A 57,671-nucleotide genomic window follows, 5' to 3' on the forward strand; every position below is an offset into this window, starting at 1 on the left:
CACTAAATTGAAATCAAATCAAATAGAAAAGGAGTTTCATTATGGATAAAGTAACTACTACTATAGACCATGCTGTTTTAGTGAATGCACGTAAAGCTTCTAGAAAAAAGAATCTTGTCTCGTTCCTAAACAAAATCAAAAAAAATAAGGCCGCTGTCGCAGGGGGTATCATCATTCTTCTCTATATATTGATGTTTCTTATCGGGCCAATTATAGCTCCTTATGATCCATTCGATGTTCAGTTAGATCAAAAATTACAAGGACCCAGTTTAGATCATTTAATGGGGACAGATGACAAAGGACGAGATATTTTAAGTCGAATATTATATGGCTCCCGTTTATCTCTTGGTGTTGGTATTTCAGCCGTGTTATTTGGTGGAACAATTGGGACAATCCTCGGCCTTATCTCTGGCTACTATGGAAGATGGATTGATTCGATTATTAGTCGTATTTTAGATATCATGCTTGCCTTTCCAGGTATATTACTAGCTTTAGCGATTGTCAGCGCATTAGGACCAAGTCTTATTAATGTAACTATTGCTGTTGGATTCTTTTCCATCCCTATGTTTGCCCGTATTGTACGTGGATCGACAATGGAAGTAAAAAAATTAGAATATATCGATGCTGTTAAAACACTCGGTGCGAATGATATGACCATATTAATCAAGCATATCTTCCCGAATATTTTATCACCTATTATTGTCCAAGCATCTATGCGTTTAGCAACAGCCATTTTATCTGCTGCAGGTCTGTCATTCTTAGGATTAGGTGCACAACCGCCATCTCCTGAATGGGGTGCCATGCTATCCAATGGGAGGGATTTTCTTTTTACGGCCCCATATATGGCCCTTTTCCCAGGTATTATGATTTCCATCCTTGTTCTAGGATTTAACCTATTCGGAGATGGTTTACGAGATGCTTTAGATCCAAGAATGAAAAATTAAAGGAGAGAAGTTATATGACATTATTTATCCTAAAACGACTTGCTCAAATTATCCCCGTGACGCTCGGTGTAACGCTTGTTGTTTTTCTAATTATGCAAATGATTCCAGGCGATCCGGCCATCATTTTAGCTGGTGAAGGAGCTTCACAAGAAACCGTTAATGAATTGCGTGAAAATTTAGGACTGAATAAGCCTTTAGCTATTCAATATACAGATTACATTAAAAATCTTTTACAAGGTGACATGGGTCATTCTTTAAAAAATAATCAACCTGTATTTGAAGAAATTACGGCTCGTTTACCAATTACAATTGAGCTGGCCTTTTATAGTATTTTAATTACTATTGTTCTCGGGCTGATTGCCGGCATCATCTCAGCAATCCGCCCTTATTCCTTCATGGATGTTGGTTTAATGATTGTGGCATTATTAGGAATCTCGCTCCCTAGTTTCTGGTTAGGTATTTTATTAATGTACGTTTTCTCCGTTCAGTTACATTGGCTACCTGTTGCAGGCTGGGACAGTGCTAAACATATTATTCTACCTGCGGTTACACTCGGCGCAGGTGGTGCTGCCATCGTTGCACGTATGACACGTTCAAGTATGTTAGAAGTCGTCAATCAAGATTATATTCGAACGGCTAAAGCTAAAGGCTTAAAAGGTTATATTATCATTTTAAAGCATGCATTAAGGAATGCTTTAATTCCAGTTATTACAGTAGTAGGCTTACAGTTTGGTAGTTTACTTGGCGGCACAGTATTAGTAGAATCTGTTTTCGCCGTGAACGGATTAGGTCGAATGATTGTCGATGCAATTCGTACACGAGATATACCAATCGTTCAAGGAGGCGTGCTAGTCGCTTCATTAATATTCGTATTCATTAATCTTTTCGTCGATATTTTGTATCGAATCTTTAATAAACGGATGGATTTAAACTAGGGAGGGAAAAAACAGATGAAACAAGATACAGTGTTAGAAGTTAAGAATTTACAAACTTTTTTTTATTCGAGTGAGGGAGTCGCTAAAGCTGTGGACGGTGTTTCCTTTACACTTCAAAAAGGAGAAACACTGGGCATTGTCGGAGAATCTGGTTGTGGGAAATCCATGACTTCCCTATCACTACTTCGATTAGTCCCTTCACCCCCTGGCAAAATTGTTAATGGTGAAATTCTTTTAAACAATACAGACATCTTGAAATTATCAGATGAAGAATTACGTAAAATTCGAGGCAATAAAATATCAATGATTTTCCAAGAGCCTATGACAAGCTTAAATCCTGTGCTATCCGTTGGTGAACAAATCGCTGAATCCATTCGTTTACACCAAGGTTTATCACGTAAAGAAGCATGGCAAAAAGCGGTGGATATGATTCGCCTAGTTGGCATTCCAGCCCCTGAAAAAAGAGCGAAACAAGAGCCGTATCAGCTAAGTGGCGGGATGCGTCAACGTATTATGATAGCGATGGCACTTGCTTGTACGCCAGATGTTTTAATTGCTGACGAACCGACGACTGCCTTAGATGTAACCATTCAAGCTCAAATTATTGATATTATTCAAAATTTGCAAAAGCAGTTAGGAATGAGCATTATCTTCATTACCCATGATCTTGGTGTTGTAGCTGAGATTTGCGATAAAATCGCCGTTATGTATGCAGGGCAGGTTGTAGAGGAAGGCACAACTGATAGCCTTTTTGAAAAACCATTACATCCTTATACTAATGGTTTAATTCAATCCTTGCCAAAACTATATGAGGATCAAGAGGAATTATCTACTATTCATGGAACCGTTCCAAGTCCATATCATTATCCAATTGGCTGCCGCTATGCAGAACGCTGTCCATTTGCTACAGACTTATGCCTTGAAAAACAGCCTGAACTTCTTACGATTGAGCCAGGGAAAAAGGTAAGATGCTGGATGTACAGTAAGGAATGGCAGGGAGCAACACTTATGGAGGAGATGACCTTATGATAAAAGAGCAGCAAGCACAGCCACTATTACAAGTAAATAATTTAAAACAACATTTTTCCTTAAAAAAAGAAAAACTCTTCGGTCCACAGCAGGTGGTTAAAGCGGTGGACGGTGTTTCCTTTGAGATTATGCCTGGTGAAACACTTAGTATTGTTGGAGAATCTGGCTGCGGTAAATCAACGACAGGTCGCTCTATTTTAAGATTAGATGAGCCTACATCTGGAGAAGTGTTATTATTCGGCAAAAATTTAGTAACGATGAATAAAAAAGAGCTGCGAGTAGCACGCAAGGACATTCAAATAATTTTCCAAGATCCTTATGCATCTCTGAACCCAAGACGCACCATTCGCAAAATGTTAACAGAGGCCATGTCTATTCAAAAAATAGTTCCTCCAGAGCAGCAAGAGGCACGCATGATTGAATTAATGTCACTTGTTGGACTGCGACCAGAATATTTAGAGCGTTATCCACATGAATTTTCTGGTGGGCAACGTCAACGTATTGGGATCGCAAGAGCACTTGCGGTCAATCCCAAAATTATTATTTGTGATGAATCAGTTTCTGCCCTGGACGTATCTATCCAAGCACAAATTTTAAATTTACTGAAACAGCTACAAAAAGATTTAGATTTAACCTTTTTATTTATCTCACATGATTTAAGTGTGGTGCGCCATATATCAGACCGGATAATGGTTATGTATCTTGGAAAAGTCGTAGAAATTGCTGATAAGCAATCCCTTTTCACCCAGCCGCATCACCCTTATACAAAAGCACTGTTTTCGTCGATTCCAGTCATTGATAAGGAGCATCGTAAGGAGCGTATTATTTTAAAGGGAGATCTACCATCACCGTTAAATCCCCCCACAGGCTGTAGCTTCCATACACGTTGTCCGTTCGCTACAGATAAATGTAAAGCAGAGGTGCCCGCTTTACGGGAAATTACGGCAACCCATAAGGTAGCTTGCCATTTTGCAGAAAATTTAGTTTAATGTAACTTACACTTATAAATTCAATGGAGAGGTCATTATGTTACAACTAGAAACCTTCAACATATATATTCTCCTATGTGTAATCGCTCCAATTATTGGAGCTTTTCTGCTTACTTTTATATTTATTTTCGAAAAACAAATTGATAGCCTAGAGGAAGAAAAAAGAAATTTAGAGCTAAAGCAAGATTTACAAAGAGCCAATATTCTTCAGCTAAATCAGCAAATACAGCCCCATTTCTTTTTTAACGCATTAAATTCATTACTGAGCCTAGCCCGTATCAATCGAAAGGAAGATTTGGTAGCGGGCATTGAGGCCTTAGCAACGTTTTTTAAATTTAAATATAATAATCATGAGGTGTTAATTGCTTTAAAAAACGAGGTGCTATTTGTCGATAGCTATTTAAATATTCAACAGCTACGCTTTGGACATCGTTTGACGGTCCATAAGTATGTTGATGATGCAGCATTATCTGTACAAATACCACCATTTATTCTCCAGACCATTATTGAAAATGCATATAAACATGGCTTTGAAAAGCATATAGGACCTGCTGAACTTTTCATTTATATAAAGAAAATGGACAAGTTTTTATTAATAGAAATAAAAAATACACAACCATCAGAAAAGATAGAATCGGCTATTGAGCAAGTAGAAGATGAATTGCAGCAAGGTTATGGTCTTGAAAATATTAAAAAACGTCTCGAGCTTATTTATGGACTCGAAAGTATTTTATTTTCAATTCAAAACGATCAACATTTTTACACTGTAACGATCCATGTTCCCGCTTAGGCTTTCTACTAATTTGAATATGAAAGGAGAACCTCAACATGAATATATTAATCGCAGATGATGAGCCTTTAGAGCTTGAGCAAATGATTTATTTATTAAAGCCACATTTCCCTAATTGGACATTCCATACTGCTCAGGACGCTTCACAAGCTCTGCAATTAGCTAAAAAGCACCGTATGACTATCGCCTTTTTGGATATTCAAATGCCTGGGAAAGATGGAATCACTTTAAGTAAAGAGTTAAAAGAACTTTATGATGTAGACATTATAATGGTAACAGCCTATCAAACCTTTGAATATGCGCAGCAAGCGTTACGTATTGGAGTAAAGGACTATCTAACAAAGCCTGTTATTGCTAGTGAATTAAATGCTATTGTGGAGAAATATAAAGTATGGAGCTCTAACCATGATGCGATCCAAAGCGCCCTTTCCTATATTCATGAAAACTATCATGAAAAACTGAGTTTAAATATTATTGCTGAAAAAATCCATTTAAACCCTAGTTATTTAAGTCGTAAGTTTTTGGAGGAGCAATCCATCGGCATTAATGAATATATTAATAATTATCGCCTAGAGATGGCCGTGAAGAAAATAAGTGAAAATCTAGATGCTAGTATGTCAGCAATTGCGGAGAGCTGTGGTTTTAATAGCCAACACTATTTTAGTGTAGCTTTTAAGAAAAAATATAATCAATCACCTCGTCAATATAAATCGTCTAAAACGAGTAAAGGTAATTGAAGATATGCTAAAGAAATTTTCATTGCTCGTACCATTTGCAAGTTTAAGCACAGCAGCAGGTGTCATCATACTTTTAGCGAGATGGATTAATGGTAATTTACTATTGTCCTCTCCTTCTGCCCTTATTTCGTATGGCTTTATGGCGGGCATTTGTTATACATTAGCGACAGCCATTTCATTTGTCATACTGGGCTCATTATTAAAAAAGAGTGATTACACACAAAACCAGCATACACAAAGCTTTTTACTCTTTACGATACAGAAAAAATTGAGTGGTATGAATTTAAAAGTCATACGATTTTTTTACCTTTTAACAGGCATTGAACTTTGGTTAATACAATTAATAAGCATTAGTGTGTTATCTGAAATTATGTTAACCATACCAGTCCCCGTCACAATTTTGTTATTTTTGGTGGGCATGCTCCTCCTGGATCGCATGATGTCTGTGAAAAGTATATTGTGGCTAGAAATATTATTTATCATCGCTTTATTTTCTTTACTTATTTTTATCCCTATTTATTATTTTGTACAAAATGGTGCTAGCACCGTTTATGAAGGTATTCGCTTGTATCACCCTTATTTATTTTATTTTAAAAATAGTGAAATCCTGCTGTTCTATGTCATTATTCAACTAGCCGTTTTAGGACAAGTTCTCTTTGATAAATCAACATGGTATTTAATCGCCTTTATTAAGCCAAAAAAAGTAGGTCGCAGCCTGTTTTCTTCAGGTGTGATTTTAGCTTTATTAACGCTATCCTTTACAGCTATTTTAATGATTGCTTTATATAGTGGCTCATTTGGTCAGTTTCAAATTCTAATTTTTACGTTTTTATATGAAGTACAGCCTGGGTTTCTGACATTTGCTTTCCTTGTCATTGTACTGTTGGCCATTATCACAACCTTACTTGTGGATTTGCGGGCAACCAAACGATTTTTTGTGAAGAAAAGGCCCTATTACTTTTATCTAATTGGTCTACTCATCCTTTTATTTACCTTTTTCTTATCTATCGATTTAACGATTTTAGGAGTTATTTATTCTTTCGCATTTCTTCACATTACCATGCTACCGTTTATGTTTATTCTTTTATTTACGAATCGTCATATTCATAAACATAACTGGCTTGTCATACTGTTTTCCATCATCATAGGGATCGGTGTTGGTTTAAGCTTCAATGCTCTTTACGGATTAGCAGCTAGCTTTATGATATCTAGTATTTATCAATTAATGCTACAGACTGAAACGGAAGATAAAAACGCCTGAATTCGCAAAATAGCGGGTTCAGGCGTTTGTCTTCTGTAAAAAACGTTTTTTAAAGAATATCTTTGTTCGAAGCGATCCGGTTGACGATAATAGGCAAAAAATACATCTTGAACAATTTCCTCAGCTATCGTCCAGTCCTTTACATATAAATACGCCACTCGCACTCGTAAACAATATTCTCCATGCTCCTCCATGACCGCCTCTAAATGCTCACTCACCGTAACACCTCCAATGTATATTCACTTTATAGTCGTAATGATGGGTCATTTGGTTTCCAAAAAAAGAAATAATCTTTTCAAAAACTATGTTTCATTTAAACGATGGACATAATATTTCAAAAACATCACACAATAAAATATGTTTCCACATTTGAAGGTGATGTTATTTTGAATGGATGTGAACAACTTTATGCAAGAAGTAGTTTTGAGTTCCCCCATTCAGGGAAATCATCCTGTAAGTATGTCATATAAAGAAATGATTTAGTTGTTTTGATACTGGATTCGTCCTTTTCGTATGCCAAGTCGCATACTTTTTTTCTTTTAACTCTTGAATAGCTAGTTAAAAAACTGTTATAGTGAGATTGTTTGTCTGACGTCTGACAAATTAAGTTCTTTGGTTGTTCTGCAAATTTTTAGATGGAACATTTTGAGCAAAAGAATATTTGTTGTCTTGGATTCAAACGCCCTAAATTATACTTATGGAGGAATTTATGAAATACTTAATATCCCTTTGTGGATTGCTACTTGTTTTTGGTTTAGCTCTGTTAATGAGTAAAAACAAAAAAGAAATAAAATATAAATATATATTGATTATGTTAATCATTCAATTTATATTAGCGGCTTTACTTCTAAATACAACGATTGGTTATGTTCTAATCAAAGGAATAACAAATGTATTTGATCATTTATTATCCTACGCAAATACAGGTATATCATTTGTTTTTGGTGGTATAGCGAATGAAGGAGAATCTCCATTCTTCTTAGGTGTCTTATTACCAATTGTCTTTATATCTGTGTTAATCGGGATTTTACAGCATTTCAAAATCCTTCCTTTCCTCATGAGATGGATCGGTTATTTTTTAAGTAAAGTAAGTGGCATGGGAAAATTGGAGTCCTATAATGCTGTTGCTTCAGCAATGGTAGGTCAATCTGAGGTATTCATTACAGTCAAAAAACAATTAGACAAGGTCACTCCTCAGCGTATGTATACATTATGTGCATCCGCGATGTCGACCGTCTCTATGTCAGTTGTTGGCGCGTACATGACGATGATTGAACCAAAATATGTCGTAACGGCGATTGTTTTAAACTTATTTGGTGGTTTTATAATTGTTTCCATCATTAATCCGTATACCGTAAAAGAAGAGGAAGATATCTTAACCATTGAAGATGAGCAGAAGCAAGCTTTCTTCCAAATGCTTGGTGAATATATTATGGATGGCTTTAAGGTAGCCATCATTGTTGGAGCCATGCTGATTGGCTTCGTAGCATTAATGGATTTAATCAATTCATTGTTTGATATGATTATCGGTGTTTCTTTCCAAGAAATATTAGGCTATATCTTTGCACCAATTGCTTTCCTAATGGGTATCCCATGGGCAGATGCTGTTTCAGCTGGAGGAATAATGGCCACTAAATTAGTAACGAATGAATTTGTTGCTATGATCAACCTTGGAGAAATTGAGAACACAATGAGCGAACGTACGCTAGGTATTATTTCTGTATTCCTAGTATCCTTTGCTAACTTTTCATCCATTGGTATTATTTCTGGGGCAGTCAAAGGGTTAAATGAAAGACAAGGAAATGTTGTTGCACGTTTCGGCTTAAAGTTGCTTTATGGAGCGACACTTGTAAGTATTTTAACGGCAATAATTGTTGGCTTGATTATTTAAATTGAATATGGGACTATTTTTTAAACTGCACTCGATGGTTGGGTGCAGTTTTTCTGTATTGTAACTTCCTATCATCTCACTTTGGCAAGACAAAATAGATATGTGGACACGAGTATGCATTTCATTGTAATTTTATGACAAAGGAAATTTACTTGTAGTATAAGTAAAGGTGTGGGCACACGTGAACTGGAATAGCATAAAAAAGAACACTCATTTGTTTTAACTCTTAAACAAATGAGTGTTCTTTCAGCTTTTCAACGTTCTGAATAATAGTTTAAAGAGGTTCTGCTCTTGAATGGGATCTATCCATTCCTTCACTTCAAATACTAATTTAAAAAGGACAAAACATATTAGTGATATAAAATATGTTTTGTCCTTTGATTTATTTATCTTTTTTTAATTTAGGTTTTGATAACTAAGTTTTAGTAATGCACATTTGAAATTATGTCTCTTTATTTAACGACAATATTTACAAGTTTGCCTGGAATAACGATAACTTTTACTAAGCTCTTTCCTGCCATATATTCTTGTACTTTTTCATCTGCAAGCGCTATTTTTTCAATGTCTTCTTTTGAAGCATCTTTAGCTACGACAATTTTGGCACGAACTTTACCAGCAACTTGCACCGCTACTTCCACTTCATCATCTACAAGTTTTAACTCATCGTATGTTGGCCATTGCTCATAAGAAAGTGTTCCTTCATGACCTAATAGCTTCCAAAGCTCTTCTGCGATATGAGGAGCCATTGGTGCCAACATTTTAACAAAGCCTTCCGCATAAGCTGTTGGGATTACTTCAGCTTTATAGCAATCGTTGATAAATACCATCATTTGTGAAATAGCAGTATTAAAGCGGATACCTTCATAATCCTCTGTCACTTTTTTCACTGTTTGGTGGTATGATTTTTCTAATGTTGCATCATTAGACACTTGAATTTTCGCTGAAATCGTTCCATCCTCTTCATTGACAAGTAGACGCCAAATACGATCTAAGAAGCGACGTGCCCCATCTAAACCATTTGTAGACCAAGCTACAGAAGCCTCAAGTGGCCCCATGAACATTTCATAAAGACGCAATGTATCTGCACCATGTGACTCAATGATTTCGTCTGGGTTCACAACATTCCCTTTAGATTTAGACATTTTTTCATTACCTTCACCAAGAATCATACCTTGGTTAAATAATTTCTGGAATGGCTCTTTCGTATGAACAACGCCTAAATCATATAACACTTTATGCCAGAAGCGTGCGTATAGTAAATGCAATACAGCATGCTCTGCTCCACCAATATAAATATCAACTGGTAACCAGCGTTTTAGTAATTCTGGGTCTGCAATTGCTTCTGTATTGGTAGGATCGATATAGCGTAAGAAGTACCAGCTAGATCCTGCCCATTGCGGCATTGTATTTGTTTCACGGCGTCCCTTTTTACCTGTCTCTGGATCTACAACATTGACCCATTCTGCAATGTTAGCTAATGGTGATTCACCAGTTCCTGAAGGACGGATATTATCTGTTTTCGGTAGCATTAACGGTAATTCCGATTCTGGAACTGCTGTTATCGTACCATCTTCCCAATGGATCATTGGAATAGGCTCTCCCCAGTAACGCTGACGAGAGAATAGCCAGTCGCGCAGACGATAAGATATCTTCTTCTCTCCAACGCCTTTTTGCTCTAACCATTCAATTGCTTTAGCAATACCCTCTACTTTATTTAAGCCATTTAGGAAATCAGAGTTAATATGTTGCCCATCACCTGTAAATGCTTCTTTACTAATGTCCCCACCTTCAAGAACAGGAACAATGTCTAAATTGAATGCTGATGCAAATTCATAGTCACGCTCATCATGTGCAGGAACCGCCATAATAGCACCTGTTCCATAAGACACTAATACATAGTCTGCAATCCAAATTGGCACTTTTTTACCGTTAATCGGATTTACTGCATAGGCACCTGTAAATACGCCAGTTTTTTCTTTTGCTAAATCTGTACGCTCTAAATCAGACTTCATTTTAACTTTTTCTAAATAAGTTTCAACCGCTTGACGTTGATCAGCTGTCGTTATTTGTTCCACTAATTTATGCTCAGGTGCAAGCACACAATATGTAGCGCCAAATAGTGTATCAGGGCGAGTTGTGAACACGGTAAAGTTCTCATCAGTCCCATCGATACCAAATGTTACCTCTGCTCCTTCTGAACGTCCAATCCAGTTACGCTGCATATCTTTAATAGACTCTGGCCAATCAACTTCCTCTAAGTCATCAATTAAACGATCTGCATAGGCAGTAATTTTAAGCATCCATTGCTTCATTGGTCGACGTTCTACTGGATGTCCACCACGCTCTGATTTGCCATCAATTACTTCTTCATTCGCCAATACCGTACCAAGTGCTGGACACCAGTTAACAGCTACTTCATCCACATAAGCTAAACCTTTGTTATAAAGCTGGATAAAAATCCATTGTGTCCATTTATAATACTCTGGATCAGTCGTGTTAATTTCACGATCCCAATCATAGCTGAAACCTAGCTCTTGAATTTGACGTTTGAATGTCGCAATATTTTTCGCTGTAAATTCTGCCGGATCATTCCCCGTATCAAGTGCATATTGCTCCGCTGGTAAACCAAACGCATCCCAGCCCATTGGATGTAATACATTATAGCCTTGCATACGTTTAAAGCGTGATAGAATATCTGTCGCCGTATATCCTTCTGGATGTCCTACGTGTAGTCCAGCGCCAGATGGATATGGGAACATATCTAATGCAAAGAATTTAGGCTTTTCTGTTTCATTTTCAGTTTTGAATGTTTTGTTATCAGCCCAATATTGCTGCCACTTTTTTTCAATTTGTTGATGATTAAAACTCATTTTTTTTCCTCCTTCAATGAATCTTGCTGCTCTTCATTAGAATTGACAAAATATTTAAAAAATAAAAAAACTCGCCCCTTCCTTATAGAAGGGACGAGAGAATTTGCACTCCCGCGGTACCACCCAAATTAGTGATTACACTCGGCTCAAGCTTCCTTAACGCGGAAGAAACGACACACGCTATTTCACGCGGGCAGACTCAGTAGGCGAGTTCGATTTGCTTTCCTACTAGCTTTCACCAGCCGCTAGCTCTCTAAAAAGAACCACAAATCTACTATTCCTCATCACAGTCTTTACATGATATTGCATTTATTCTAATGGAAAGTATTGAAAAGCACAAGCCTTTGTTTACAGCTTACCCATTACTGAACAATTAATTCCTTTTTTTCCTCAGATTTAGAGAATTCTTTGCATTCATGAAAAGCAAAATGCTGACATCCAATACATCGATTTCTGTCCAAATAGCTGAAGGCTCTTGTAATCGCTTCTCCTGTATGCTGATAAAAATGATGGGCTCCAATTTTATCGTAAAGTCCATTTTGCTGAAGGGCTATCTTTAAGTCATCCTGTACCCCTGTTACCAAAATGTTGCCACCCTGTGCTGTAAAATTGTCAATGATATTGCTAAAATATGCTTCACCCGTAGAGTCCATAAAGGGCACTTTCCCCATGCGTAATATCAAAACTCTAGATTGCTGTTGTAAAGTGCTTGCTATCGTTTGTTCAAATCTTTGTGCTGCACCAAAGAACAGTGGACCTTCGATGGTATACAAGCTTATTTGTGGACAATCATGCTGTTGGTGAACGACATGATGCTGCACCTTCTCGCTTTTATTCGAATGGTCTGGTAGTACCTTTGTCACAACAAGCTTTTCACTCATGCGTTTTGCAAACAATAGCACGGCTAACACAAGCCCTACTTCTACCGCTAATGTAAGGCTAGTAAATACGGTTAATAAAAAGGTAATTAATAAAACGAGCGAATCACCAGATTTCAATTTTATAATATGAGCAAAATGCTTACGTTCACTCATATTCCAAGCAACTACCATTAATACGGGTGCCATACTTGCTAAAGGTATATGGGAAGCATATGGTGCTAATAACAATAAGGTGATTAATACAAACACACCATGGATGATACCCGACATTGGGGATACTGCCCCTGTTTTAATGTTAGTTGCAGTACGAGCAATCGCTCCTGTCGCAGGTATTCCTCCAAACATCGGCGTTACGATATTGGCAATTCCTTGACCGATTAGCTCTCGATTACTATTATGCTTGCTATTCGTCATCCCGTCTGCCACGACTGCAGATAACAACGACTCGATACCTCCAAGCATCGCGATGACAAATGCAGGTCCAATAAGCTGCTGTAGGCGCTCGATTGTAATAGTAGGTATTGCGAAATAGGGTAATGTATTAGGTATTTGACCATAGGCTGTGGCAATCGTAGCCACTTGACCTGAAAAAAAGAAAGTCGCCACAAGAGTGGAGACTATAATACCCACTAATGCACCGGGAACCTTTGGAAAGAATTTAGGTGTCATCATTATTGTTATGAAACAAATGACTGCTGTTAAAATACTGAAAATATTAGTAGTTCCAATTTGCTTTCCTATCTCTTGAATATTCGCTATAAAATACTCATGTCTTGTCATATTGGTTAGTCCTAAAAAATTGGCAATTTGACCTGTAAAAATAATTACTGCTATACCTGCTGTAAAACCAATTGTTACAGGACGGGGAATAAATTTTATTAAGGTCCCTAGCTTAAAAATGCCCATTAAGCAAAGCAATACCCCCGCCATTAAACCTGCCAGTAATAAATCCTCATAGCCATACGTTAGGACAATTCCTAAAAGAATCGGCACAAAAGCCCCTGTAGGTCCTCCAATTTGATATTTTGATCCACCAAAAATGGAAATCAAAACACCTGCAATACAAGCCGTATAAATACCATATTCAGGCTTTACACCTGATGCAATAGCAAAGGACATTGCAAGTGGAATAGCAACGATTCCAACAATGATTCCGGACAATAAATCCTTTTTAGCATGATGGACTGAATACCCTTCAAAACGTCCTGTAAACAGTGACTTCATAGATAAATCTTCCCTTCCCAATAATAAGCAAAGCATAACTTTTCCACATTATGGAGGTTACTTATTTTCTTCGTCACTATCATTACTTGTCATTTCCTCTAATCTTGAAATGGTATGAACTAAATGGTTATTAAAAATATCCTTGGCCACACCAAGTAATTCACCAATCATCGGATCGCTTAAAGAATAGTAAACTTTCTTGCCTTCTTTCACTCCATAAACGATATTTTTAGCGCGTAATACACTTAGCTGCTGAGAAACGGCGGATCCCTCTTTCTCTAAGCAATCTTGAATCTCATTGACACTCTTCTGACCTTCTACAAGAAGTTCCAGTATTCTAATACGTAATGGATGTGCTAACGCTTTAAAAAAATCTGCCTTAAACTGCTGCAATCCTTCTTCCATAAAATAAATCCCCCCATACAACTACATATTCAAATATTTGAATATGTATGATTGTAAGCCTATATTGATAATTTTTCAATATCCACTATGAAAAAAAGAGCAAACCAAGTGTGTAACACTCGATTTGCTCTTTGCATTTATTCACTATGAATCTACTACTATGTTGTTCTTCTTGAGAGGATAATCATAAATAAGACATGGTATAATCGCGAACAGCACAATGACTACTAAAGTTAAAACGAGAGGAATCATGCCATATTGATCCACCATAATTCCACCAAACAAAGGACCGATCATACGTCCACCAGTCGCAGCACTGTTAATAATACCCTGATAGAAGCCTTGTCGACCTTTTGGGGCAAGTTGATTTGCAATAGTTGGTAATGCTGGTGTATAAAACATTTCTCCGAAAGTTAAGACAAGCATGGCTACACCAAACATTTTAAAATCACTCGCAAACGCGATAATACCAAAGGATATAGCGATTAAGATGACACCAAAAACCAATTGACGTTTTAACTGATGCTCCCAACGTTTGATAAGCGGTGCAATGAGCGGCTGCCCTATCACAATTAGCAGACCATTAATCGTCCATAGTAAACTATACTGCTTTAATCCTAAACCTAAATCTTGCGTATAGGATGAAATTGTTGCACTCCATTGCGAATAGGCTAGCCAACATAAAACGGAGGATGAACTAATGATTAATAAGGCATAGAATGGTGCCTTGTTAATGATTCGCTTACTTTCACCAACCACATTCTTTGGTGCAATACTCCCTACCTCTAAACGTTTAAATGTCAGCAAAGCAATAATAAAGAATAAAATATACATCCCTAAATTGACCTTAAACACATAGTCAAATTGATAATCGGCCACCACACCTGCAAGTGCAGGACCTACAGCTACACCCACATTTTGAGCCAAATAGATGGCATTAAAGGCCTTTCGCCCACCCTCTGGCCAGGCTGCTCCAGCCAATGCGAACATACTAGGAAAAACAATACCCCCACTAAAGCCTAATATCGTTAAAAACCATACATAATGCGGCCACCCGTGCCAAAGCGTTAAGCCTATTAATGAAGCAATTGTTAAAAGGATTCCAAGCATGATGGCTTTATAACCACCTATTCTATCAAATAGGTAACCACCTAATAGATTGCCTAAAACACCCGCAGCAGAATTTAGCATCAGGACAAAGCCAGCCATCGCCAGCGTTTTCCCTAAATAATCATGCATATATATGGCATTTAAAGGCCATAAAAATGAGTTGCCTGTTGTGTTCACAAGCATTCCGATAATTAAAAACCAAACACGTTTTGGCATTTGATGTCCTCCATTATTTCGCGTCTCTAAATAGCTAGTTTATGCTGAAATACTTAAAAGTACAAGGAAAATAATTTTACCTTTTTTACAATTTATTAAAGGCTATGAATAGCTATAATTCACTAGATCCAAGCGAAAATTGGAGCAACATCTTTCATGATATATCCTTACCCCATGACGGAACGAGATGCTCATGATAAAATAAGGCGTTAGAGGAGTGAAATAGATGACAGAAATTAATTTTCCTTTTCCTTCTGAAGGGAAAAGATACTATACATGGAATCGCTATTTACGCGATCAATTTGGTCACAAAGTATTTAAAGTAGCATTAGATGCTGGCTTTGATTGTCCAAACCGTGATGGTACGGTTGCCTTTGGCGGCTGTACATTTTGCAGCGCTGCAGGCTCAGGTGATTTTGCAGGCAACAAGGTTGATCCGATTGAAGTTCAATTCGCTGAAATTCGAGACAAAATGCACCAAAAATGGAAAGACGGCAAATATATGGCTTATTTTCAGGCCTATACGAATACACATGCCCCGCTCCCAGTGTTAAAGGAAAAATTCGAAGCTGCTTTGGCGCAGGAAGGTGTTATAGGTCTTTCTATTGCTACTCGACCTGATTGTTTACCAGATGATGTTGTAGAATATTTAGCAGAATTAAACAAGCGTACGTATTTATGGATTGAGCTTGGTCTTCAAACCGTTCATGAAAAAACTGCCAATCTTATTAATCGTGCACATGATTATGCAACCTATGTGGAGGGCGTTGAAAAACTTCGAAAGCATGGTATTCGTGTTTGCTCACATATTATAAATGGTCTACCGCTTGAAGATTATGACATGATGATGGAAACTGCACGAGCAGTGGCGAAGCTAGATGTCCAAGGTATTAAAATCCACTTACTTCATTTATTAAAAGGGACACCAATGGTGAAGCAATATGAAAAAGGGATGCTCGAGTTTTTAGATCAGGATGTTTATACAAAACTAGTCGCTGATCAGCTAGAAATTTTACCACCCGATATGGTCATTCATCGCATTACAGGTGATGGACCTATAGATTTAATGATTGGTCCAATGTGGAGCGTTAATAAATGGGAAGTATTGAATGGCATCGATGCCGAATTGGAGCGCCGTGGTAGTTGGCAGGGGAAATTTTATAAGACTGAGGTTGTTAAATGAAACTACAACGAGTTTTACAATATGCTCAACAGCTACTAAAAGATAGTGTGGAAGAAGGAGATACAGTTGTTGACGCCACTGCCGGAAATGGCCATGATACGCTGTTTTTAGCACAGCTAGTCGGGGATGAAGGACAAGTTTATGCTTTTGATGTCCAAAAAGAAGCAGTCGACGCAACACTACATCGTCTACTAGACCATGGTTTAGAACATCGCGCCCTTGTTTTAAATAAAGGGCATGAAGAAGTAGCCAATTTCGTACACAAGAAAGTAGCCGCAGCCATTTTTAATCTCGGCTATTTGCCGGGTGGCAATCATGATATTATTACCAAGCCTAGTACAACGATTCAGGCTATTGAAGACTTGCTTAAGCTTTTAAAGGTTGGCGGTTTAATCATCCTTGTTATTTATCATGGTCACCCTGGTGGCAAAGAAGAACGAGATACTGTAATAGACTTTGTCAGCCAACTTCCACAAAAATATGTCCATGTCTTAAAATACGAATTTCTCAATCAGCAAAATGACCCTCCATTCGTCATTGCGTTAGAAAAGATGAAGGATTATCCTAATTTATAGACAATTTAAAAGGCTAACTAATAGTATAGTGGGAACTATTAGTTAGCCTTTCTCTTTACCTATTTATTTTTACGTTTTTCATTATAGTCTACCCAGAAATCTGCGCCTTTAATGCCTAGTTTACGAGGATCAAAGACAGGGTCTTTTCCTTCTTTTTTCTGTTTCTCGTAATCTTTTAAAGCAACGATAGCCGGTTTCATAATAATTAAAATGGCTAAAACGTTAATCCATACCATCAGACCAAGACCTACATCCCCCATTGCCCAAGCGAGTCCAGACGTACGGATTGTGCCATAGAATGCTGCAATTAAAATCGCTATTTTCGCAATCCAGATGAAGACCTTTTCGGTACTACCTCTAAATAAATAAGCCACATTTGTTTCAGCGATATAGTAATACGCCATAATCGTTGTAAAGGCAAAGAAGAATAGTGCGATAGCTACAAATGGTGCACCAAGTCCAGGTAAGGATGATTCAACTGCATATTGCGTATACGCAGCACCTTCCTGAATACTCTTAGCAAATGTCATTTGCTCATCACCCGTTAAGCCGCCTTTATTGAATTCCCCAACATGGATAAATGGATCTGTTCCTTCGGCTGCCTTTTCATCTTGTACATTATACATACCCGTAAATAAAATCATAAAGGCTGTAGCTGAACAAATTAATAAGGTATCAATGTATACAGACGCTGCTTGGACAATCCCTTGTTTAGCAGGGTGGGATACTTCTGCTGCGGCAGCTGGGTGCGCCCCAGTCCCTTGACCAGCCTCATTTGAATAGATTCCTCGTTTCACACCCCAAGCAATTGCGGAGCCAATAATACCTCCAAATATTTCTTGTGCTCCAAATGCACTTGAGAAAATTAAAGCAAAGACGGATGGTACCTCTGAAATATTCATAGCGATTATAATAATTGCCATAATAATATAGGCTATTGCCATGAACGGTACAATTACCTGTGCAGCGTTGGCAATCGATTTAACGCCCCCAATAATGATAGCACCAAGTAAAACGACAATAATTAGTCCTGTAATCCAAGTTTCAATACCGAAAGCGTTTTCAACAGCTCCTGCAATGGCATTCGATTGCACACCTGGCATAAGTATTAACATAGCAATCAAAGCAGCTACAGCGAAAATCACTGCAAACCATTTTTGACCCATTCCTTTTTCTATGTAATAGGCCGGTCCACCACGATATTCAGTATCTTTCTCTTCTTTATAGATTTGCGCTAATGTTGATTCTACATATGCGGTTGCCGCACCAATAAAAGCAATTGCCCACATCCAAAAGACAGCACCAGGTCCACCCATCCCAATAGCTGTTGCAGTACCGGCAATATTCCCTGTACCTACACGACCCGATAGTGCGATAGACATTGCTTGGAAGGAGGAAATCCCCTTTTCTGATTTCTCCCCCTTAAACATTAACACAAACATATCTTTAATAAGTCTTACTTGCAGGAATCTTGTAATGACTGAGAAAAAAAGCCCAATCAACAAGATACCATAAATAAACCAAGGTCCCCATAATATGTCATTCAATTTGCCAACAACTACATCCATCTTACCCCTCCAATTTGAATTACCTTACTTTAAGTCACTATATTATTACACTTTTCAGAAAATTACAATATTATATTTAAGTAACAATATTTAAGTAAGGATCCTATTATTTGGAAGGTGTCGAAACTATTTTATTATATATCCAATCCGTCTAAGAGCATTATTGATAAAATCTCGAATATACATAAAAATCTCTTCACGCTCTACTTCATGAAATAAATTATGATAACAATTTGCCCATTCTTTAAATTGAAACTCGGTTAGCTCTTGCTGATGAAGCCAATTGCGCATTTGTCGAGTTTCCGTAATTTTATCTTTTTCAGCTGTCATAATTAACATAGGCATATTAGGAAATTCATGCTTAGGTAGCATAACTAAATTTTTCATCATCTGTTGAAGCTCACGATACCATTTCACTGAAACAACAGACATAAATGGAATATCATCCTTCATTTCCTCTCTACCCTCAACACTGCGCGTTAATGTTTCAAATGTCAGGTCATGCGTCAATTTAACATTTGCTGTTAATGCACTCAAACTCGTTAAAGCATTTGATAATTTACCTGGTAAAAGCTTCAAATGCAGCCAGGGTGATGTCAAAATAATACCTGCACACTCATACTTTTTCTTTTGCATGGTATGAAGAACTAAAGTAGCGCCTAATCCATGCCCTATTACAAAGGTTGGCAAATTATATGAAAAGGCATTCTCAATGAGATTTCTTGTATATTTATTGTACAATTTGAAGTCCTCATCATGGACACGCGCAAATCTTGCATTGATGCCATGATTCGGTAGATCCCCCATGACTATGTGGAAGCCTTCCATTCTTAATTTTTCTATAAGCCATGCATACCAACGGTGGTTTTCATAAGCACCATGAAGAATAGCAATCACAGCCTTTGCTTGTCCATCAGCTTCCCATTTCCACATTCACATAGTCCTCCTAAAAAATAATTACAATTTGATTATATCGAAATAACAGCACATTTTAATTTTATATTTCCTTAAAGTTGCGTATTTGATACGATAATACTATATCTACAGAAAGAAAAGAGGCGATTCTCATGATTTATCCATTTAAAGATAAAACACCAAAGATCGATCCATCTGTTTTTATTGCCGATTATGCAACTGTTACCGGAGACGTAACAATTGGAGCTGAAACAACTATTTGGTTTAATACCGTAATTCGTGGCGATGTTTCACCAACAATTATTGGTGAACGGGTAAGTATCCAAGATCTTTGCTGCTTACATCAAAGTCCTAGGTTTCCACTCATCATTGAAGATGAGGTCACAGTAGGACACCAAGTGACTTTACATAGCTGTACCATTCGAAAAAATGCCTTAATCGGTATGGGCTCCATTATTTTAGACGGAGCAGAGATTGGAGAGGGTGCATTTATTGGAGCCGGAAGTCTTGTGCCTCCTGGTAAAGTCATACCTCCAAATAGCTTAGCATTAGGTCGTCCAGCGAAAGTTGTCCGAGAATTAAACGCTGAGGATAAAGAGGATATGGAGCGTATCGTACGTGAATACGTAGAAAAAGGTCAGTATTATAAATCTCTACAAAAATAAAAGCTTATAAAGAATACATTCATTATAAAAAATCCCTCGCTTTCCATGACCATTGTTCAAGGAATAAAGGCGGGGCATTTTTGCAAAAAAACAAAAGGGGCAGAAAAGCCCCTTTTGTTCATCATACATTAGAATAATTTTCTAACGACTTCAGCACTTTAGCACAATAGTTTACAGACGTGCTTTTACACGTAATGCGTCAGCTTTATCAGTTTGTTCCCATGGTACATTTAAATCTGTACGACCGAAGTGACCATAGGCTGCAGTTTGTTTATAAATTGGACGACGAAGATCAAGCATTTTAATAATTCCTGCTGGGCGTAAATCAAATAGCTCACGAACCCATTCTACGATTTCGCTTTCCTTCACTTTTCCTGTACCAAATGTATCAACAGCAATGGAAACAGGCTGTGCCACGCCAATTGCATACGCCAACTGGACTTCAGCGCGTTCTGCTAAACCAGCTGCTACAATATTTTTAGCTACATAACGTGCCGCATAGGCAGCTGAACGGTCAACTTTTGTTGCATCCTTACCTGAGAATGCACCGCCACCGTGTCGTGCATAGCCACCGTATGTATCAACAATTATCTTACGGCCCGTTAAACCAGCATCTCCTTTTGGCCCACCAATGACGAAACGGCCAGTCGGATTGATAAAGTATTTTGTTTTTGTATCTAATAATTCGCTTGGCACAACAGGAGCAATCACAAGTTGTTTTAGATCAGCCTGAATTTGTTCAAGTGTTGCTTCTTCATCATGCTGTGTTGAAATAACAATTGTATCGACACGTACAGGTACGTTATTGTCATCGTATTCAATTGTTACTTGTGTTTTACCATCGGGGCGTAAATAAGCTAGCTCACCAGATTTACGAACTTCAGTTAAACGACGTGCTAACTTATGAGCTAAGCTAATTGGTAACGGCATTAGCTCAGGTGTTTCATTACATGCATAGCCAAACATTAAGCCTTGGTCCCCTGCACCAATTGCTTCAATATCTGCATCTGTCATAGAACCCTCACGAGCCTCTAAAGCTTGGTCAACACCTTGAGCAATATCTGGAGATTGCTCACCAATTGCTACAAGTACCGCTAAATTTTCAGCATCAAAGCCATATTTCCCACGTGTATATCCGATTTCTGCCACAGTATCACGTACAATACCTTTGATATCTACATAAGTAGAAGTAGTAATTTCTCCCGCTACTAATACTAATCCTGTTGTTACAGTTGTCTCACACGCTACACGTGCATTTGGATCTTCTGCTAAAATAGCATCTAATATGGCATCCGAAATCTGGTCACAAATTTTATCTGGATGCCCTTCTGTTACACTTTCTGATGTAAACAGTCGACGTTTTGTCATTTAGTTTTCCTCCTATTACTCTTACAAAAAGTATTTGAATACGGTACTCATTACCCATGTCAAGTCCGCTCCTAAGGATTGAACTCTCAAGCCGCTGTTGTTGTCATTTCACTTTACGTGAAAAAATAACTGCTACTTTTAACACGAGGATTTCGAAAGATCCGTCATTATAATAAGGAAAGAACTACATATACTTACCTTTACATTGATTTTTAACAATAAAAAAATCCTTTACTCACGTTACTATACATGAGGAAAGGAATAATGACTTCGTTACCTTTCACTCTTATCGTTCAAGGGATTTTCCCTTGCATCAGGTTGGCACCAACGCATGTCGTGAAATAATTCATGCAGGTTGCCGGGTTTCACAGGGCCTGACCCTCCACCAGCTCGGGATAAGAGTATCCGTTCAATTTTCATGTTACTGAAAAGGTAGAACGTTGTCAAATATTTTCTTATGTATTACTGTATAGTAAGGAAGGAACAAATAATCACCATAAAAATTTTCATTCTTGGGTGATGATGTAAACAGAAGAAAATTAATCCCTACAACATACCTAGCATCTTGTGGTAACATATGTGTGGCTCAAATTTTAGACAATTTACTGTAGCATTGAATGTTTTCTACTCGAAAAACATTATTTTTTGTCAGTTTATTGAAAAGTAATAAAAACTCTAAAATAATTTCTTAATTAGTATAGATTATTTAACCAATTGTGTTATACTATTTTTGAAATTAAGAAAAAATCCCTCTAAATCAAGGGAATACTATAAAAAAGGATGGTATTTAATCGATGAATTCAGTAGAAATTGCAAACGAACTGAAGGAATTATTAAGCGGCGGTAACATTAACGTTCAACTTTCAGTACCACAATTAGCAGAAAAAGCTACTTCTCGTGGTGAGGCAATGTTAACAGTAGATGGCGCAGTTCGTGCAGAAACTGGCAAATACACTGGTCGTTCACCTAAAGATAAATATACAGTAGAAGAAGAAAGCACAAAAGATCAAATTGACTGGGGTAAAGTCAATCAACCAATTTCCTCTGAAGTGTTCGATAACCTGTATGTAAAAGTAATAAAATATTTAAAAGAACAAGATGAATTATTTGTATTCAAAGGCTTTGCTGGTGCTGACAAAGATTCACAATTAAGCATCCAAGTTATTAATGAATACGCTTGGCACAACCTTTTCGCTCATCAATTATTTATCCGTCCAACTAAAGACGAATTAGCTTCGCATGTTGCAGACTTCACTGTCATCTCAGCTCCTAACTTTAAAGCAGATCCTGCGGTTGACGGTACTGCTTCTGAAACATTCATCATTGTATCACTTGAAAAGAAAATTATCTTAATTGGTGGTACTGAATATGCTGGTGAAATGAAAAAATCTATTTTCGGTATTATGAACTACTTATTACCACAACAAGGTATCCTTTCTATGCACTGTTCAGCAAACGTTGGTGAAGCTGGCGATGTAGCATTATTCTTCGGTCTATCTGGTACTGGTAAAACAACATTATCCGCTGATCCAGACCGTAAGCTTATCGGTGACGATGAACACGGCTGGTCTGATAATGGTGTATTCAATATTGAGGGTGGTTGCTATGCAAAAACGATCAACCTTTCTGCTGAGAAAGAACCAGAAATCTACAATGCAATCCGCTTCGGCTCTGTTTTAGAAAACGTAGCTGTTGATCCAGAAACTCGTATTTGTGATTATGATGATGGATCATTAACAGAAAATACACGTGTAGCTTATCCGATTCAATACATCGAAAACATTGTTGATCCTTCTGTAGCAGGTCATCCAAAAACAATCATCTTCCTAACAGCTGATGCGTTTGGCGTTTTACCTCCTATCAGTAAATTAACAAAAGAGCAAGCTATGTATCACTTCTTAAGTGGTTTCACTTCAAAACTTGCTGGAACTGAACGTGGTGTAACAGAGCCAGAACCAGTATTCTCTACTTGCTTCGGTTCTCCATTCCTTCCACTTCCTGCAACAGTTTATGCAGAAATGTTAGGTCAAAAAATTGACGAACATGGCGCACAGGTATTCCTAGTGAACACTGGTTGGACTGGTGGAGAATATGGTACTGGTAGCCGTATGAAGCTTTCTTATACACGTACAATGGTGCGCGCAGCTATCGATGGTAAATTAACAAATGTTGAAACGACACAAGATGCTGTATTTGGTTTACACATCCCAACAGCAGTTGAAGGTGTACCTTCACAAGTGTTAAATCCTCGTGAAGCATGGGCAGATAAAGCTGCATACGATGCAAAAGCTGCTGAACTTGCAGGTTTATTCAACGAAAACTTCCAGAAATTTGCAAACGTTTCTGAAGCCATCACTACACTTGGTGGCCCATTAAAATAACAACTAGAACAAGAAAAGGGAACGAGATAATTCGTTCTCTTTTTCTTTCCCATAAAACATAGATGAAGCTAATATAGGGAGATACATATGAAAAGAAAATACAAATTACTAGTAGCAATCATTACTATATTATTGGCATTATTTATTGGTGCTGGTTTTTTTGCAGGCAACTACTTTTATAATCTGGCATTAAATCCGGATACTGATAAAACAGCTGTTCTAGATGCCCCCCATAATTTAATTGATAGCAATTCAAATGAGGCTCAAGAGAAAGAGGACCGTGAGCAATGGTTTAACAAGCATTATGAGGAGAAGGCTATTCAATCCTATGATTCTCTTAATCTGCATGCTTACGCTATCCAAAACAGCCAGCCCACGGACAAATGGGCAATTATTTTCCATGGCTATTCAAGTGATGGTACACAAATGACTAAGTATGCTAAACAATTTTATGATATGGGCTATCATGTGCTAATTCCCGATGCAAGAGGACATGGTCAAAGTGAAGGTGATTATATCGGCATGGGGTGGCATGATCGTTTTGATGTTGTTTCATGGATTGACGACATTGTAAACGGGAATAAAGATGCTGAAATTGTGCTATTTGGAGTTTCAATGGGAGGCGCCACTGTGATGATGGCTTCAGGCGAGGATTTGCCGTCAAATGTAAAGGCAATCATTGAGGATTGCGGTTATTCTTCCGTATGGGATGAATTTTCCTATCAATTACAAGCAATCTTTCACTTGCCTTCATTCCCAATTATGCAATTCTCTTCAGTCGTAACTAAATTAAAAGCAGGCTATACTCTGGGAGAAGCTAGTGCTGTTGATCAAGTGGCAAAATCGAAAACCCCTATGCTGTTTATTCATGGAGACAACGATACTTTTGTCCCTTCGACCATGTTGAATGACGTATATGAGGCAGCAAATGTACCGAAGCAAAAATTACTTGTCGAAGGTGCTGGTCATGGCGAGGCGGAAAGCGTAGCTGGCGAGCTCTATTGGGAAACGATTCAGTATTTCTTAGAAACTTATATGAAATAATAAAGTGCCCCTTCTTTTAGAATACCTATTCATCTCCAGATGATAGCTATTTAAGAAGGGGCCTTAATAATTTCATTTTCTAGTGTTGCTTCATCCATTCACAAAGAGCACGTACGGTTTCACGATTTTTAGCTGGCGGGTATTGGTGTGCATAATGAAGGTCATACCATGTTTCGTATGTTTTATTAGCATCGTCTAAGAAAAATGCCAGTTGTCTAGCATGCTCTATATCCACATTCTCATCCTGATAGCCATGAATAATTAACACTGGAGCTGTTATATGCTCTACTTCAAACAAAGGTGTACGAGCATCATAGGCTTCCGGTACACGGTTTGGTGTTCCTCCGATAACGCGTTTCATCATCCGTCGCATATCTGTACGTTCCCAGTAAGTGGCCGTTGCATCAGAAACTCCAGCCCATGTCACAACGGAAGTAATATCCCTTCGTAAAATTGCTGTCCATAGAGCCATGATGCCTCCACGCGAAAAGCCAAAAACATGAATATTATCATTGCAAAATTGCTTCAGTACATCAACAGCAAAAACAGCATCATAACGATCCGCCCCTGCAAACTCATCTTTGCCCTCGCCACCTCTATTTCCACGATAATACGGTGCAAAGACGATAAAGCCTTGAGCGGCAAATTGGGCAATACGTGAGGGTCTTACCATACCTATGCTTTGCATACCCCCTCTTAAATATAAAAAGCCATCATATGTACCCTCAGTTTTCGGCTCTGCTAGAAGTCCTTTTATTCGCAAGCCCTGTGACATATAAGTAATTTCAGTTAAACGTATTGCTGGATTGGGTGAAGGATAGGCGCGCTTTTCAACGATATCACCATTTTTTGTCACGTCGTTTCAACTCCTCCAGCATTTTCTTCATTCCTTCATCCTTCATATGAAAGCTCAAGTTTGGATGATGGGTAAATTCCTCATCAGATAACCACAGCATACCGGATGTTTCTAAATCAAATTCAATGTCCTCCTGCCCAGCAAATTGTGCAGTAAAAACCGTTTTACAAAATAATATGTCATCATGAACCGCATATTCTGCAAACCATTGAAGATTTTTCACACGGACACCGGTTTCTTCAAATACTTCCCTTATAGCTGCATCCTCTAGCGTTTCGCCTTTCTCCAATTTGCCACCTGGCACCTCGACACCACGTCGTTTATGTATAGTACATAGCCACTTATTTTGATGCTTTAATAAAACAAGGACGTGTTTGGGTTCTACGGTAGACTCCCCTCTCGTAAAACTCAATTCTACGCGCAGGCCATGTAAATCTGTAAATGTTAACATATCTTCAACCTCACGTTCTTTCATGCTGAATAACAGAAGTCATTTTTCATTGCCTTCACTTACAGGCATCGTGAATTCCTAATTTCTGTTTTGTTGGGATTGCATTTCCACTAAGTGCAAATCATTTAAATCCCTCTAGTTTATCTAAGTTAACTATAGAGTAATCATACAGAAACAAGCAACTTTAAATATAGTGTAAGCAAGCAAAAAAGCGTGCTTCAAATGAAGACACGCTTTACATTAAATGACTCGTTCACCATCGAAATAAACAACCGGATTTTTCACTACACAATCAATATGGACATCCGCTGTATTTGCTCCACCGAATGGTACATTGCTACCGAATGCGATATGGATTGTCCCATAGACCTTCTCATCTTCTAATACATTACCACATAACATAGCACTTTTATTAGCTCCAATGCCGAACTCTGCGATGATCCGACCATTCTCTTCGCCAAGTAACTCTAGCAATCGAGGACCATCCGGACCAATTGCTTCTACTAATCGTCCATTAGAAATTTTTAATAATAATGGTTCCTTTAAGACTCCAATATTAGCAATAGAACCATCCACTAAAATTTCACCATTTGCAGATGTCTCTATTGGCGCAATATAGGATTCACCGGAGGGAATATTACCATGCTCTCCTGCTTGGCGAATAACGCCAGTCGAACGAATGCCTAAGCGGTTTTCTACACTAAATGTTAGCTCATGACCATCCTTAACAATTCGAATTCCTGCCGCCTTATCGAGAAGCTGGACATATTTTTCTACCATTTCCTCAATCTCTTGCGCATCTGCATGAAGCGCACCTTGTTCCAGCATCTCCCACGTAATACCTGGCATAGTCGCTACACGACCACCTTTTTCACAGGCATTTTTACGGGCTGCTGTATGTGTCAAGGAGTGAGTAGTCAAACAAAGTGAGACATCAGCATTTGCCAAAAGCGATGAAACTGCATGAATAGGCTCCTGTCCTGATTTCTCCAATAACGGCATAACCATAAGCATTGTATTAGCCGTTATTGTTAGCCCAGCCTCATAAAAGATTGTTGCTAAGTCTTGCTTTTGAACATCTGTCAAAATTAAAAGCGTTTCTGACGATTGAACATTTAAATGATCTTTTAATACCTTCAGTGCAATATCATGTAAATGCTGCATAGTAGCACTCCTTAATTAAAATTCAAATGATATCTACGAATGATTCCTTCTATTTCATTTCTAGCATCTGTTAAAGGACCCAAAAATTCAGGTACTCGTTGTTCCGTAAATCGGTAGATAGGGCCAGAAACAGTGATAGAGGCTACGACCTTTTCATCACTATTAAATATAGGCATAGCAAGTGCCAATACATCGACGGAATATTCACTGTTACTGAGTGCATAACCACAGCTACGTATTTTTTCAAGCTCTAACCGTATGTCATTTGCATTCGTCATCGTATTGGTCGTATAAGCGGTTAGCGGTTCATCAATAACCTTAGAAATTTGCTCATCACTTAGGAAAGCAAGCATAGAACGATAGGAAGCACCTACATAAAGCGGAGATCTACTTCCTCTTGAAACAGTAAACTTCACCTTATTCACAGGCTCCGCTTTTAATAAAGTTAACGCTTCCAATCCATTTAAAACTGTAAATATGGCGGTTTCACCAGTAACATCCTTTAAGTTATCAAGAACAGGCATACATAGCTGATCTATGTTTAATGAATCATACATATTCATACCAATTTCCCATAATGCAATACCCAAGGAGTACTTTTTGGTTACTGGATCCTTTGTAATAAACCCATTATTCTCAAATGTTTCGAGAATGCGATATAAATTTGTATGATTCATGTTCATCGCCATCGCTAACTCTCGACCACCCCATACAGGCTTTTCCTTTGTAAACATCTTTAAAACCGCAATTGATAAATTTAACGTCTTTAGCATATCTCTCATCCTTTTGATCTATTTATCTGTACAAACGGCTGCAAATCCCTCTCTTAAGGGGGATTAATTGAAAGATTTAACAGCCGTCAGCACCTGATATCACTTTATCAAAAGTAAGAGAGTAGCTAATCTCTTACTTTTGATAGAGGAAATCAATAGCAGCAGTAATATATACTTTTGCACAGCGTACGATATCCTCAACACGCACTTTTTCATTATACCCGTGAATGCTTGGTAAATAGGCCGGGCCGTATTGCAAAACCGGAATATCATACTGTCTGAAATGTCGAGCATCACTGCTTGCCCATTGCATAACACCATAAGCTTCTAATCCTGTTACAAATGAAATATTATCCACAATCGATTGGCAAACGGGATTTTCAGCTGGGGTATAATTGGCTACACTTTTGAAACCAAAACGTCTGATCGAATACTCAATGTCTAAGGCATCTAATTTATTCTTCAAGATTTCCGTTACTTCCTCCTGTGTAATACCGAATGGTAACCGACAATCGACCTGTACCTTACAATAATCTGGGATAACATTGGACTTCGTACCTCCCTCAATTGTACCAATATTTACAGTAATTTTCTCTAGTACTTCTTGATATTTCAGGCGGTCTTTCTCCACTTCACGCATATATTTTTTCGATACTTCTATTAGTGGCTGTACTTCTTCAGGAATGACAATATTCATGTCCCATAATGTGCGAATTTCTTGAATAGCTCGGATTGCATCATTAATTGCATTACGACCCGCTAAAGGTGATAAGCTACCATGTCCAGGTTCCCCATGCACTTCTAATTCAAACCAGTAGGAGCCTTTTTGCCCAATTGTCGGATTTAATGGAGATGAAGGCTCTGCAATTAAACATCCATCACCCTTAACTAAACCTCGCTCCAACAACCAAGGAACACCAAATTCCCCACCAGTTTCTTCGTCAGGTACAATGGCTAATGTTAATTTTCCTGGCAATTCAATATTCAATTTCTTGAGTAGTTTTGTAGCAAAAATAATACCTGCTAAACCTGCTTTCATATCGCTTGCACCACGCCCAAGCATCCAACCATCCTTCACTTCTCCAGAGAAAGGATCAAAATCCCATTTAGATAAGTCTCCAACAGGCACAACATCTGTATGCCCACAATAAACAAGTTCTTTGCCTTCACCATTTCCAATAGAAGCTACTAAATTAAACATTTTATCCGCAGCCTCATATTTTTGGTAAGCAATGCCTACATCATTTAGATAGTGCTCGATAAAGGCAGTTATTTCAGTCGTATCTCCTGGAGGATTCACACTTGGAATTTGAATGAGTTTCGAACAAAAATCAATTAACTCTTCTTGATGATTTTCCACTTCATCTACTAGTTGCAATTTTAGTGCTTGTAAGTCATTCATGTGCTTGTACCTCATTTCCTTTAGTTTGCAAATGCTTCATGCTACCGTATAAATTTTTCATATGTGTAAACTGCTTTTCATCAAAGAAAGAGCATTTATGTGCACCGTACGTTTTCGCCACTTCTAAGACAAATCGAACAACATTCTCTACATCTGTAACATGTGTTGCACCTGTTGCACAGCCTGCCACGATAGATTCGGTTGTAATTGCTACCCCTACAACAGGACTTGATGTCGCCACAGCGGGTTGTAAAATACTATTGATATGGAATAAACCATTCCCATATGGGGTAATGTCTTGCATTGTTAGCGGCAGTACAACTGGTGCAATACCTGCTGATTGCGTGTAAATTTGAAGCAAATCATCACTAATTTTTAATATGTAACCTTCTTTAACTGTTGGTGTAATGGCAAATCCTTTATGGTTACATACTTGGTTACCTTTTGTTGTATCAATTGAAAGAATAGCATCCATTGTTTCTTCCACTTCATTCTCGTTCATGACGCTAATATCGACTGGAGAATTCATAAATGGCACTGGCTCATGTGGTAAAGTGGGTGCAGTTGGACAAATATGAGTGGAGAAAATTACATCCCCCTCTAACTGGTCACCTTTTAAAGCCATATCAATCGCTTTTGCAGCGGAGGCCATACAGGCTAGTGCACCATCTCCATCCGATACAAAGCCCGTCATTTCAGGGCGTGCCCCAATACCGCCTAAGCGACCGATGATTCCTAATGTAGGCGCATAGCCACCTGAGGATTTACCATTCTTACCTTTCACTAGAACGCGGACAAAATCGGTTGAGCCATTTTCACCTTTAATTGTTTTAACTACTACATCTGCTGCTGGATTAATATTGTGTAAATACTCTTTCATAACTTCACCATTTACATACATACTATCCATTACCTCGTATAACTCCATAACATGCTTCAATGACATAATTAGTCCGCTCCTTTTTCTATCAAAAAATTTTATTCATTATGATTTATAAGCTTATATTGTAGATGCTTCTTGCTGAATAGCTTCCCATAAATGACATGATACTTGATGGGTTGCTGTCACCGTATCGAGTGTTGGTTGCTCTTCTGCACATTTGTCTGTGGCAAAACGACAACGTTTATGGAAGGCACAGCCACTCGGAGGATTCACGGGACTTGGAACATCCCCTGTTAAAATAATTCGTTCCTTTGTATCAAAAGGATTTTCCTTAGGGATAGCTGATAACAAAGCCTGTGTATAGGGGTGTTGAGGGTGATCATAAATTTCTTTATATGTGCCCATTTCAACAATTTTGCCTAAATACATCACTGCAATGCGATCACACATATAATTCACTACATTGAGATCATGTGAAATAAAAATATAGGTTAAACCAAAATCTTTCTGTAAATCTTTTAATAGATTGATTACTTGTGCCTGTACAGATACATCTAAGGCGGATACAGGTTCGTCACAAACAACTATATCTGGTTGAAGTGCAAGCGCCCGTGCAATATTAATGCGCTGCCTTTGTCCTCCTGAAAACTCATGGGGGTAGCGCTTTGCATGATAAGCACTCAACCCTACTGTTTCTAGTAGCTCCATGACACGCTTTTTACGTGATGATTCATCACCTATCCCATGTATCACTAATGGTTCAGCAATTAAATATTCAATCGTTTTACGAGGATCTAGGGATGCATAGGGATTTTGGAAAACCATTTGTATCGATTTTCGTGCAGAGCGAATATCCTTCGTATTTAAGCTTGCTAAATTGGTTCCCTTAAACTCAACGATACCCTCGGTTGGTGCTATTAACTGGTTGATTAAACGAGCAACCGTCGATTTCCCACAGCCCGATTCACCCACAATCCCAAGTGTTTCTCCTTTAAATAATTCAAAGCTTACTCCATCTACTGCTTTCACAAATTGTGTGGACTTTTTAAAAGGAATTGAGCTCTTAATAGGAAAATGCTTTTTTAAATTATTTACCTTTAAGATCAATTCATTGGGCTGTTGCATGAAAAACCCCCACCTTTCTAGCGACAATTTGATCTTTTGATTGCAAATGGCAGGCTACAAAATGATTGTCCTGGACTTCCACTAAATCGGGTATTGTACTACGGCATAGATCCGTTGCTAACGGGCAGCGAGCTGCAAAATGACAACCGCTTTGTGGCATGGTTAGATCGGGTGGACTTCCTGGGATGGCTGGCAACCTTTGCTGTCCTTGTGTCCCCATCGTAATCTGCGACTCTAATAATCCCCAAGTATAAGGGTGTAATGGTTTTTCATAGAGCTGCCTTGTTGTAGTCGACTCCACTGTACGGCCTGCATACATGACATTCACTTTGTCACAAAGCTCCCAAACTACACCTAAATCATGCGTAATCATAATAATGGCCGTATCATGTTCTTGCTGTAATTTTTTCATCAAATCAAGAATTTGAGCCTGTACAGTTACATCCAATGCTGTAGTGGGCTCATCAGCAATAAGTAGCTTTGGATTACAAGCAAGCGCAATAGCAATCATGACACGTTGACGCATTCCACCTGAAAATTCATGAGGATACATTTTCAAACGCTTTTCTGGCTCCGGAATCCCTACCATTTTCAGCATATCCACAGCTTTTATTGCTGCATCCTTCTTGGATATATGCTCATGAGCTTGGATCACTTCAAAAATTTGATTGCCCACTGTTAAAACGGGATTTAGACTCGTAATAGGGTCTTGAAAAATCATCGACATTTCATTACCTCTGACATTCCGCATTTCCTTTTCTGAAATCCCTATTAAATCACGCCCATTAAAACGAATTACTCCGTTCGTTATTTTTCCTGGCGGAGATGGAATTAAACGCATGAGAGCAGTGGCAGTAACACTTTTTCCCGATCCAGACTCACCAACAATTCCTAGTGTTTCCTTCTTATTTAATTGTAAATTAACTCCATTAACAGCTTTCATTGTAGAGCCACCACTCTTAAATTCTACTGTCAAGTTTTCTACATCTAGTAAACGTTCAGTCATGACGCCATCCCCTTTCATTAAACTTTCATTTTCGGATCTAATGCATCACGTAATCCATCTCCTAACAGGTTTATACCAAGGACTGTTAATAAAATACAGATACCTGAAAATGTCGCCATTTGAGGATTTAATACTAAAAAGTCTTTACCATCCTTTAAAATGCTACCCCATGAGGCTGTTGGAGGCTGTACCCCTAACCCTAAAAAGCTAAGTGCAGCCTCCGAAATAATAGCGCCTGCTGTACTCATCGTTCCATAGACAATCAATGGAGCTAAACAGTTGGGTAGTATATGACTAAAAATGATACGTGAATGTGTAGCCCCTAAAGAATGCGTCACCTCAATAAACTCTTCTTCTTTAACACTTAAAACCTGACCACGAACAAGCCTAGCAAACCCTGGTATATTGGCTATACCAATGGCGACTATAACGTTTACAAGCCCTTGTCCTAATACCGTCATTAACGTAATAGCTAATAAAATAAATGGAAAGGCGAAAAGGCCATCCATCGTGCGCATGATAATGGAATCACTACGGCCTCCAAAATATCCCGCAACAAGACCGAGTAATGTCCCAAACACAGCACCAAATAACACTGCTGCAATTCCAACAATCATAGATATTCGGGTTCCATAAACTAAACGACTAAACAAATCTCGACCATAGTTATCGGTTCCAAGCAAATGTCCATCGGTATTCATGGGTAAAAATGATTTACCAACAGTCATTTCATTTGGTGGGTGGGTTGCAATTAATGGAGCGAAGATAGCAACAATGGCCATCAAGGATACAATCACTAACCCAATTGTTGCTAATTTATTTTTAAGCAACTTTCGTAACAATGTATTTCTTTTTCTAGTTTCATTGACAACTGCTTGAGTCATTGTTATTTCTTCCCTCCATTCGATTCTAGATTGACCTTTGGATTCACAACCTTATACAACACATCAACGATTAAGTTAATAAGGACAAAGATAAAGGCAATGAAAATAACTGTACCTTGTACAACGACAAAGTCACGTTTATCTATCGCATCTACAATCAGTCGACCCATCCCAGGCCAGCTAAAAATCGTTTCTGTTAAAACGGCACCACCTAGTAAATTAGAAATTTGCATACCTAGTACCGTTAAGATTGGCGTTAAAGCATTTTTAAACGCATGCTTCCCAATAACCAAATATTCTTTTATGCCCTTAGAACGTGCTGTTTTAATATAATCTTGTGAAATGACCTCTAACATACTCGAACGTGTAATACGTGCGAATGTCGCCATTGGAATTGTTGCTAAAGCAAAGGCTGGCAAAATTAAATGCTTTAAATATGACCAAAAACCTTCACTCATATTCCCCATTCCAGTCGCAGGGAACCAGCCAAGATTGACACTAAAGAATAAGACAAGCATGATTCCCAACCAAAAAATTGGCATGGATACTCCTACTAGTGACACAAGCATGACCACATAATCAATGATCGTATTTTGTTTTCTAGCTGCCAATATACCTGCGGGGATTCCAATTACGACAGCTATTAATAAGGCTGCTAGTGCAAGTACAACTGTATTTGGGAATCTTTCGATAATAAGCCCCAACACAGACTCACTATAAGAATAGGAATAACCCAAATTTAACTGCGCTAAGTCACCTACATATGAAATAAATTGTGAAGGCATTGACTTATTTAATCCCAGCTCTTCTCTTAAATTCTCTACATCTTCCACACTAGCCTGGGGACCAAGCATGACAGAAGCCGGATCACCGGGAATCATTCGCGTGATAATAAATACGATGATACCAACTACTAACAGTGTTGGAATAAGGTTTACTAACCTTCTTAAAATAAATGAGCCCATCTTATTAAGACCTCCTTTTCATTATTAGAATCATTGGTTCATATTGTGAATAACTAAATACTACACCTAGCGATAATTATTTGTAAATATATTTTTCTGAATTTTTTTAATTTTATATTTACTTCTTGTTTACAAATGTGCTACTTTTATTTCGAACCTACCATTTTTGAATCAACGGTTCATATTGTGAAACATAATAAAGGAGGCTAGCACGGATGAAGAAAATAAACGTAAAAAAATCTTTTCTACTTTTCTTTTTAACTTTAATGATTGCTGTTTTAGCTGCTTGTGGTGGGAATACAGAAAAAAATAACTCATCAGATGAACAAGATGGAGAAGTTACTTCTGGAGGATCATTAAATGTTGGTCTTTCAGCGAATGCCAAAACGTTTGACCCGATCAAATATACAGGGGTTTATGAATCACAGGTAATGCGTCAAATGGGTGATACTTTAGTTGTTTATAACAAAGATCTGTCGGATATCATTCCCTCATTAGCAACGGAATGGAAAGTATCAGATGATATGTTAGTTTATACGTTCCAATTACGTGAGGGTGTAAAATTCCAAAAGGGACAATACCAAGATGGTCGTGAGATGACAGCTGAAGATGTGAAATATTCATTAGAACGTTCTGCTAAAGAATCGGCTATGAATCGTCTTAGTGGCGTGACAGAGGTTAAGGTACTATCTGATTATGAAGTAGAGATTCACTTAGCTACTCCTAATGCTGCCCTACTTGCTATGCTAACTGATGCTGGGAATATCATTATTCCAAAAGAAGAGATTGAAGGATGGGGCGATAAATTTTCTGAGCATTTCATTGGCACCGGTCCATTCCAGTTAACAGAATGGAAAAAAGACCAAGAAGTAAAACTGGCACGCCATGAAAATTATTGGGGAGACAAGCCAAATCTCGACCATTTAGCAATGAAATTTATCTCCGACCAAAATATGATGACCAATGCATTACGTTCAGGTGATATTGATATCGCGATGGACGTAAAAGGCCAAAATCGAGAAATTATCAATCAAGATAGTAATCTTGAGCTGTTAACAAATCCGGGCTTATCCATTGTTTACCTGGATCTCAACAATAAAGTAGGCCCAACTGCTGATAAGCGTGTACGTGAAGCCATTTATATGGCAACAAATGTTGAGGAAATCATTTCTGGTGTTAATCAATGGGGTGGCGGTGATGTTTCCTATTTACCTTTACCTCCAGGTTCTTGGGGTTATGATAAATCCTTAGTCGATATGGTACCGAAATATAATCCTGAAGAAGCTAAAAAATTATTAGCGGATGCCGGCTATGCTGACGGCTTCAAAACAGAGATTTACGTATCAGAGGCACGTGTTCCTTACGCAACGATTTTCCAAAGTCAATTGAAGAAAAATTTAAATATAGATGTTGAAATTAAAGTCCTTGAATGGGGTACTTACAGTGATACAGTAGCAAAGGGCAATGCTCCAATGAATATTGGTGGTTGGACTTGGTATCCAGATCCATATTTCTTCCTCTATCAATTATTCCACACAAATCAAATCGGAGCGTTAGGTAATGGTAAAGGCTACAGCAATCCAGAAGTTGATAAATTATTGGAGCGTGCTGTATCCGAAACAGTCGTACAAGAAGAACGAGCAAAACTATACCAAGAGGCATTAAAACTTATACTAGCGGATGTTCCACGTATCGAATTAGAAGCAACGCAAACTGTTGCAGGCGTAAATAAACATGTACAGGGCTTTGAAGTTTCAGCTGATAACTCTGTTCAAATTGTTCATCCAAATGGTACGAACGTATCCCTATCAAAATAACTCAACTAGAAAAGTGGAGATTCTTGTCTCCGCTTTTCTCTTCATAAGGAGAGATCTGATCCGATGACTCGATATATAAATGGGCTTGTCTTTAACTCTGACACTCGTAGCTTTGATAAACAGTCATTCCAAGTGCAAGGAGAATATTTCGAACAAGCTACACATACTGCCGAGAATGAAATAAATTTAGATGGTTATTATATTACTCCTGGCCTTATCGATAGTTGTTCACAAATTGGTTTAGCTGAAATTGGCATTCGTTGGGAAGGTGATGATAGCTATGAATTTGAATCGCACTTACAATATTCAGTTATTGATGGTATTTACCCCTTTGATGGTGCCTTTCAAAAGTCTGTCTCACATGGGGTTACAGCATCGCATATTGTTCCTTCTCCCAAAAGCTTAATTGGTGCCAAAACGGCTATCATTCATCATACACATACAACTGTAGATGAAATGATGATTGCAAAAGATGTTGCATATTCTTTTTCTATTGGGCACCAGGCAAAAAGTACATTTTTTGCTGAAAAGAAAAAGCCATTGACTCGTATGGGCATCGCTAAAATCTTAAGGGACACACTCCAACAAATTCAACAACAGGAACCTTCCATCCATAAGATTGTTGTACGGGCCCATAAAGCTGTCGATATTGAATTAATTCATCGACTACAACAAGAATTTAATAATGCTTTTGACTTTCATATTATTCATGGCACGGAAATTCCTCTTGTTGAAGAAACAGCTTTCCATACTGTTATTGCTGGGCCGACATTCCGTTATATTGAGCATAATGAGATGATGGAGCTGTCACCAAAGCTGTATCATCAGCTATTCACTCAAACAATTCCATTTGTTTTTTGTACAGATCACCCTGTTAGTAGCACATCCCATCTGACATTAGAAGGTTGTTTAGCTGTTAGAGAAGGTATGTCACGCTCCGATGTTCTCTATACTTTGACAACAGGTGCTGCTAATTTCCTAGGCATTGCCCATAAAACAGGTGCTATTCGTGATGGCCTTTATGCTGATTTTGTGATTTGGGATAAGCACCCATTAAATTTAGATGCACAGGTTATCGCTACTTTTATTAAAGGGGAAAAAGTTTATGCAACGGAAGAAGGTATGTCAAAATGATAATTTATCATCATGCAACGTTTCTCACAGTCAATGAACAAAATGATTTTTTTGAACAGCTATGGGTTGAAGATGGACGCATTGTTTATGTAGGGCCAGCAAAAGAAATACCCCCTTATGCGCACTTAATCGATCTACAGGGAGCATATGTCACACCAGGATTAATTGATATCCATGCACATGTAGGAACATGGGCAGAAGTAACTGAAGATATTAATGATGCTAATGAATATAGCGAACCATTTACGCCGCTTATGCATGCTTTAGACAGTGTTGATATTCGCCATTTCTCCTTTCAGCATGCCCTCGAAGGTGGCGTGACAACTGTACAAACTGGTCCGGGTAGTGCCAATGTTATTGGTGGTATTTGGAGTATCCTGAAAACAGCAGGTCCCACTCTCGCTTCTCGCGTCCTAGTAGAACGAAGTGGATTAAAAGGAGCATTAGGGGAAAATCCAAAGAACGTCTTTGGTAATCAATATAAACGAAAGCCAATGACCCGTATGGCGATTGCTCAACTGCTACGGGATGGCTTCCAACGGGCTAGCCTGCTGAATGAACAGGAGCAAGCTGAAGAGGTATTCCGAAATTCGGAATTACGACCATTTATTGAGGTACTCCGTGGTGAAATGCCCCTTCGTCTTCATTGCCATAGAGCAGATGATATTATGACCGCTATACGAATTGCCAAAGAATTTAATGTGAAGCTCCATTTAGAGCATTGTACAGAAGGCTATCTCATTGTTGATGCAGTAAAAAATAGTGGATTCCATGCAACGCTTGGTCCCTATATGTTAACCCCATCTAAATATGAAACCCGGCATTCTACACCAGCTATTGCTGCGATATTTAAAGAGCATAGTATTCCTTTTGCTATCATGACGGATCATCCCTTTGTACCCATTCAGTACTTAAAGTATTGCGCCTCTGAAGCAATTCGTTATGGGTTAGATGAACAAACAGCCTTAAAAAGCATTACGATACATGCCGCTAAGCTTGTACAGCTTGATCATCGAATTGGTAGTCTTGAGGAAGGTAAAGATGCTGATTTTGTTGTGTGGTCTCACCCTATTTTTGAAACGGAAGCGAAAGTACTACAAACCTATGTAAACGGAGAAAAATATTTTGAAGCGGAGGAAGCACAATGGAACACTCAAAAATTGCCATTGTAACTATTGGTCAAGCTCCTCGTAAAGATATGGCGGAGGATATTCAGCATTTAAAACAAGATGGCCTCCATGTTCATGAATTTGGTGTCCTTGATTCCCTATCTCCATCTGAAATTTCAGCGCTATCTCCCTCACAGGAAGACACTGATGTTTTAGTGACTCTCCTGACAAATGGTCAGCAGGTAAGGTTAAGTAAAGCAAAGCTCATGCCTTATATTCAGCAATGCCTTCATGATCTCCATGGCTTTACTTGGATTTTACTAATGTGTACAGGCGATTTTGCCAATAAACTATCCATTAAAAATCTATTACTCCCGGATCGTATGATGACTAATTTAGTGAAAGGCCTTCATACGGAATTAGCCATAGGTTTAATAGGCCCTGAGCCTGATCAACAAATAACGGTTGCAGAAAAATGGCAAAAAGCTCATTTTGAAGTGAATTTCTCTGCAAGTTCACCTTATCACTTTAATGCACACGATTTATTAGCAAAGGCACAGCAATTAGAATACGATGGTGCTGATTTGCTCATTCTTGATTGTATGGGCTATTCCACACCGATGAAAAATATGATTAAACATCAACTGAATATACCTATCATCGTTCCACGTGAAGCTGTTTTTACTATATTAAAGGCAATATGTTAATATCCTCTACTGAGGTGATTGATTTTCACTGAGAGTGGCGACACTCAAAGTGAAAATCAACCCCCATTAGACTCGCTTATTAAAATAAGGTAGCTGCTCCACAAATGACTTCGTTTCCTCATCTCCATACTCATGAACTAATGCATAAATTTTCATCAATCTTAAATCAATTTCATCATTTTCTCTATCTAAGTGATATTGGATATACGGTAACTGTGCACGCCATGCATTGGAAATTTCTAACAACTGCATTTGCTGAAAAATTTTCTCAAAAACATCTAATGCTTGTCGATCCACATTCAGTTCAAAATTCCAAGGCCCTGCATATGGATTCGTATAATAGGTTCTATTGGCAAGTGAAAAATATACACGCTGACGATCCATCATTACGATTCACTCCTTTTCCCATAGTATGGAGAGAATGATGTTGTTTTATTCTTTGGAATGTCAAACTTCCTTCACAATTAAAATGTCCATATCACTTATAATAAGTATGATGAACAAAGAACGGAGTGAGTATGATGAGTTTAACTACGCTCTTAATCGTCGCAATCATCATCGTTATTATTATCACTATTGCGACAGTTATCAGTGTCAACCGTGCCTATGCTTTTAAACATACCGTTGATGAAAAACCTAAACAAAGCTATCATCAAGAGGAGAACTAGCAAGTCATTCATTACTTATAAATTTTATTAATTGAATTTGGAGTGAAAGCAATGGGTGTACCATTACCAATTATTATTATGATTGCTATGATGATGTTAATGTTCGGTCTTTCTGTCATTTTCATTATCAAGAAAAAAAATAATATCTTTACGCAAACAATTGACGCAAAGCCAGAACAATTTCCATCGCAACAAGAGGAAGAACAACGATGAAATATCCCTTTATTTGGCTCATTAAGTTTTATAGAAAATACATCTCGCCAATGACGCCACCTACTTGTCGTTTCCATCCCACATGTTCTTCTTATGGCCTCGAAGCTTTTCAAAAGCATGGGGCGCTAAAAGGTTTTATTCTAACTATTACACGTATATCCAAATGCCATCCTTTTCATCCTGGTGGCTTTGATCCAGTGCCAGAAAAATGGCCTTCGAAAAAGAATTAATTTTCGGAGGTCATTTTTTCTTGTACTTTTTGAAGTTGTGCGTTATTATAATAACTGTTCTAAAAAATAAATCGTAATGGTTACTATTTAAGAAAGGGATTATATTATATGAAAAAAGTTTATGTATTATTGCTAGTCACAGTTCTTGCCCTGTTTACCGCTGCTTGTGGAGATCAATCATCTACTTCCCCAAAATCTTCTAATGAGACGGATAAATTAACAATTTATACTACTGTTTATCCTTTAAGCTATTTTGCACAGCGTATTGGCGGTGATTTTGTTGATGTCTCTTCTATTTATCCGGCTGGTGCCAATGAACACACATTTGAACCAACTCAAAAAGATATGATGAAATTAGCAGATGCCGATATCTTTTTCTATATTGGCTTAGGACTAGAGGGCTTTGTTGAAAATGCTAAAAAAACATTAGCGAATGAAGATGTCACAATGGTGGCAACTGCCGATGAAGTTTCAGATGAAAAATTAGCTACAAGTACAGGTCATGTTCATCCAGAAGAAGATCACCATGATCACGCTACAACTGAGGAAGAACACGATCATGCGGAAGAAGAACATGGACACGATGATCATGAGCATGGCGATATAGACCCTCATGTTTGGCTGTCTCCAACAATTAGTCAGGATTTAGCACTTGCTATTAAAAACACGTTGGTGGAAAAAATGCCTGCTCAAGAATCTACTTTTAATCAAAATTACGAGGCATTGGTAAAAGAATTACAAGATTTAGATGGTGAATTTAAAGCAATGGCTGATCAAGCACAAAATAAAACATTTTTTGTATCTCATGCAGCATTCGGCTATATTGCAGGTCAATACGGTCTAACACAAGTACCTATTGCTGGCTTAAATTCTCAAAATGAACCATCACAAAAAGAACTAACATCGATTGTTGATAAAGCTAATGAATTGCATATTCACTATATTTTATTTGAACAAAATGTCTCTTCTAAATTAGCAGAGGTCATTCAAAAAGAAGTTGGTGCAGAATCACTTGTATTGCATAATTTAAGTGTATTAACGGCCGACGATGAAAAAAATAAGGAAACTTACTTCACATTGATGAAGAAAAACATTCAAACATTAGATAAAGCTTTAAGCAGTCAATAATTGATTGAAAGAAGGAGGTGCCCCGAAATTGGATGGGACACCTCCTTTATTATGACGTATTTTTCTTGCGGTATTCGTTTTTCTGTTCGCTCAATCGATAGAAACCGCTTCGTTGTTTGGGACACTTGAATATCTTTTGAATGAGGCACTAGGAAAGCCACCATACTTTCTACTAAAATCGTTGCCCATTCATTAACATCAAAAGAGTCTATAGTGTTTAAATCGTTCTGGTTTTGTGAAACAAGTTTTGTAGGCTTTTCTATGAATGGTTTGTTGGCTAGCCTATTTTCGTCCATTATAGATATACCCTTATTTGGATTAAAACCTTCATGCAAAGGCGTTGTTACACTTTGTCTTTTTGTTACTTCCTGCATTTCAGAATATTTCTCACTTGTTGCAGCCGGGAAGCTTGCATAATCCCATGTATGATCCTGTGATAATTGGCGATCCGACACTAGAAAGTATTGATAACGTACTTCCCCCTTCCGGTCAGGTAATGGATCATCCCACGTCACATCGATATGATACCAATTATGATCAAGTTTCACTAATACCCAGGCATGGAGCTGTTCGCCCACTTTTCCAGGTACATATTGCACCTCAAAGCCCAGCATTTCTAGCATTCGATAAAGCACTAATGCATATGCCTGACAGACTCCCTTATTTTCTGTCAGTAGCGTGTAAGGGGAATATTGACTTCCTTCTGTTTCTTTTGAATATTCCGCAGTTAGAACAATAAAATCATGTGCAGCCTGTAATTTTTGTATGTCGCTTAATCCTTGCATAGGTGCAATAATATCCGTCAATGATTGTTCGACAATTGCTTCCTCTGTTTGTGAATGATGATAGGTAAATGTAAAAGCAATAGCTATATTTTTGTTATAACCATCATACTTCCATTTAAAGCTAGAAATATTAGTATAAATATAAGAGTTTTGAATCGCACCTTTCGTAATGTCTGTTAGTTCATCTTTAATATCAGATATGTCACCAGTATAGTAAATAGAGAATTCCGTTGATAGCTGCGTAACTTCTTTATTAATGAGAGATTGTAGTGTTTTAATTGAATCAGCAGTTGCTACATCATCTTTTTCATAGTTTGCAAAAACTTGCACATGACTCATTTGTAGAACAAATAATATAATGACAGCATTATATATATATTTCCTCATATGAGTCATTCTCCTTTACTAAATAGTTTATGCCTCTCCTTTTTTATTATGTTAATGAATGACTAATTTCATGCTAAAAGTTCAAATATTTACAAAATAAAAAGAAGCCTAGTGTACAAAAGGCTTCTTTTTTACATGTATTTTATTGTAGTAATTTTCGTCTAAGCAGCTTATCTGCTCCGTTTCGTGGGAGACTGTTTGTTATAATAATTTCCTTTGGCAACTTATATTTAGCCAGCCTCTGTTGACAGAAAGCTTGTAATTGTTCGACTGATACTTGTTCATTCAACACAACAAAAGCAACCGGTACTTGTCCCCATTGCTTATCATCGGCACCACATACACCCGCTTCCTTAACAGCTGGATGCATGAGCAGCACATTCTCTATTTCTGCAGGATATATATTTTCTCCACCAGAAATTATCAAATCTGCTCTGCGATCTATGACAAATAAATAACCATCTTCATCTAGATAGCCAATATCTCCCGTATGCAACCAGCCATCTCGCGTGGCGCTTTTTTGTGCAAAACGGCCGATATAGCCAGGTGTAACATGGGGTCCTCTAATACAAATTTCTCCTTCGCCTTGCGCGTTGGGTTCTACAATTTTGATTTGATTAAAAAATAAAGGCTTTCCGGCAGAGCCAATTTTCCAAATCGCATCCTCACTTGCTAATGTAGCTGTTTGCGAGGAGGTTTCCGTCATACCATACGTTTGAGCTACAGCTAAGTTTAACGTATGTGCTCTCGATAAGTAATCAGCTGGCACTGGTCCTCCACCAGCAAGCATTAATTTAAAACGGGAGGAAGCTTTAGCTTTATGTTGCTCCAACGTATGTAAAATTCTTTCCAACGTCACAGCTACAACTGACATATGCGTTACTTCACCATTCATAATATGATGCGTAATAGCTTCTACATCAAAATGATCATATAAATAGACTTGATTGCCATATAACAGTGAACGCACTAATATTGAAAATCCACTAATATGGAATAATGGAACAGCACATAGCCAAACATCATCAGCCTGTAGGCCAATATTTAAAACCGAGGCCGTTGCACTAGCCTGATGGTTACCTACCGTTTGACGGACCCCCTTTGGAAAGCCTGTTGTCCCAGAGGTATACATAATCGTTGTTGTTTGGTCCAAAGGCCATTCCTTTCCGATATCGAATGCACCTTCTTCTCCCTCTTCAATCGTTGAAAATAAATAATGAGCCGTATTTGCAGGCAACTTATTTACATCTTCATCCGCAATCAATACGGCAACTGCCTCAGAATCCGCCAACTGGTAACCAAGTTCATCCTGTGACAATCTACGATTTAGCATAACCATCTCACATTGTAGATGCAAGCAAGCATACATGGTGATTACAAGCTCTGGTTTACTTGGCCCCATGATGGCAATTCGATCACCCCGCTTTATACCCAGTCCCACTAATTGGCGAGCACGCTTACTAGATAAATCATTCAACTCTAAAAAAGTCCAACTTTGTTCTTTATAAGTTAATGCCTTACGTAACGGTGTTAAATAGGCACGCTGTATAATCCAATTCGGATACATATTTGTCACTCCAATCACCCTACATCTTAACGCTTTACCCTAGCGCTTGTCTATTCGTGATGCATTTGCTTTTAAAACGCTATAATTTTGTTTTATCCATCATTTTTGTGTTTTTATCCGTCACTTTGCTTGTTCTATCCGTCACTTTTGTGTTTTTATTCGTCACTTTCCTCGCTCTATCCGTTTTTGCTGCTATCCGCCACATTGCTTCTACGCCACTCCTAATTTCCCAGGCATACAAAAAAGCTCGTATCTCTAATAGATACGAGCTTTACAAGCACCCTAGCTAATAAATCAAGGGAATCTTGGGAATTGGCCAAAGTCTGGTTGACGTTTTTCTTTGAAAGCGTCGCGACCTTCTTTTGCTTCATCTGTTGTGTAGTAAAGAAGTGTAGCGTCACCAGCCATTTGTTGAAGACCTGCTAAGCCGTCTGTATCTGCATTCATCGCTGCTTTTAAGAAGCGCAATGCAGTTGGTGACATTTGTAGCATTTCTTCACACCATTGAACAGTTTCATCTTCTAATTGGTCATAAGGAACCACTGTATTAACTAGGCCCATATCAAGCGCTTGTTGTGCATCGTATTGACGGCAAAGGTACCAAATTTCACGGGCCTTTTTATGTCCAATAATACGAGCAAGATAGCCTGAACCGTAACCAGCATCAAATGACCCTACTTTTGGACCTGTTTGTCCAAAGCGAGCGTTGTCCGCAGCAATTGTTAAATCACAAACAACATGTAATACGTGTCCTCCACCAATTGCATAGCCTGCAACCATTGCCACTACAGGTTTTGGAATTACACGGATTAAACGTTGTAAATCAAGAACGTTTAGACGTGGGATTTCATCGTCTCCTACGTAGCCACCATGACCACGAACTTTTTGATCTCCGCCTGAGCAGAAGGCATGTTCACCTTCACCTGTTAAAATAATTACACCGATATTTTTATCATCGCGTGCACGTGAAAATGCATCAATCATTTCCATAACCGTTTTTGGGCGGAATGCATTACGCACTTCTGGACGATTAATCGTAATTTTTGCGATTCCGTTATAGAACTCATACTTAATATCTTCATAAGTATGTAATGAAGTCCATTGACGTGTCATTGAATTGCCTCCTATATTCTAAATTCGTCTCGTTATTATCGAGGCGCTAACGTAACAAGTATAATATTACGTTATATACTCCTCTACTATTGTAGCAAATTCAGCGGGATTTTCCACATGAATTGCATGTCCAGCATCAATTACTGTCATATGCCTAACAGTTTTTAATAGCGCTTTCATTTCTAGTGCAATTTTACAAAATTTCTCATCTAATGAACCCGTAATCAGGAGTACAGATATTTCTAGTCGGTCCAAGAGGTGCCAATTCGAAGGCTGGGTTCCTGTTCCAACCCCTCTTAAGCTACCAGCCAATCCTTCTTCCCTCTGTGAAAGTCTTTCTGCACGAATAGCCTTTCGCACAGTGTCAGGAAGATGACGCTGTGATCCAAAAAGCGGTATATTCTCCCATGAATTCACAAAAGAGACTAACCCATTAGTGATGATTTTTTGTGCTAAAATGTCATCTCTCTCACTACGTTCACGTCGTTCTTCTACTGTTCGTAAACCGGGAGATGCACTTTCTAAAATAAGCTTTTGAATACGATCAGGAAACGCAATGGCATAAGATAATGCAATTCTGCCTCCCATTGAATAGCCCAACAATGTAAACTTCTCCATATGGAGCTGACAAAACAATTCCTCTAAGTCCTGTAATTGTTCCTCCATTGAAAAACGCTTAATTTGCTCTGGAGTAGCTGTTTGCCCATGCCCAATTAAATCAATCGCAATAACACGGACATCCGGCAAGGATTGCGCCAAATTGTACCAGGTAGCAGTGCTTCCCGTAAATCCATGTAAAGCAACTAATGTATAGCTACCGGTTTCATTCCATATGTCCACATGGGTTTTAAGTCCTCGGATTAATAAGCTCGTCATGCTTTAAACTCCGCATTAATACGATTCCATAACGCTCGATGAGCCTGAACGTTCTCTGCTCTATCTGTAAATATTTCAATTAAGCGTAAAGACCATTTTTTGTCTGATGAAAACTTCTCTGATAATTCAGAGATAGTATCTACTCGTATATAATCCATATTATACATATGGGCAATATCATGAAATTCAAGTGCCGTCGGTGTGCCAAAAAGATCCTCGTAATGGGCTTCTACTGTTGATTGAGGTAAATAAGAAAAAATACCTCCACCATCATTATTCATCACAATAATGGTTAAGTTACATTCTTGGTATCTAGAAGCAATCAGTCCATTCACATCATGTAGAAAGGCTAAATCACCAATTAATAAATAGGTTTCTCGGTCATTTCCTTCACTAAAGCCCAATGCTGTAGATACTACTCCATCAATCCCATTCGTCCCACGATTCGCAAAGAAACGTATATCCTTCGGTGTTGCTAATAAAAATGTATCAATATCACGCACTGGCATACTACTGCTAACGAATATATCGCTACCATCAGGAATCATTTTCAGTAAACGACTGACCATCGCACCTTCATCTTTTTCTATCTCTGAATACTGTTCAATATAAGTAGCAGCCAACTGATTGGCTTTTTGCCATTCGGCTAAGTATGCTTCCTCAAATGCAGTGTTAGTAATGGCTAATTGTGTTAACCATTGATCGATATTTGCATGAATAAAATGTGTAGATACGCCAGTAGCATCTCTAAACATAGGATCTTCATCAATAATGACATAAGCATTTGGCTCTGTTTTTGTAATAAATTGCATGATAAATTTTGAAACAGGCTGTGCCCCAATACGTAAAACTGTATCCGGCTGAACAAGTGCCTTAAAATCCTCACTCTTCATAATGGCATCGTAGGTTGTCACGAGATATGGTAAGCAATCCTCTGGTACAGCTGCACGCATATTTGACAAGCTTTCTACTAGGACTGGCCATTTCAACTGACGTACAAATTCCCAGACAAACGCTAGGTCCGTCCCAAGTGCTAATTCTCCAACAATAATAAAGCCTCTTTTAGTCGACTTTAAAATAGAGGAAAGTTCCTGCATAGCAGCGCTTGTTGGGATTAATTGTCCCATGCTGCTATGTTTAAATGTCATAGTTGGCAATTCATCCTGTAAATCAATTAATAAAGGCTCTCGGAAAGGAACATTCATATGCACTGGTCCAAAAGGCGCACTGGTAGCAATTGCTACTGCTCGTGCAATATGACGTTCGATAAAAGGCAATGTAGGAGCAGCACCATCTGCTAATGGAAAATCTACACTCCATTTCACATGTGAACCATATAAATGAGGCTGATTAATTGCCTGCGGTGCACCTACCTCTCGTAGTTCATGTGGTCGATCAGCTGTGATGACAATTAGCGGCACACGAGCATAGTTTGCCTCAACAATTGCAGGAAAGTAGTTTGCTGCTGCTGTACCGGATGTACATAAGAGAACAACAGGCTTAGCAGTAGCTTTCGCAAGCCCTAAAGCAAAGAAAGCAGCTGAGCGCTCATCTACTTGACGATACATTTTTATTTGTTTTGTAGAAGCGACCGCGTAGGCAAGAGGTGTTGAACGTGAGCCTGGACTAACGACAACAGTTTCTACCCCAACTTGTACTAACGACGCGACCATTTTATAAACATAATCTGTTAAAATTTTTCGTTCACTCATGTAATTGTCCTCCTAGCGCACGAAGCATTGGACGGAATTTTACTAATGTTTCATCATATTCAGATTGTGGTTCTGAATCTGCTACAATACCTCCACCGGCATATAAATAAGCCTTATCATGAAGCAATGCCGCTGACCGTATCGCGACTGCAAATTCTCCATTTCCCTCTGCATCTAACCAGCCAATTGGTGCAGCATACAAGCCTCTATTCATCGGTTCATACTTACGAATAGCTGCCAAAGCCTCCATACGTGGTACTCCTCCTAATGCTGGAGTAGGATGTAAAGTTTTTGTGAGCTGTAATATCGTAGCATCCTTATTGAGCTGACCTTCGACAGGTGTATATAAATGTTGAATATCTCTTATTTTTAATAGACGTGGACTTTCAGGAAGCGTGATATCCACACAATTTTTACGGAATGTGTCAGCAATCATATCGACAACATATTGGTGTTCCCCTCCGTTTTTTGGATCCTGTAACAAGCTTTGTCCATAAGCCTCGTCTTCTTCTGCTGTTTTTCCTCGCTTAATTGAACCAGCAACACATGAAGAAAATGCTCGACCATCCTCCACTTTTACAAGGCGCTCAGGTGATGCTCCGAAGAACAATAGATTTTCATGCTCTAAGCCGAATAAATAACTTTCTGGTTGTTCATGGATAATTTGCGACAGCACTTGTGGAGCAGTTACTTCCTCTTTAAATTGCAGTGCAAGTGATCGTGCAATAACAACCTTATCCGCTTTCTTTTGCTTAATTAAAGCTGTCACTTGGTCAATAGAAGCTAAATAAGGATCTTTATAAGGCTCAAAGTAGCTTGATATTTCAGGCTTTGAATACGTTTTCACTTCCTTAACCTGTGCGGCATGAACTAAATGATCTCGCTCTTTTCTCAATGCCTCAAACTGAGCCTCACCATGCCGATCCTGTGTCAGAAGATGAATGCTCACATATGCCTTATCATCTCGTATGACAAGCTGAAAAGTCGCTAATGCAAAATAAGCCTCTGGAAAACCCGTCCATTCCCCAGCAACATTATTTTGTGGATCAAATGTAAAGCCCCCAAACAAAATAGGTTGGAGCTCGCTTTGTCCTTTCAGACAGTTCTTTGTTAAACTCTTCCATTCAGCTTCTACAGCATCAAAACGATCATTTTTTTTATTATTTTGAATGGTATGGGCATGTCCTAGCCCAACTAATGTCATTGTTTTTTCTCTATTTTGCCAATAAAATCGTTCACCTTTATAGCACTCTTCACCTGCTGCATAAAATGCTAATGCAGATAGGTGACTCACTTCCATTGTTTCCATATAAAAATGAAGGCTTTGGCCCAAAGAGTCCACTTCTACTTCTGTGGCTTGGTACCACTTCTGTTGCATGAAAATTACCTCCGTTGTTGCAGTGTACATAATAAATGATGGCGAAAATACATCATTTTATGGGCTGGCAACCGTGTCATTCGTACTGTTGCTATCCACCCTATTTTTATTTTCAGTTCATAAATGCATGTTCTATTGTATCACTTTTTTTCATTTTACAGTATGTAATAAGCTGTGAACCTACCCATTTTCTCAATCTTCGTTTAAAATAAGAAGAGTCGACAACATTTGAAGGAGAGAAAGACCTTATGACCAAAGTCATTGAAGCTGATAGGGGTTTTAAAGTTTGGTGGCATTTAACACGTCCACATACTTTAACCGCTTCATTTGTTCCAGTATTCCTAGGAACAGCAATTGCATTAGCAATTGAAAAAGAAACAATTGATTTTGGACTATTTTTTGCTATGCTCATTGCAAGTATGCTTATTCAAGCAGCAACGAATATGTTCAATGAATATTATGATTACAAATTAGGATTAGATAACGAGGATTCTGTCGGAATTGGCGGAACGATTGTCCGTCATGGTGTACAACCAAAAACGATTATGATGATTGCGCTAAGCTTTTATGCTATTGCCATGCTACTTGGCATTTACATATGTGCCTCCACATCTTGGTGGTTAGCTGCTGTCGGACTAGTTTGTATGCTGATTGGTTTCTTATATACAGGTGGGCCATATCCAATCGCCTATTCACCTTTTGGAGAAATTGTTTCTGGGGCAGTAATGGGAATGGGAATCGTTTTGATTGCTTTCTATATTCAAACGCTTACAGTAACACTGGATGCCGTCTTACTTTCCGTTCCAAGTATGATTTTAGTTGGCGCTATTATGCTATCCAATAATATTCGTGATATTGTTGGCGATACAGAAGGTGGACGCAAAACATTGGCTATTTTGGTAGGACGTGATAATGCAATCTCCGTGCTATCAGGATTTTTTATCGTTTCATACTTATGGGTGATCGCCCTTGTTGCAATTGATGGCATTACTTTTTGGGCTTTGATTATTTTCTTAAGTATCCCTAAACCATTGCGTGCCATTCAAATATTCAGAGATAAAAAAGAAGCCAAAGAAGTGATGCCTGCGATGAAATATACAGCGCAAACGAATACATTCTTCGGCTTCCTATTAGGAATTGGTTTATTAATTGATTATTTCTTTTAAAAAGTGCGGCAGCCTTATCGGGTTGCTGCTTTTTTTACATACCGTATGAAATTTTGACTAGCGATGCCATGTACCTCTTCCTCTGAAAAGCGAGTTCGTAATGCCTCTAATAAATTTTGAGCCTCTCCCGCATGAGCTAATCCTTTTACGGTCACATCTATGCCATCAAAATCTGAGCCCAACCCTATATGCTCGACACCTACTAAATTGGCGAAATGCTCCACATGATTTACCAATTGTTCTAGCGTTGCATCTTGACCACCAATAAAGAGTGGATAATAAACAACATGGATATGCCCTCCATATTTTACAAGGGCCTTCGCTTGTGCATCTGTTAAATTACGGGGATGATCACATAATGCTCGTGCATTACTATGACTAGCAATAATATGCTTTGCTAACGGTAACACATCCCAAAAGCTTTGTTCGTTTAGATGGGAGACATCAATAATAATATCACGGTCATTTAATAGTTGAATGACTTCTTTACCAAATGGCTTCAATCCAAGACTTGCATCTTGTTCCGCTCCATGGGCAACAGCATTTTCCTCATTCCACGTTAAACCGACTAATTTGACACCTGCATCAAGTACAGCAATTAGCTTTGTTAAATCATCGCCAATTGCGCTGCAACCTTCTAAGCTTAAGATAGCTCCTATTTCATGGGGAGCCAATTGCTCTAACTGTGCCCAATCTGTAATATGCACCATGCCCTCTGTTTGTAAAACATGGGTATGAAATGCTTCCATTTGGCGAATGACTTCAAGAAATTGTTGGTTTTGAGGGATCGCTGGGTCAATAAAGATGGCGAATACTTGAGCTTTTATTTGCCCTAACTGCAGTCTTTTTTGATTGACGTGTATACGCACATCCTCTGCAAAACTAGCCGCTTCAAGCGTTGTTAATTTCAAAAGTGCATCACAATGTAAATCAATAATGTTCATCTTCTCACCTCTACAGCTATTATACTGCTTTAGTAAGGAAAATACTTACTGATTTTTATCCTGTGGTGTATCAGAAGAACCAAATTCTTCAAGCTCTATAAAATCATCCGATCTTGGTGTTGAAGAAAGCACCTCCTCCTCCACTGGTCGTAAATTATCCTCTTTCTTTTCCGCATGCTCGACACATGTCATAGCTTGTGGCATAGCCTCTAAACGTCCAATTGGAATCTCTTTACCACAGACAGTACATTCGCCATATGTTCCGTCAGCTATTGCTTGAAGAGCTTCTTTTATTTCCTCTGCATTGTCGCCACGATGCTCATCAATAGCCATTTCTGTAAGCTGATCCGTTAAATCACTGGCATTATCAGCTGGATGATTATCATAATTAGATAGCTCTGTCGCTTGGGGACGCTCTGATTCATCTATTCGCTTTTCGATTTCTTGTAATTCTTGCTCCAATTGTCTTTTTAATTTTTGCATAACTTGTTGATCCAAAAAAATCTCCTCCTTATGCTTTCATTTTTTCCTAATTTATTGTTTCTAAAACATCAGCATAAGGAAGGTTTATTTATTTACTCGTATAAGCTACGATTGCATCGTGTAAAAACTGTGCAGCTCCCACTACACTACGCTCGTCGTAATAAGCGGTGAAACGTTCATCTGCTATATACATTTGAGCGAGTCCTACATGTGCCTCTTTAGAATATTCTTTCCATGAAAAGCTCAACCATCGTTTATGGAGCTCTGCGACTTCCATTGCAATATCACTTGTTGCGTCTCCCAACCCCATTGCCTCTGTTAAACGTTCAAACATTTGCTGCTCCAATTGCTGCATTGCCTGAAATTGTTCCTCTGTCATATTCATAAGCTTAGCATTGGAAGCATCTACCGTTTTATCTCCATATTTGGCACGAATTTCTTGACCATATTTATTTTCATTATCCTCGATTAGCTTTTCTTTAAATCCATTAAATTTTTCTTCATTTGACATAGGTCTTTCCCCCTCAATTGATAATATCGTTTTTTCTACCGTCTGTAAGATCGTCTCAAGCTGTTCTTTTCGTTTAAGCAGAGCAGCTTTATGTGACTTTAGCGCCTCGGAATGTTGAAAATGAGGAGCTTGAATAATATCCTGAATAGTTGCTAGCTTCATATCCAATGCTCGGTAAAATAAAATCTGCTGCAGCAAATCGACTTCCGATTGACCGTAAAATCGATAGCTCGCCTCATTGGTTCTAGCTGGTTTCAGTAGCCCAATTTCATCATAATAACGCAGAGTTCTCGTGCTTACACCAGACAATTGGGCAAGTTCTTGAATTGTATATTCCATGTTTTCACCTCCATTACTGCTACTGTAAACTTTGACGCAACGTTAAGGTCAATAGGAAAAATAAATTTTTCCTCTTCCTATAATCATCCTCTCCGTTCATATAATTCCATAACTACCTATAAAACTATATTTTCCAACCGATATAAATAGTAAATATTTCACAGGAGGGTAATAGGATGAAATGTCCAAATTGTCAGCATGAGAATCTAAATGACAGTAAATTTTGCTCGGGTTGTGGTACTAAATTGACAAATACACCCTCAAAACAGGGTATCCCAACATGGGCCATTATCGTATTGTCCGTCTGTTTCATTGCAATTGGTGGGCTGGGCTATGCCTATTGGGATTTCTTCTCCAATAAAAAAAGTAATTCAGCCACTTACTCGGAAATAAATGACAATCAGAATTTAGAGACAAAGCAAGTTTCCTCTGAGGAACTGACGAAAAAGCAAGAAGCTCATGCACAGCAGGTTGATCGTGTCACTCTTATAAAGGAGATTCAGCAAAAGGTATTCACCATTCTAACTAACAATGCGCAAGGTTCCGGCTTCCTCTATAAAAAAGGGGGGTATGTTATTACTAATGCGCATGTTGTCCAAGGTGAAGTCGAAGTAATGGTTCGAAATTCTATGGGTCAAGAATCACCTGGTACAGTAGTCGGTATATCTGATCGTTATGATATAGCTTTAATACATGTTCCTAGCTATCAAGAGACAGCACCATTAGATATTGAAACATCAGAATCACCTATTGGCTTAGAAGTCATTGCCTTTGGAAGTCCACAAGGCTTTGAAAATTCAGCCTCCATTGGCTATATAACAGGCAATAAACGGGATATGAAGCTTGAAAATTTTATATACAAACAAATATATCAGGTCGATGCACAAATTGATAAAGGTAGTAGTGGCGGTCCTTTGGTGGATGTTAATACAGGAAATGTAATTGGGATTAACTCCCTACTTTACACAACCGAAACAAGCACACACTTCGCCTTCTCTATCCCTCTTTACAGTATGGTAGACCAATTTGATGGATGGATTGCTCAGCCTCTTTCTGCAAATGAGGTTCGTTCTGTTGCTAATCTATACGATAGCAGTCAACAACCTGCTAGTCATACAGAAACTACTACTGAAGCAGAAAATTTGTTAGCAGGGCAATTCGTGCAGGCATTCCGCCTATACTATGAAATGGCCCTTAATGAGGGTGATTTTTATTGGATTGCCGATATGCTTGCACCTAGTAGTTCTGCTTATAAAGAACTAGAAAAATATATAAATGAAATTGCGTATCAGGGCAATTACTTCTATTTTACAAACAATGAAGTGCTTGATGTACAATATTCGAGTGGCCAATACTATGTTGATATGAATGAAACCTTTGATTTCTATGATGCCCAAGGTAATTATCAATTTTACGATCGGTATAAGACGTATACTGTAATCACAGATGAATATGGTGCTTATAAAATTGCCGCTATTAAAATTCACTAATAACGTCTGAAAGCCATCGAGAGTAACTTCTCGATGGCTTTCGTCTAAATTGCTATTGATATTTTCCATGCCACACTATTTGTCGATAATTTTCTTTATCCGTGTCACCCTCTGTATTAATTAATAATACTCTCGCATCTCTATTTAACTGTAACGTATCTTTTAATTGTCTGTAACGATCATTTGTTATGATTTCATAAAAACAACCAAATGGAGCTGCTCCCGATTCTCCTGCTACAATGCGTGTATCAGTGTTCAATGGATTACCAAGGATACGCATTCCTGTTGCTGCTACTTCTTCCCCACAGCTAATGCTTATTTTCGTATAGGCTTTTAACAGTTTCCACGCCTGAGGATTCGGTTCACCACACGCAAGCCCTGCCATTATCGTTTGCATGTCGCCGCCAACAGTTACAAATTCATTGGTACCCGCTTTAAAGCTTTTATAATAACAATTAGCTACATGTGGCTCCACTAAAACAATAGTCATTTCCTGCTCATAGTATTGTCTTAAAAAGGCAACTACTGCTGCTGCAAAAGACCCTACTCCAGCCTGTAAAAACACATGAGTCGGTGCTTGTTCTATCTCTTCAACAACCTCTTGTATTAGAGTTGTATAGCCCTGCATAATCCATAATGGGATTTTCTCATAGCCATCCCACATTGTATCCTGAATTAAAACCCAACCATGTTCTTCAGCTAGCTGAGAAGTATAGCGAACAGTATCATCATAATTCATTGCGGTGATTTCAGCATAGGCTCCCTCATTGATAATGTTTTGTAATCGTTCCTTAGCGCTACCAGCAGGCATATAGATTCGTGCTTGAAAACCTAGCTCTCGAGCTGCCCAAGCTACCCCTCGACCATGGTTCCCATCAGTTGTTGAAATAAACGTTAACTCACCCAACTGATCTTTTAGTTCTGATGACTTTAATTGTTCATAGGAAAGATCTTCAATATCTTTATTGAGCATATTGGCAACATATTGTGCGATAGCATAAACGCCTCCTAGTACTTTAAAGGCATTCAAACCAAATCGAAACGATTCATCTTTTATCCAGATTTTTTCTACATCCATATAGGAAGCCAATGATGCTAAATGATGGAGTGGTGTCTTTTCAAACTTCTCATATGTACGTTGGAATTGACTAACTTTCTTTACTTGTTCTAGAGTAAAATTCGAAAGTAAGGCTGTTATTTGTTCGTCATTATCTTGCCCTACATAATGTTGATTAGGAACCCATTTTAATTTTTCACTCAAATCTATCCCCCCTCTCCCACATCTTAGTCTATCTCGCTAAAAAATACAAAATGCTCTTACGGAAATAAAAAAACTATACACTCATCTTATTTCGATGAATGTATAGCTTATCCATTAATTATTTCGTAAAGATTTCTTCTACTTGATCTAGCATAATATCAGCAGCTAGAATTCCTCCAGCTGTATTCCAAATGACATCATCTACTTTATGTGCATTGCCTTTTTGAACAGCAGAAAGGTTTTTCCAAAGAGGATCTTGTGTCCACTCTTGTTCAGTTGCTAATGCTGAATCATCACCAGTTGGCATGTATGTGAAGTAGAAAATAACATCCCCATCCATTTGAGGAATTACTTCTTTCCCTACCTCTACAGCTAAGTTTCCTAGCTTTGCATTATCTTTAAATAAATCTGCTTGCGCTGGAACACGTTTAAATCCTAACGCATCAAAAATAATACCTGAGAATGAATCTGTGTAATAGATACGAGATTTATCTGCCATAAAGCGGACAAATGAAACTTCTTGGTTTGTTTGATCACCAAGTTTTTCTTTTAACGCTTGTAGCTTATCATCGTAAGCTGTTAACACTTCTTTACCTTTTGTTTCTTGATTTACTGCTTTTGCGTATAACTGAAAGTTCTCTTTCCAATCACCACGTAATGTTTCAGAGAACACGGTTGGCGCAATTTTGCTAAGTTTCGCATAATCTTTTTCTTGTCGTAATTTATTACCAATGATTAAATCTGGTTTTAATGAAGCAATTTTTTCTAAATTAATTTCATGTTCAATGCCGACTACTTCGACACCTTCCATCTGATCCTTAATATGATCATACCACGGATCACCTGTCCATGATTGTACCGCACCAACTGGCTTAATGCCTAACGCTAAAAGTGCCTCTGTTCCTTCATTTGTTAAAACAACAATGCGTTTTGGTGTGTCTTTTACTTCAGTTGTTCCCATAGCATGTTCTACACTGTAAGCATTGCTTTCTTTTGAACTTTCTTCTTTCTTATCATCGTTAGAATTACCGCATGCTGCCAAAACAAAAATAGCAACAATAGCTAGCAAAACTAAGAGTTTTTGAAATCCTTTTTGCACCTTTTCTTCCCCCATTGTATATGATAAAATGTTTAAGCATAATTGACGAGAATGAAAATCAGTTTCATTTGTCTCTTAGAACGTTACTAATCTTATTGTATGAGCTTATCAGTGTCAATACATATTTTAATAATTATGAAAGAAAAGAGTATAGTTTAAACATGATTTTAAAAAATAATTATTCTAAAACGTTCGCTTTAATCGTAGGGGTTTTGCTACTACTTCTTTGCATGGGCATTAGTATTGTCTATGGCTATGCAAATACTTCTATCCAAACTACCCTTGAATCTTTTTTTCATTTTAACCATTCAAATGAGCATATCATTATTCAAAATGTTCGTATTCCAAGAGCACTTATAGCCAGTTGTGTTGGAGCATCGTTAGCGATTACGGGTGTGCTTATGCAAACTTTAACGAAAAATCCTTTAGCTTCTCCTGGAATATTAGGGATAAATGCTGGAGCAGGATTTGCCGTTGTCTTTGCCATGATTTTTTTCCATATTTCAGGTTTACAATCATTTGCATGGATCGCCTTTCTAGGTGCTGCCATCGCGGCACTAGCTGTTTATGCAATCAGTTTCTCCGGAAGAGATGCCGTAACACCCGTAAAAATTACTTTAGCAGGCGCTGCCATAAGTGCACTTTTTGCATCATTTACACAAGGGTTACTCGCTACAAATGAAGCAGAACTTGAGCAAGTATTGTTTTGGCTAGCTGGCTCTGTCCAAGGGCGTAAACTCGAAATTCTGATCTCAGTTCTCCCATATTTAATCATCGGGTGGATAGCTGCTCTAATCATTTCCCCTAAAATGAATACTCTTGCGCTAGGAGATGATGTGGCAAGAGGACTAGGATTACGTATAGGGTTAATGAAAATAATTGTAGGTTTGATTGTTATTTTTTTAGCAGGGGGTGCTGTTGCTATCGCTGGCCCCATCGGTTTTATTGGCATTGTAGTTCCCCATTTTGCGCGTAAGTTTGTCGGCACAGATCATCGATGGCTTATTCCGATGGCTGCCTTACTTGGAGGCATTTTATTATTGTTAGCGGATGTCGCAGCCCGA

The 57,671-nt window shown here is 38.2% G+C and carries 55 protein-coding genes, 1 riboswitch and 1 other annotated feature (1 of these 57 running past the window's edge); of the genes, 24 read left to right on the plus strand and 31 right to left on the minus strand.

Annotated features, from left to right (window positions below; genetic code table 11):
- Positions 1–41 precede the first annotated feature (41 nt).
- From AC1Q6O_RS12760 to AC1Q6O_RS12790, 7 genes are read left to right on the plus strand one after another with little or no spacing between them, the layout of a single operon-like run.
- Positions 42–944, plus strand: a complete 903-nt coding sequence (locus tag AC1Q6O_RS12760; RefSeq protein ID WP_008176675.1) for an ABC transporter permease — start codon at positions 42–44, stop codon at positions 942–944.
- 14 nt (positions 945–958) lie between these two features.
- Positions 959–1,879, plus strand: a complete 921-nt coding sequence (gene nikB / locus AC1Q6O_RS12765) for a nickel ABC transporter permease (RefSeq protein WP_008176673.1) — start codon at positions 959–961, stop codon at positions 1,877–1,879.
- A 15-nt stretch (positions 1,880–1,894) separates the two neighbouring features.
- Complete coding sequence (locus AC1Q6O_RS12770) at positions 1,895–2,908, plus strand: ABC transporter ATP-binding protein (protein WP_107922377.1); 1,014 nt, start codon at positions 1,895–1,897, stop codon at positions 2,906–2,908.
- Entirely contained in the window at positions 2,905–3,897 is a 993-nt protein-coding gene (locus AC1Q6O_RS12775; protein ID WP_107922376.1) for an ABC transporter ATP-binding protein, read from the plus strand. Before AC1Q6O_RS12770 ends, AC1Q6O_RS12775 begins: the two co-directional genes overlap by 4 nt.
- A gap of 37 nt (positions 3,898–3,934) precedes the next feature.
- On the plus strand, positions 3,935–4,687 hold the full coding sequence (locus AC1Q6O_RS12780) for a sensor histidine kinase (RefSeq protein WP_008176667.1): 753 nt from the start codon (positions 3,935–3,937) through the stop codon (positions 4,685–4,687).
- 38 nt (positions 4,688–4,725) lie between these two features.
- On the plus strand, positions 4,726–5,424 hold the full coding sequence (locus AC1Q6O_RS12785) for a response regulator transcription factor (RefSeq protein WP_008176665.1): 699 nt from the start codon (positions 4,726–4,728) through the stop codon (positions 5,422–5,424).
- Between the two features lie 4 nt (positions 5,425–5,428).
- Positions 5,429–6,685 (plus strand): permease, encoded by a 1,257-nt coding sequence (locus AC1Q6O_RS12790; RefSeq protein WP_107922375.1) that lies wholly within the window; start codon positions 5,429–5,431, stop codon positions 6,683–6,685.
- Here AC1Q6O_RS12790 and AC1Q6O_RS12795 read toward each other — a convergent pair.
- Positions 6,643–6,903: a sigma factor gene (locus tag AC1Q6O_RS12795; RefSeq protein WP_237068849.1), complete on the minus strand. Its 261-nt coding sequence runs from the start codon at positions 6,901–6,903 to the stop codon at positions 6,643–6,645. The two genes, AC1Q6O_RS12790 and AC1Q6O_RS12795, sit on opposite strands and share 43 nt — an antisense overlap.
- 491 nt (positions 6,904–7,394) lie before the next feature.
- On the opposite strand from AC1Q6O_RS12795, the gene AC1Q6O_RS12800 reads away from it, so the two are divergent.
- The gene (locus AC1Q6O_RS12800) at positions 7,395–8,576 is read left to right on the plus strand and encodes a NupC/NupG family nucleoside CNT transporter (protein WP_043990191.1); all 1,182 of its coding nucleotides are present in this window, start codon (positions 7,395–7,397) and stop codon (positions 8,574–8,576) included.
- Between the two features lie 452 nt (positions 8,577–9,028).
- On the opposite strand, the gene leuS is transcribed toward AC1Q6O_RS12800, so the two are convergent.
- The 4 genes from leuS to AC1Q6O_RS12820 form a co-directional block, all read right to left on the minus strand.
- Entirely contained in the window at positions 9,029–11,446 is a 2,418-nt protein-coding gene (gene leuS / locus AC1Q6O_RS12805) for a leucine--tRNA ligase (protein ID WP_107922374.1), read from the minus strand.
- An 86-nt stretch (positions 11,447–11,532) separates the two neighbouring features.
- Positions 11,533–11,743 (minus strand) — a binding site (T-box leader).
- A 65-nt stretch (positions 11,744–11,808) separates the two neighbouring features.
- Entirely contained in the window at positions 11,809–13,551 is a 1,743-nt protein-coding gene (locus AC1Q6O_RS12810; RefSeq protein WP_107922373.1) for a SulP family inorganic anion transporter, read from the minus strand.
- A gap of 57 nt (positions 13,552–13,608) precedes the next feature.
- Positions 13,609–13,956 carry an ArsR/SmtB family transcription factor gene (locus AC1Q6O_RS12815; protein WP_008176651.1) on the minus strand — a complete coding sequence of 116 codons (348 nt, stop codon included), beginning with the start codon at positions 13,954–13,956 and terminating at the stop codon, positions 13,609–13,611.
- A 144-nt stretch (positions 13,957–14,100) separates the two neighbouring features.
- Positions 14,101–15,282: an MDR family MFS transporter gene (locus AC1Q6O_RS12820; protein WP_008176650.1), complete on the minus strand. Its 1,182-nt coding sequence runs from the start codon at positions 15,280–15,282 to the stop codon at positions 14,101–14,103.
- Positions 15,283–15,508: 226 nt separating this feature from the next.
- On the opposite strand from AC1Q6O_RS12820, the gene mnmL reads away from it, so the two are divergent.
- On the plus strand, positions 15,509–16,465 hold the full coding sequence (mnmL, locus tag AC1Q6O_RS12825) for a tRNA modification radical SAM protein MnmL/YtqA (protein ID WP_089985609.1): 957 nt from the start codon (positions 15,509–15,511) through the stop codon (positions 16,463–16,465).
- Entirely contained in the window at positions 16,462–17,040 is a 579-nt protein-coding gene (gene mnmM, locus AC1Q6O_RS12830) for a tRNA 5-(aminomethyl)-2-thiouridylate-methyltransferase MnmM (RefSeq protein WP_089985606.1), read from the plus strand. Before mnmL ends, mnmM begins: the two co-directional genes overlap by 4 nt.
- Positions 17,041–17,099: 59 nt before the next feature.
- Here mnmM and AC1Q6O_RS12835 read toward each other — a convergent pair whose 3' ends face one another.
- Positions 17,100–18,608 (minus strand): alanine/glycine:cation symporter family protein, encoded by a 1,509-nt coding sequence (locus AC1Q6O_RS12835; RefSeq protein WP_008176644.1) that lies wholly within the window; start codon positions 18,606–18,608, stop codon positions 17,100–17,102.
- 126 nt (positions 18,609–18,734) lie between these two features.
- A complete protein-coding gene (locus tag AC1Q6O_RS12840) occupies positions 18,735–19,541 on the minus strand; it encodes an alpha/beta hydrolase (protein WP_008176643.1) in 807 nt (268 codons plus the stop codon).
- 134 nt (positions 19,542–19,675) lie between these two features.
- On the opposite strand from AC1Q6O_RS12840, the gene AC1Q6O_RS12845 reads away from it, so the two are divergent.
- Positions 19,676–20,188: a gamma carbonic anhydrase gene (locus AC1Q6O_RS12845; RefSeq protein ID WP_036220965.1), complete on the plus strand. Its 513-nt coding sequence runs from the start codon at positions 19,676–19,678 to the stop codon at positions 20,186–20,188.
- A 171-nt stretch (positions 20,189–20,359) separates the two neighbouring features.
- Here the strand turns inward: AC1Q6O_RS12845 and metK are convergent, their stop codons facing one another.
- Positions 20,360–21,556 (minus strand): methionine adenosyltransferase, encoded by a 1,197-nt coding sequence (gene metK, locus AC1Q6O_RS12850; protein ID WP_008176639.1) that lies wholly within the window; start codon positions 21,554–21,556, stop codon positions 20,360–20,362.
- Between the two features lie 283 nt (positions 21,557–21,839).
- Positions 21,840–21,958, minus strand: a riboswitch (SAM riboswitch).
- A 392-nt stretch (positions 21,959–22,350) separates the two neighbouring features.
- Between metK and pckA the strand changes: the two genes are divergently transcribed.
- Together pckA and AC1Q6O_RS12860 are read left to right on the plus strand one after the other, a co-directional pair.
- Entirely contained in the window at positions 22,351–23,937 is a 1,587-nt protein-coding gene (pckA, locus tag AC1Q6O_RS12855) for a phosphoenolpyruvate carboxykinase (ATP) (RefSeq protein WP_089985604.1), read from the plus strand.
- An 87-nt stretch (positions 23,938–24,024) separates the two neighbouring features.
- Complete coding sequence (locus AC1Q6O_RS12860) at positions 24,025–24,981, plus strand: alpha/beta hydrolase (protein WP_089985603.1); 957 nt, start codon at positions 24,025–24,027, stop codon at positions 24,979–24,981.
- Positions 24,982–25,060: 79 nt separating this feature from the next.
- On the opposite strand, the gene AC1Q6O_RS12865 is transcribed toward AC1Q6O_RS12860, so the two are convergent.
- The 10 genes from AC1Q6O_RS12865 to AC1Q6O_RS12910 form a co-directional block, all read right to left on the minus strand.
- A complete protein-coding gene (locus AC1Q6O_RS12865; RefSeq protein ID WP_239354785.1) occupies positions 25,061–25,837 on the minus strand; it encodes a prolyl oligopeptidase family serine peptidase in 777 nt (258 codons plus the stop codon).
- Positions 25,821–26,312, minus strand: coding sequence for an NUDIX domain-containing protein (locus tag AC1Q6O_RS12870; protein WP_342530487.1), 492 nt, complete (start codon positions 26,310–26,312; stop codon positions 25,821–25,823). Before AC1Q6O_RS12870 ends, AC1Q6O_RS12865 begins: the two co-directional genes overlap by 17 nt.
- A 216-nt stretch (positions 26,313–26,528) precedes the next feature.
- Positions 26,529–27,452, minus strand: coding sequence for an aminopeptidase (locus AC1Q6O_RS12875; RefSeq protein WP_090003229.1), 924 nt, complete (start codon positions 27,450–27,452; stop codon positions 26,529–26,531).
- A gap of 11 nt (positions 27,453–27,463) precedes the next feature.
- The gene (locus AC1Q6O_RS12880) at positions 27,464–28,225 is read right to left on the minus strand and encodes an IclR family transcriptional regulator (RefSeq protein WP_043990725.1); all 762 of its coding nucleotides are present in this window, start codon (positions 28,223–28,225) and stop codon (positions 27,464–27,466) included.
- A gap of 133 nt (positions 28,226–28,358) precedes the next feature.
- Positions 28,359–29,627: a M20 family metallopeptidase gene (locus tag AC1Q6O_RS12885; RefSeq protein WP_090003230.1), complete on the minus strand. Its 1,269-nt coding sequence runs from the start codon at positions 29,625–29,627 to the stop codon at positions 28,359–28,361.
- Positions 29,620–30,573: a DUF1177 domain-containing protein gene (locus tag AC1Q6O_RS12890; protein WP_008180369.1), complete on the minus strand. Its 954-nt coding sequence runs from the start codon at positions 30,571–30,573 to the stop codon at positions 29,620–29,622. The genes AC1Q6O_RS12885 and AC1Q6O_RS12890 overlap by 8 nt, the downstream gene beginning before the upstream one ends.
- Before the next feature lie 54 nt (positions 30,574–30,627).
- On the minus strand, positions 30,628–31,635 hold the full coding sequence (locus tag AC1Q6O_RS12895; protein WP_008180368.1) for an ABC transporter ATP-binding protein: 1,008 nt from the start codon (positions 31,633–31,635) through the stop codon (positions 30,628–30,630).
- Positions 31,619–32,641, minus strand: a complete 1,023-nt coding sequence (locus tag AC1Q6O_RS12900; RefSeq protein WP_043990724.1) for an ABC transporter ATP-binding protein — start codon at positions 32,639–32,641, stop codon at positions 31,619–31,621. Before AC1Q6O_RS12900 ends, AC1Q6O_RS12895 begins: the two co-directional genes overlap by 17 nt.
- A gap of 17 nt (positions 32,642–32,658) precedes the next feature.
- Positions 32,659–33,525, minus strand: a complete 867-nt coding sequence (locus tag AC1Q6O_RS12905) for an ABC transporter permease (RefSeq protein WP_008180364.1) — start codon at positions 33,523–33,525, stop codon at positions 32,659–32,661.
- Positions 33,526–33,527: 2 nt separating this feature from the next.
- Entirely contained in the window at positions 33,528–34,490 is a 963-nt protein-coding gene (locus AC1Q6O_RS12910; RefSeq protein ID WP_008180362.1) for an ABC transporter permease, read from the minus strand.
- A 215-nt stretch (positions 34,491–34,705) separates the two neighbouring features.
- On the opposite strand from AC1Q6O_RS12910, the gene AC1Q6O_RS12915 reads away from it, so the two are divergent.
- The 4 genes from AC1Q6O_RS12915 to AC1Q6O_RS12930 all read left to right on the plus strand — a co-directional run bounded on the left by AC1Q6O_RS12915 (position 34,706) and on the right by AC1Q6O_RS12930 (position 39,257).
- The gene (locus tag AC1Q6O_RS12915) at positions 34,706–36,307 is read left to right on the plus strand and encodes an ABC transporter substrate-binding protein (protein ID WP_089985597.1); all 1,602 of its coding nucleotides are present in this window, start codon (positions 34,706–34,708) and stop codon (positions 36,305–36,307) included.
- A gap of 63 nt (positions 36,308–36,370) precedes the next feature.
- Positions 36,371–37,441: an amidohydrolase family protein gene (locus AC1Q6O_RS12920; RefSeq protein ID WP_008180358.1), complete on the plus strand. Its 1,071-nt coding sequence runs from the start codon at positions 36,371–36,373 to the stop codon at positions 37,439–37,441.
- Positions 37,438–38,613, plus strand: coding sequence for an amidohydrolase (locus AC1Q6O_RS12925; protein WP_089985595.1), 1,176 nt, complete (start codon positions 37,438–37,440; stop codon positions 38,611–38,613). Before AC1Q6O_RS12920 ends, AC1Q6O_RS12925 begins: the two co-directional genes overlap by 4 nt.
- A complete protein-coding gene (locus tag AC1Q6O_RS12930; RefSeq protein ID WP_089985593.1) occupies positions 38,586–39,257 on the plus strand; it encodes an AroM family protein in 672 nt (223 codons plus the stop codon). Before AC1Q6O_RS12925 ends, AC1Q6O_RS12930 begins: the two co-directional genes overlap by 28 nt.
- 66 nt (positions 39,258–39,323) lie before the next feature.
- Here the strand turns inward: AC1Q6O_RS12930 and AC1Q6O_RS12935 are convergent, their stop codons facing one another.
- Positions 39,324–39,641: a hypothetical protein gene (locus AC1Q6O_RS12935; protein WP_008180353.1), complete on the minus strand. Its 318-nt coding sequence runs from the start codon at positions 39,639–39,641 to the stop codon at positions 39,324–39,326.
- 134 nt (positions 39,642–39,775) lie between these two features.
- Between AC1Q6O_RS12935 and ytzI the strand changes: the two genes are divergently transcribed.
- The 4 genes from ytzI to AC1Q6O_RS12955 all read left to right on the plus strand — a co-directional run bounded on the left by ytzI (position 39,776) and on the right by AC1Q6O_RS12955 (position 41,496).
- Positions 39,776–39,925 carry a YtzI protein gene (ytzI, locus tag AC1Q6O_RS12940; protein ID WP_225316113.1) on the plus strand — a complete coding sequence of 50 codons (150 nt, stop codon included), beginning with the start codon at positions 39,776–39,778 and terminating at the stop codon, positions 39,923–39,925.
- A gap of 51 nt (positions 39,926–39,976) precedes the next feature.
- Positions 39,977–40,138, plus strand: a complete 162-nt coding sequence (locus AC1Q6O_RS12945; protein ID WP_008180350.1) for a hypothetical protein — start codon at positions 39,977–39,979, stop codon at positions 40,136–40,138.
- Positions 40,135–40,368: a membrane protein insertion efficiency factor YidD gene (gene yidD, locus AC1Q6O_RS12950; RefSeq protein WP_008180348.1), complete on the plus strand. Its 234-nt coding sequence runs from the start codon at positions 40,135–40,137 to the stop codon at positions 40,366–40,368. The genes AC1Q6O_RS12945 and yidD overlap by 4 nt, the downstream gene beginning before the upstream one ends.
- A gap of 108 nt (positions 40,369–40,476) precedes the next feature.
- Positions 40,477–41,496 carry a metal ABC transporter solute-binding protein, Zn/Mn family gene (locus AC1Q6O_RS12955; protein WP_089985591.1) on the plus strand — a complete coding sequence of 340 codons (1,020 nt, stop codon included), beginning with the start codon at positions 40,477–40,479 and terminating at the stop codon, positions 41,494–41,496.
- On the opposite strand, the gene AC1Q6O_RS12960 is transcribed toward AC1Q6O_RS12955, so the two are convergent.
- The 7 genes from AC1Q6O_RS12960 to AC1Q6O_RS12990 all read right to left on the minus strand — a co-directional run bounded on the left by AC1Q6O_RS12960 (position 41,490) and on the right by AC1Q6O_RS12990 (position 49,314).
- Positions 41,490–42,668 (minus strand): transglutaminase domain-containing protein, encoded by a 1,179-nt coding sequence (locus AC1Q6O_RS12960; RefSeq protein WP_043990723.1) that lies wholly within the window; start codon positions 42,666–42,668, stop codon positions 41,490–41,492. The genes AC1Q6O_RS12955 and AC1Q6O_RS12960 overlap by 7 nt on opposite strands.
- 142 nt (positions 42,669–42,810) lie before the next feature.
- A complete protein-coding gene (locus AC1Q6O_RS12965) occupies positions 42,811–44,235 on the minus strand; it encodes an o-succinylbenzoate--CoA ligase (RefSeq protein ID WP_239354783.1) in 1,425 nt (474 codons plus the stop codon).
- 79 nt (positions 44,236–44,314) lie between these two features.
- A complete protein-coding gene (locus tag AC1Q6O_RS12970) occupies positions 44,315–44,440 on the minus strand; it encodes a hypothetical protein (RefSeq protein WP_258955057.1) in 126 nt (41 codons plus the stop codon).
- A gap of 89 nt (positions 44,441–44,529) precedes the next feature.
- A complete protein-coding gene (menB, locus tag AC1Q6O_RS12975; RefSeq protein ID WP_008180343.1) occupies positions 44,530–45,348 on the minus strand; it encodes a 1,4-dihydroxy-2-naphthoyl-CoA synthase in 819 nt (272 codons plus the stop codon).
- A 66-nt stretch (positions 45,349–45,414) separates the two neighbouring features.
- A complete protein-coding gene (gene menH, locus AC1Q6O_RS12980) occupies positions 45,415–46,224 on the minus strand; it encodes a 2-succinyl-6-hydroxy-2,4-cyclohexadiene-1-carboxylate synthase (protein ID WP_089985584.1) in 810 nt (269 codons plus the stop codon).
- Positions 46,221–47,936, minus strand: a complete 1,716-nt coding sequence (menD, locus tag AC1Q6O_RS12985; protein ID WP_089985582.1) for a 2-succinyl-5-enolpyruvyl-6-hydroxy-3-cyclohexene-1-carboxylic-acid synthase — start codon at positions 47,934–47,936, stop codon at positions 46,221–46,223. Before menD ends, menH begins: the two co-directional genes overlap by 4 nt.
- Positions 47,929–49,314 carry an isochorismate synthase gene (locus AC1Q6O_RS12990; protein ID WP_089985579.1) on the minus strand — a complete coding sequence of 462 codons (1,386 nt, stop codon included), beginning with the start codon at positions 49,312–49,314 and terminating at the stop codon, positions 47,929–47,931. Before AC1Q6O_RS12990 ends, menD begins: the two co-directional genes overlap by 8 nt.
- Positions 49,315–49,562: 248 nt before the next feature.
- On the opposite strand from AC1Q6O_RS12990, the gene AC1Q6O_RS12995 reads away from it, so the two are divergent.
- Entirely contained in the window at positions 49,563–50,480 is a 918-nt protein-coding gene (locus AC1Q6O_RS12995; protein WP_008180339.1) for a 1,4-dihydroxy-2-naphthoate polyprenyltransferase, read from the plus strand.
- A gap of 14 nt (positions 50,481–50,494) precedes the next feature.
- On the opposite strand, the gene AC1Q6O_RS13000 is transcribed toward AC1Q6O_RS12995, so the two are convergent.
- The 3 genes from AC1Q6O_RS13000 to AC1Q6O_RS13010 form a co-directional block, all read right to left on the minus strand.
- A complete protein-coding gene (locus AC1Q6O_RS13000; RefSeq protein ID WP_008180338.1) occupies positions 50,495–51,424 on the minus strand; it encodes a dipeptidase in 930 nt (309 codons plus the stop codon).
- A gap of 45 nt (positions 51,425–51,469) precedes the next feature.
- Positions 51,470–51,922 carry a TraR/DksA C4-type zinc finger protein gene (locus AC1Q6O_RS13005; RefSeq protein ID WP_492401422.1) on the minus strand — a complete coding sequence of 151 codons (453 nt, stop codon included), beginning with the start codon at positions 51,920–51,922 and terminating at the stop codon, positions 51,470–51,472.
- Positions 51,923–51,995: 73 nt separating this feature from the next.
- Entirely contained in the window at positions 51,996–52,757 is a 762-nt protein-coding gene (locus tag AC1Q6O_RS13010; RefSeq protein WP_089985573.1) for a MerR family transcriptional regulator, read from the minus strand.
- A 176-nt stretch (positions 52,758–52,933) separates the two neighbouring features.
- Here AC1Q6O_RS13010 and AC1Q6O_RS13015 point away from each other — a divergent pair, with 176 nt between their 5' ends.
- A complete protein-coding gene (locus AC1Q6O_RS13015; RefSeq protein ID WP_492401424.1) occupies positions 52,934–54,247 on the plus strand; it encodes a trypsin-like peptidase domain-containing protein in 1,314 nt (437 codons plus the stop codon).
- A 52-nt stretch (positions 54,248–54,299) separates the two neighbouring features.
- On the opposite strand, the gene AC1Q6O_RS13020 is transcribed toward AC1Q6O_RS13015, so the two are convergent.
- Positions 54,300–55,508, minus strand: a complete 1,209-nt coding sequence (locus AC1Q6O_RS13020; protein ID WP_008180332.1) for a diaminopropionate ammonia-lyase — start codon at positions 55,506–55,508, stop codon at positions 54,300–54,302.
- Between the two features lie 118 nt (positions 55,509–55,626).
- Positions 55,627–56,622 carry an ABC transporter substrate-binding protein gene (locus AC1Q6O_RS13025; RefSeq protein ID WP_008180330.1) on the minus strand — a complete coding sequence of 332 codons (996 nt, stop codon included), beginning with the start codon at positions 56,620–56,622 and terminating at the stop codon, positions 55,627–55,629.
- A gap of 146 nt (positions 56,623–56,768) precedes the next feature.
- Here AC1Q6O_RS13025 and AC1Q6O_RS13030 point away from each other — a divergent pair, with 146 nt between their 5' ends.
- Positions 56,769–57,671, plus strand: partial view of a FecCD family ABC transporter permease gene (locus tag AC1Q6O_RS13030; protein ID WP_043990719.1) — the 5' portion only. 99 nt of this gene lie beyond the right edge of the window; the window shows 903 of its 1,002 coding nt (coding positions 1–903); it begins with the start codon at positions 56,769–56,771; the stop codon falls past the right edge of the window.

It is taken from the genome of Lysinibacillus sp. GW823-FHT06C08, assembly GCF_058795135.1.

What these genes read in the sequence shown, in the direction of transcription:
- AC1Q6O_RS12845 (WP_036220965.1), top strand. Translation starts at nt 19,676, where the DNA reads ATGATTTATCCATTTAAAGATAAAACACCAAAGATCGATCCATCTGTT.
- yidD (WP_008180348.1), top strand. Translation starts at nt 40,135, where the DNA reads ATGAAATATCCCTTTATTTGGCTCATTAAGTTTTATAGAAAATACATC.
- AC1Q6O_RS12995 (WP_008180339.1), top strand. Translation starts at nt 49,563, where the DNA reads ATGACCAAAGTCATTGAAGCTGATAGGGGTTTTAAAGTTTGGTGGCAT.
- nikB (WP_008176673.1), top strand. Translation starts at nt 959, where the DNA reads ATGACATTATTTATCCTAAAACGACTTGCTCAAATTATCCCCGTGACG.
- AC1Q6O_RS12910 (WP_008180362.1), bottom strand. Translation starts at nt 34,490, where the DNA reads ATGGGCTCATTTATTTTAAGAAGGTTAGTAAACCTTATTCCAACACTG.
- AC1Q6O_RS13015 (WP_492401424.1), top strand. Translation starts at nt 52,934, where the DNA reads ATGAAATGTCCAAATTGTCAGCATGAGAATCTAAATGACAGTAAATTT.
- AC1Q6O_RS12775 (WP_107922376.1), top strand. Translation starts at nt 2,905, where the DNA reads ATGATAAAAGAGCAGCAAGCACAGCCACTATTACAAGTAAATAATTTA.
- AC1Q6O_RS12895 (WP_008180368.1), bottom strand. Translation starts at nt 31,635, where the DNA reads ATGCAACAGCCCAATGAATTGATCTTAAAGGTAAATAATTTAAAAAAG.
- AC1Q6O_RS12930 (WP_089985593.1), top strand. Translation starts at nt 38,586, where the DNA reads ATGGAACACTCAAAAATTGCCATTGTAACTATTGGTCAAGCTCCTCGT.
- AC1Q6O_RS12945 (WP_008180350.1), top strand. Translation starts at nt 39,977, where the DNA reads ATGGGTGTACCATTACCAATTATTATTATGATTGCTATGATGATGTTA.
- AC1Q6O_RS12880 (WP_043990725.1), bottom strand. Translation starts at nt 28,225, where the DNA reads ATGCTAAAGACGTTAAATTTATCAATTGCGGTTTTAAAGATGTTTACA.
- AC1Q6O_RS12810 (WP_107922373.1), bottom strand. Translation starts at nt 13,551, where the DNA reads ATGAAGTCACTGTTTACAGGACGTTTTGAAGGGTATTCAGTCCATCAT.
- AC1Q6O_RS12990 (WP_089985579.1), bottom strand. Translation starts at nt 49,314, where the DNA reads ATGCAACAGAAGTGGTACCAAGCCACAGAAGTAGAAGTGGACTCTTTG.
- AC1Q6O_RS12935 (WP_008180353.1), bottom strand. Translation starts at nt 39,641, where the DNA reads ATGGATCGTCAGCGTGTATATTTTTCACTTGCCAATAGAACCTATTAT.
- menD (WP_089985582.1), bottom strand. Translation starts at nt 47,936, where the DNA reads ATGAGTGAACGAAAAATTTTAACAGATTATGTTTATAAAATGGTCGCG.
- leuS (WP_107922374.1), bottom strand. Translation starts at nt 11,446, where the DNA reads ATGAGTTTTAATCATCAACAAATTGAAAAAAAGTGGCAGCAATATTGG.
- AC1Q6O_RS12785 (WP_008176665.1), top strand. Translation starts at nt 4,726, where the DNA reads ATGAATATATTAATCGCAGATGATGAGCCTTTAGAGCTTGAGCAAATG.
- pckA (WP_089985604.1), top strand. Translation starts at nt 22,351, where the DNA reads ATGAATTCAGTAGAAATTGCAAACGAACTGAAGGAATTATTAAGCGGC.
- AC1Q6O_RS12905 (WP_008180364.1), bottom strand. Translation starts at nt 33,525, where the DNA reads ATGACTCAAGCAGTTGTCAATGAAACTAGAAAAAGAAATACATTGTTA.
- ytzI (WP_225316113.1), top strand. Translation starts at nt 39,776, where the DNA reads ATGATGAGTTTAACTACGCTCTTAATCGTCGCAATCATCATCGTTATT.
- AC1Q6O_RS12790 (WP_107922375.1), top strand. Translation starts at nt 5,429, where the DNA reads ATGCTAAAGAAATTTTCATTGCTCGTACCATTTGCAAGTTTAAGCACA.
- menH (WP_089985584.1), bottom strand. Translation starts at nt 46,224, where the DNA reads ATGACGAGCTTATTAATCCGAGGACTTAAAACCCATGTGGACATATGG.
- AC1Q6O_RS12885 (WP_090003230.1), bottom strand. Translation starts at nt 29,627, where the DNA reads ATGAATGACTTACAAGCACTAAAATTGCAACTAGTAGATGAAGTGGAA.
- AC1Q6O_RS12970 (WP_258955057.1), bottom strand. Translation starts at nt 44,440, where the DNA reads ATGTGGCGGATAGCAGCAAAAACGGATAGAGCGAGGAAAGTGACGAAT.
- AC1Q6O_RS12900 (WP_043990724.1), bottom strand. Translation starts at nt 32,641, where the DNA reads ATGACTGAACGTTTACTAGATGTAGAAAACTTGACAGTAGAATTTAAG.
- mnmL (WP_089985609.1), top strand. Translation starts at nt 15,509, where the DNA reads ATGACAGAAATTAATTTTCCTTTTCCTTCTGAAGGGAAAAGATACTAT.
- AC1Q6O_RS12965 (WP_239354783.1), bottom strand. Translation starts at nt 44,235, where the DNA reads ATGTATCCGAATTGGATTATACAGCGTGCCTATTTAACACCGTTACGT.
- AC1Q6O_RS12760 (WP_008176675.1), top strand. Translation starts at nt 42, where the DNA reads ATGGATAAAGTAACTACTACTATAGACCATGCTGTTTTAGTGAATGCA.
- AC1Q6O_RS12840 (WP_008176643.1), bottom strand. Translation starts at nt 19,541, where the DNA reads ATGTGGAAATGGGAAGCTGATGGACAAGCAAAGGCTGTGATTGCTATT.
- AC1Q6O_RS12915 (WP_089985597.1), top strand. Translation starts at nt 34,706, where the DNA reads ATGAAGAAAATAAACGTAAAAAAATCTTTTCTACTTTTCTTTTTAACT.
- AC1Q6O_RS12835 (WP_008176644.1), bottom strand. Translation starts at nt 18,608, where the DNA reads ATGGATGTAGTTGTTGGCAAATTGAATGACATATTATGGGGACCTTGG.
- AC1Q6O_RS13010 (WP_089985573.1), bottom strand. Translation starts at nt 52,757, where the DNA reads ATGGAATATACAATTCAAGAACTTGCCCAATTGTCTGGTGTAAGCACG.
- AC1Q6O_RS12860 (WP_089985603.1), top strand. Translation starts at nt 24,025, where the DNA reads ATGAAAAGAAAATACAAATTACTAGTAGCAATCATTACTATATTATTG.
- mnmM (WP_089985606.1), top strand. Translation starts at nt 16,462, where the DNA reads ATGAAACTACAACGAGTTTTACAATATGCTCAACAGCTACTAAAAGAT.
- AC1Q6O_RS12800 (WP_043990191.1), top strand. Translation starts at nt 7,395, where the DNA reads ATGAAATACTTAATATCCCTTTGTGGATTGCTACTTGTTTTTGGTTTA.
- AC1Q6O_RS12780 (WP_008176667.1), top strand. Translation starts at nt 3,935, where the DNA reads ATGTTACAACTAGAAACCTTCAACATATATATTCTCCTATGTGTAATC.
- AC1Q6O_RS12960 (WP_043990723.1), bottom strand. Translation starts at nt 42,668, where the DNA reads ATGAGGAAATATATATATAATGCTGTCATTATATTATTTGTTCTACAA.
- AC1Q6O_RS12770 (WP_107922377.1), top strand. Translation starts at nt 1,895, where the DNA reads ATGAAACAAGATACAGTGTTAGAAGTTAAGAATTTACAAACTTTTTTT.
- AC1Q6O_RS12925 (WP_089985595.1), top strand. Translation starts at nt 37,438, where the DNA reads ATGATAATTTATCATCATGCAACGTTTCTCACAGTCAATGAACAAAAT.
- AC1Q6O_RS12875 (WP_090003229.1), bottom strand. Translation starts at nt 27,452, where the DNA reads ATGCAGCATTTACATGATATTGCACTGAAGGTATTAAAAGATCATTTA.
- AC1Q6O_RS12955 (WP_089985591.1), top strand. Translation starts at nt 40,477, where the DNA reads ATGAAAAAAGTTTATGTATTATTGCTAGTCACAGTTCTTGCCCTGTTT.
- AC1Q6O_RS12870 (WP_342530487.1), bottom strand. Translation starts at nt 26,312, where the DNA reads ATGAAAGAACGTGAGGTTGAAGATATGTTAACATTTACAGATTTACAT.
- AC1Q6O_RS13025 (WP_008180330.1), bottom strand. Translation starts at nt 56,622, where the DNA reads ATGGGGGAAGAAAAGGTGCAAAAAGGATTTCAAAAACTCTTAGTTTTG.
- AC1Q6O_RS12815 (WP_008176651.1), bottom strand. Translation starts at nt 13,956, where the DNA reads ATGGAAGAAGGATTGCAGCAGTTTAAGGCAGATTTTTTTAAAGCGTTA.
- AC1Q6O_RS13000 (WP_008180338.1), bottom strand. Translation starts at nt 51,424, where the DNA reads ATGAACATTATTGATTTACATTGTGATGCACTTTTGAAATTAACAACG.
- AC1Q6O_RS12820 (WP_008176650.1), bottom strand. Translation starts at nt 15,282, where the DNA reads ATGCCAAAACGTGTTTGGTTTTTAATTATCGGAATGCTTGTGAACACA.
- AC1Q6O_RS12920 (WP_008180358.1), top strand. Translation starts at nt 36,371, where the DNA reads ATGACTCGATATATAAATGGGCTTGTCTTTAACTCTGACACTCGTAGC.
- AC1Q6O_RS12890 (WP_008180369.1), bottom strand. Translation starts at nt 30,573, where the DNA reads ATGTCATTGAAGCATGTTATGGAGTTATACGAGGTAATGGATAGTATG.
- menB (WP_008180343.1), bottom strand. Translation starts at nt 45,348, where the DNA reads ATGACACGTCAATGGACTTCATTACATACTTATGAAGATATTAAGTAT.
- metK (WP_008176639.1), bottom strand. Translation starts at nt 21,556, where the DNA reads ATGACAAAACGTCGACTGTTTACATCAGAAAGTGTAACAGAAGGGCAT.